Genomic DNA, 57241 nt, shown 5'->3' on the forward strand with positions numbered 1-57241 from the left:
CCACTTACTTGCGCCCCGCTTACTGGCGCACCCTATCCCCGCCGCTACTCGGACGAGCGGACGACGGCCACGCACAGGTCGGCGCATGCCGCGGCGAGTTCGTCGGGGCTCTCCACCGGGTCCTGCAGCCACGCTTCGATGATCTGATTCACACCGCCGACGATGAACTGAGCCCCCCGGCGCAATCCGGCGGGATCGGCCGGGGGCGCGTCGAGAACCTGGGGGCTCTGCTCGATGACGGAATCGGTGATCATCCCGAGGATGCTGGTGCGGTGCCGGGCCAGCCCGGCGACGGTACTCACGTCGTCGGTGGCGATGCGGTGGATGTACGGGTCGGCGGCGATGATGTCGAGAAATGCTTTCAGCGCGGACCTGAGTTTGTCCGTCAGCGTCCCGGGATCACCGACCCCGGCGTGCACCAGGGCCGCGAGCAGTTGGTCGCGAACGTCGTCGGACACCGCGAACAGCAACGCTTCGCGGTTGGGGAACTGCTCGTAGAAGTAGCGGGGGATGAGCCCGGCAGCGGTGCACACGCCGCGCACGGTCACCTCGGCGACTCCCGACTCGCCCCAGATCGTGCGACCGGCGGCGATCAACTTGCGGCGGCGCTCGGCGCGGCGGTCGTCCGCGCTGATCCCGCCGTAGTCGCGTACCACCTCCGCGCGTTTCATTGACAGCACCTTACTCGCGCTTTAGATTCGGATCACAGCCGTTATCCAAAGCGCCCGGGGTCAGGAGGACGAGATGACGTCGCGGATTCCCACTCGCCATCCCGACCGGCCCCGTCCCGTCCCCGCTGGCGTGCGGCTGATGGCGATGATGCTGGGCGTGCGCGGACCCTCGCCGCGGCAATGGCAGCGGCTCGGCGAGCGCCTGACGGTTGGCGACGCGCCGATGGATCAGCTCGTCGAGTGGATGTCGTCGACCAGCGCGACACACGCCCGGGCGTTGTTCGACCAGGCGCTTGCCGACGGTATCGACAGCATGCCGGACGCGCCACAACCGTTGCGCGACTTCTTCGTTCAGGTCGAGTCGCCGCCCGCGTGGGTCGATTGGGACGTGCTGCGCCGGGGCCAGCGGGCGCTGCGCAGGGGCGGGGCCGACGGCATGTACATCGCGCGCGACGTGTCGCTGCTCGGTGGATATCAGTTCTCCGGGTTCAACAAGACCCTGCTGCGCACCGGTGCGCTCGAGAAGGGCTCGAATAAGCGGTTCGCCGAGACGATGCAGTGGGCGATGGATGTCATCGATGATGGCGGCCTGACCCCGCGTGGCATCGGCTATCAATCGACACTTCGGGTCCGGCTGATCCATGCCTTCGTGCGCCGGCACGTCGCAGCCATGCCGGACTGGCGAGCAGACGAATGGGGCCTGCCGGTCAACCAAACGGACATGGCCGCCACCCTCGTCGGCGCCCTGATCGCCCCGGCGGCCGGCGCCATCGGCATGGGCATCGCGCAGACACCGGGCGATCTCGACGCCATCGCCCACCTGACCCGCTACGTGGGCTGGCTGATCGGCGTGGAGGACGAATGGTTGCCCCGTAGCTTCCGCGACGGGATCCGGGTGCTCTACCACACCCTGACGGCGCTCGCCATTCCCGACGAGTCCACCAGACAGCTGGCGGTCCCCATGGTCGACGACCCGCTGGCCTGGCACTATCGCACCTTGCCGCGGTTGCGCCGACGTCTGGCCTGGGCGCAGCACATTTCGGTGACGAGCGGGTTCCTGGGTCCGCGCGCCATGCGTTCCCTGGGCTTGCCGACCTACATGCCGCCGTGGTTCCCCTTGCTGCGTTTCCCGGTCAACATTGTCCGCAGCGTGGTCGACCTGACCCGTCCCGGCGGCCTCGACCGCGCAGCGCAACGCGGTACGCGGGAACAGGAAACGTTGCTGCGCACCATGATTGGCGACGACGAAACGAAGATCGGCGGCGCGGCCGCGCAGCTGACGGTGGCCTGAGCGGTTAGCCCTGCAGATACGACGGCAGTTCGGTGGCGGGGTCGAGGTCCACATCCGGTACCGGTCTGGCTGCCGTCAACCGCAACGGCACCACCCCGGCCCAGTGCGGAAGAGTCAGATCCTCCGGGTCGTCGGCCACGCCGCCCTCGCGCACCTTGGCCGAGACTTCGGTGAGGTCGAGGGCAAGCACCGCGGTGGCGGCCAGCTCACGTGCGTTCGGCGGCCGGCAGTCGGCGGCGCGCCCGGTCCGAATGTGGTCGAGCAGCGCATTCAGCGCCCGCGACTTTTCCTGTGGGTCGTCGACGAGACGCGCGGTGCCCATCGCGACCACCGAACGGTAGTTCAGTGAGTGGTGCATCGCCGAACGGGCCAGCACCAGTCCGTCGACCAAGGTGACCGTGACGCAGATGCGCAACCCCGACGGCCGCGCGGCCAGCATCGGACCGCCCCCGGACGACCCGTGCAGGTACAGCGTCTCGCCAACGCGCGCGTGTGTCGTCGGTAGCACCACCGGGCGCCCGTCGCGGACATATCCCAGGTGGCAGATCAGCGCTTCATCCAGAATGCGGTGCACCGTCTCGCGCTCGTAGCGGGCGCGTTCCCGATACCGGGTGGGGGTCGTGTGCGGGGTGAGCTGGTATTCGGTCGACATTTACTTGCCTTCTAGTTTGTACTAGTACATAATGTAAAACGTGCCAGAACAATACATCATTTCCGGAACCGGCGCGGACTCCATCGCCGCCAGCGTCGAAGAAGGCATCTCCCAAGGCGCCTTCGAGCCCGGTGAAGCGCTGCCGTCCATCCGCGACGTGGCCACTCAACTGGGCGTCAACGCCAACACTGTCGCCGCCGCGTACCGGCTGCTGCGCGATCGCGGCGCGATCGAAACCGCGGGTCGGCGTGGCACCCGGGTGCGTAGCCGGCCGGCGACCACCACCCGTTCGCTGCTGGGTATCGAGGTGCCCGACGGTGTCCGCGACCTGTCCAGCGGCAACCCCGACCCCAAGCTGTTGCCCATCACCGCCCTCGGTCTGGCTCCATCGCCGGGTGCGCCGGTGCTGTACGGGACGCCGGCGATGTCGCCGGCACTGGTCGATCACGCCCGCGCCGACCTGGCCGCCGACGGGATCGCAGCCGATCACCTCGCGGTGACCAGCGGCGCGCTGGACGGCATCGAGCGCGCGCTGACCGCGCATCTGCGTCCGGGGGACCGGGTCGCCGTCGAGGATCCGGGCTGGGCGAATCTGCTTGATCTCATTGCGGCCCTTGGGTTTTCCGCTGAGCCGGTCCAGGTCGACGACGAGGGGCCGTTGGTGTTGAGCATGGCACGGGCGCTGCGCCGCGGGGTACAGGCGGTCATCGTCACCACCCGCGCGCAGAACCCGACCGGCGCCGCACTGTCCAAGGAGCGCGCGGGCGCCCTGCGTCGTCTGCTCGCCGGCAAGACCAGCGATGTCCTCGTCGTCGAGGACGATCATTGCGCCGGCATCTCCGGTGCTGCGCTGCACCCGCTGGCCGGGGCGACGCGCCGGTGGGCCTTCGTGCGGTCGGTGTCGAAGGCGTACGGCCCTGACCTGCGGCTGGCCGTCCTCGCGGGAGATCGCCGCACTGTCGAACGGGTGCACGGGCGGCTGCGGCTGGGGCCCGGGTGGGTGAGTCATCTGCTGCAGGACCTCGCCGTGCGCATGTGGTCCGACGAGGAGGTCACCGACCTGATCGTCGCGGCCGGGGATCGGTACGCCAACAACCGCCACGCGCTGTGCGATGCCCTGGCCGAGCGTGGGGTCGCCGCACACGGGCGGTCGGGACTCAACGTCTGGGTCCCGGTGCCCGACGAGACCGTCGCGATCACCCGTCTGCTCAATGCGGGCTGGGCCGCCTCGGCAGGGACGCGGTTCCGGATCGAGGCGCCGCCCGGGATGCGGGTCACGATTGCGGAATTGTGCAGCGACGACATCGAGCCGCTGGCGGACGCCATCGCCGACGCGGTCCACGGTACCGGGAGAGCCAGCGTGTGAGTCAACGCGTGGTGAGTCCTTGGCGGATCCTCTCGGGTCGTCAGTCCACGGTGGCGCGGTAGGCCGCGACGATCGGCTCCAATTCGTCCGGCGTCGCGCCGTGCATGATGACCGCGTCAGCGCCGTAGTCGAACTCCTGGCGCACCCGGTCGACGCACTGCTGGGCCGTTCCCGTCGCCGACGGCTCGAGCCATTCGTCGGGGATCAGCGTGGCGATGTGCTCGATCTGCTCCGCGCTGGCCTTGTGGTCGATGCCGCCGGGGATGGACTGCACTACCTTGTCGTCGCGAAAGCGTTGCAGCACAGCGCGATCCCAGCCGTTGGTGTCGACCAGCAACTCGCCGTAACCCTGCAGGTAGGTGGCCAGGCGAGCGACGGTCTTCTTCAATCGCAACTCCTCGGGCAGGTGATCGCCGACGGTGGCGAAGCACGACCACACCCGCACGGTGGCCGGATCGCGGCCGGCCTGCTCGGCCGCGTCCTTGACCGTCTTGACCGCGCGCTGCAACGTCTCCGGGGTGAAATAGGTGTGCAGGATGACGTCGTCGAACTCGCGGCCGCCCAGCGCGAGGGTCTGCGGACCGAACGCCACGATCGCCAGCCGGATGTCCTCGTCGAAGTCGGGATCCAGGAACAGCACCGGGTACTTGCCGATGGGGCCGTCGTGGTTGAAGACGAGCTCACCGTGCCAGAGTTTGCGCATCACCTGCGCGAAGTCCTCCATCTGGGCGGTCGTCACCGACGGCACGCCGAATGCCTTGTACATAGCCGCGATTCCGCGCCCCAGACCGAGAGTGAAGCGGCCCCCGGAGAGGCGATGCATGGTGGTGGCCCAAGACCCCGTGATGAGCGGGTGACGTGTGTTGTGATTGGTTGCCGCCGTGGCGATCTGCATGCGACTGGTGACGGCCAGCGCCGCGCCCGTCAGCGACGACGCCTCCTTGACGTTCCAGCGTTCGGAGATGAACCCAGTGCCGAAACCCAGTTCCTCGCCGCGGCGGGCCTCGTCCATCAGCGTCGCCGGGCCCTCACCTCCGGCGCCGGCCAGCAGGTAGTAGCCCAGTTCGTCCAGCACCCGGTCGGTCATGCCCAAATCCCTTGCTTGTAGCCGCAGTTCCACACCTCGGTGATGCGGCCGTCGACAACCCGGAAGATCTCCATACTTCCGATGTCTACCTCAGTGCCGTCCTTGAGCTTCATGGGGGACTGGTAGACGACGGCGACGTGCTCACCGTCGTCACCCGCGACCACCAGGTTCAGATCGAACCGGATGGTCTCGAACATCGCCCAGTGCTCGACGATCCGGTCGACGGCCTGCTGATGGGTAAGGGTGACCGCTTCGCCCACGTCATGTCGAATCACATTGTCCCCCATCAATTCCTCGGCCAGGGCGAAGTCGCGTCGGTTCCAGACCACGAGGTTGTACAGCTCGACCACTTCGCGGGCGGTGCGGGTGGTCGCGCTCATCCGAACACCTCCAAAGCCACGGAGTTCTGTCGACAACTTATTTGACAATGCGCAACTAACCTAGTTGCGGACGGTCTAATATGCAACCGTGCCTTCTCCGACGCGTGGGCTCTCGCAACCGGAACGGGTCGAGACCTCCAACCGCAGGATGGCGCGTGCCGCTGCCGAGTTGATTGTCGAAAAAGGTTGGGAGGCAACGACTGCGGCGGAGATCGGGCTGCGCGCCGGGTACAGCCGGGCGATGGTGCACGCCAGGTACGGCAGTAAGGACGCGGTGCTCGATGCGGTGTTCATGCGGGAATACCTGGCGCAGCTGAGTCCGGATCTGGATCCGGACGCGAGCGGGTTGGCGCAGGCGCTGGCGCATTTCGACCGGATCGGGCAGCTGGCCGACTCGGATCCGCAGTTTCTGCGCGCGATGTTCGTGGCGGCATTCGAAGCGGTCAAGACGACGTCGGCGTTGCGGGCGCGCTCGGTCGGACAACTGCTGGAAGGCAGGCGCAAGGTGAAAGCCGGTTTGCGCAAGGGCATCGAGGACGGATCGGTGCGTTTCGACGTCGACGTCGATGCCGCCGTCGACGACATCAGCACCGCGGTGTTCGGCGTCGCGCATCACTGGCTGGTGCTGGACGACGGTTACGACCTGGTCCACCACCTGGAAAACGTTCGCCGGCGGATCATTCGGGACTACGGGACACGCAGGTGAGCCGCGATGGCAGCGATGGTCTCCGCGATGGCGTCGGCGCTGTCGCCCCCGAGGGGAGCGATGCTGGCAAAGCCGTGCGGAAGCGTGTCGAACTGCCGGTGGTCCACCTCGACGCCGGCTGCGCGCAGGGCCGCGGCGTACTCGTTTCCCTCGTCGCGTAGCGGATCGAATCCCGCGGTGCGCACCAATGCCGGTGCCAGACCGGACAAGTCGGCTTTGAGTGGTGACACGCGCGGATCGTCGGCCGTGAGGTCGGTGCCGTCCAGGTACAGCTCGGAGAACCAGTCCATCTCGGCCTTGGAGAGGAAGAACCCTTCGGCGAACAATGCGCGAGAGCGGGTCTGGGCGGACAGGTCGACCACCGGGTAGAGCAGCACCTGCAGGGCCGGCGGTGTCAGGTTTTCCTCGCGGCTGCGCTGGGTGACGAGTGCTGCCAGATTGGCTCCGGCGCTGTCTCCGCCGACGGCGATCCGGTGGCTGTCGGCGTCCAGTTCGGTGGCGTGCGCGAGTGCCCATTGGTAGGCCGCCAGGCAGTCCTCAACCGCGGCGGGTGCCTTGTGCTCGGGTGCCCGCCGGTAGTCCACCGACAGCACGTGGACTTTCGCGTCCCGGCAGATCTGGCGGCACAGCCCGTCGTGGGATTCGATGTCGCCCACCACGAAGCCGCCGCCGTGGAAGAAGACGAGCAGCGGCGCGTTCGCGGTCGCTCGGTAGTGTCTCGCCCGGAGTGGTCCTTCCGGGCCGGATATGGTCAAGTCCGTTGTGGGAAGCGGTATTCGGGCCTTCATCGCCACGTGGGAGTTGCGCATCAGCGCGCGGGCGGTGTCGACGTCGCCGGATGCTCCGAGACCGCCGGTGCCGGTGCGTCGCTGCACGGCCAACATCAGCTGAGCGGTGGCCTCCAGGGTGTTGCCGTCCACGGTGATCCTCGTGCCGCCGGCCAGGAGCAGCTTGAGCCGTTCGGGTATCGCCGGTACGACTTTGACGCCGAGGCGCAGCGCCGCGTTGGTGACGGCGACCGGACGGGCTTTCGGATGCCTCTTCGTCATTGCCCCGGCCTTGCCACTAGCGCTTTGCCTGCAGATTCTCAACGGGGGTGAACGACGCCGCGACTCACTCACCCACAGCGCAGTATCGCCACCGAATGGCCGGGCACCACCGTGGCATCAGAGCCGACATCCGGATCGTCCCAGGCCAGCACCACCTCGCCGGATACCGGCACGCTCACCGGCTCAGTGCCCAGGTTGCAGACGATCGCCAAGTGGTTGCGGCGCAGCAGGATCCAGCGCTGTTCCTCGTCGTACTCGGTGACGAGGTTGTCCAGCCACGCATCGGCCAGATCGGGTTCGTTGTGCCGCAGGGCGATCAGGTCCCGGTACCACTGCAGAACCCGGGCATGGTCGCCGTCAACCGTCTCCGCCCAGTCCAGCTTGGACCGGGTGAAGGTGTGCGGATCCTGCGGATCGGGGATCTCGTCGGCATCCCAGCCGTGTTCGGCGAACTCCGCCTTGCGCCCGTCCCGGGTGGCCTGCGCCAGCTCGGGTTCGGGATGGGAACTGAAGAATTGGAACGGGGTCGACGCGCCCCACTCTTCACCCATGAAAAGCATTGTCGTATACGGTGATCCGAGAACCAGGGCGGCCTTGACGGCGAGTTGGCCGGGAGTGAGGTTCTGCGACGGACGGTCGCCCAGCGCGCGGTTGCCCACCTGGTCGTGGGTGCAGGTGTAGGCCAGCAACCGCGTCGCCGGTACCCGGGCGGTGTCCAGCGGTCTCCCGTGCCGGCGCCGCCGGAACGACGAATACGTGCCGGCGTGAAAGAAACCGTGCCGCAAAGTCTGCGCCAGCGTGGCCAGCGACCCGAAATCGGAATAGTAGCCCTGCCGTTCGCCGGACACCGCGGTGTGGACGGCGTGATGGATGTCGTCGGCCCACTGCGCGGTGATGCCGTACCCGTGCTCGTCGCGGGAGGTGATCAGCCGCGGGTCGTTGAGGTCGCTCTCGGCGATCAGCGCCAGCGGGCGACCGACCTGCCTGGACAGCCAGTCGGTTTCGGTGGCCATCTCCTCCAGAATGTGGAAGGCGGTGGTGTCCACCAGCGCGTGTACGGCATCCAGTCGCAGCCCGTCGGCGTGGAAGTCCCGCATCCAGCGCAGCGCGCACCCGATGATGTAGCGGCGCACCTCGTCGGAGTCGGCGTCGGCGATGTTGATGCCCTCGCCCCACGGGTTGCTGGCCGACGACAGATACGGTCCGAAGCGAGGCAGGTAGTTACCCGACGGGCCGAGGTGATTGAACACCGCGTCGATCAACACCCCCAAACCCCTTGCGTGGCAGGCGTCGACGAACCGGACCAGGCCGTCGGGCCCGCCGTAGGGCTCGTGCACGCTGTACCACAACACACCGTCGTAGCCCCAGCCGTGCGTGCCGGCGAAGGAGTTCACCGGCATCAACTCCACGAAGTCGACGCCGAGATCGACCAGGTAGTCCAGCTTTTCGACGGCAGCGTCGAACGTGCCGTCCGGGGTGAACGTGCCCACGTGCAGCTCGTAGATCACCGCGCCCTCAACGGATCGACCGGCCCACTCGCCGTCGGTCCACGCGGCGCTGGCCGGGTCCCACAACTGGGAGCGCTCGTGCACCCCGTCGGGCTGGCGCGCCGAGCGCGGGTCGGGCAGCACGGTGGGATCGTCGCCGAGCAGGAAGCCGTACCGGACGTCACCCGCCGCCTCGACGCCGGTGTGCCACCAGCCGTCGTCCGTCCGGGTCATGTCGTGCACCGAGCCGTCGACGTCCAGGCGCACCCGCTCGGGTTTGGGCGCCCACACCCGGAATTCAGGCATCGTTGCGCTCCAACAGGACGACGGGGAGCTCGGCGAACAACTCCACGGCCGACACAGGTCCGCTCGACATGGCGCCGGTGAGAGTGTCGGTCCAGGAACCTTCGGGCAACGGCACCACCGTGTTGCCCCACCCGGAGTCTTTGAGCCGCACCGTCCAGCGCGTGACCGCGACCACCACGTCGCCACCGCGGCTGAACGCCACGATGTGATCACCCGCGTCGCCCTCGGCGAGCACGGGACGATACTCGCCGTGCAGGAAGGTGTCCGGACGGGCTCGCCGCAGCCGCAGTGCGGCGGCAACAATCCGAATCTTGGGGTGCTGCAGCTCTTTCAGCGCCGCGCGACGACTCGCGTAGTCGACTTCGCGGCGGTTGTCGGGGTCGACGAGGCTGTCGTCCCACAACTCGGTGCCTTGGTAGACGTCGGGGATTCCGGGCACCGTCAACGCCAGCAGCTTCTGGCCCAGCGCGTCGCTGGCGGCGTGCGGATTCAATTGCGCGACAAGCTTGGTGAGCTCGCCGGCGATCGGGCCGTCCAGTACCGAGTCCAGCCAACCGTGCACGGCGTCTTCGAATTCGGTGTTCGGATCGTTCCAGGTGGTGTGCCAGGCGGCTTCCCGGATCGCTTTCTCGGCATACCCGTGCAGCCGTTCGCGTAGCCTGCCGGTCACCTCGCCGGTTACCGGCCAGACGCCGAAGATGTTCTGCCACAAGAACTGTCCGGTCGCCGGATCGGGGGAGGGGCTCTGGTTCTCCCACCGCGCGACGAATTCCGACCACAACGAGGGCACCTGAGACAGCACACCGATGCGGGCGCGGACGTCTTCGCCGCGTTTGGTGTCGTGGGTGGTCAGCGTGGTCATGGCCCGCGGCCACAACCGCGCGCGGGTGGCGGCGCTCTGGTGGAACTCGGCGGCCCCGACGCCGAACCGGTGCGGCTCACCACCGACTTCGTTCAGTGACACCAGCCGGGCGTCACGGTAGAACAGGCAGTCTTCGACAGCTTTGGCGGTGACCGCGCCACACAGTTGCTGCAGTCGGGTGGCGGCCTCCCCGCCGTGCGCCAGCGCAGCGGCCAGCACCTGCAGGGCCGGTCCCAATTCTGGTCGCTCAGACTGAGTTTCGGCCAGCGCCGCCGGCAGGAGCGCGGCCAGGCCGCGGTAGTCGCAGCGGTAGACGTCGATGTGGGTCAGCAGAGCGGCGACCGCCTCGGGCAACAGCGGGTCATCCGCGCCCGCGGCTGCCACGACGCTGCGGCGCAGGCGAGCCAGTTCACTGGCCAAGGTGTCGGTCGCGGCGCGGATCTTCAGATCGGCCAGCAACCGCGGCATGTCGTCGTAACGCAGTCCGGCGGAGTCGACGAGCTCGGTCAGCGCCGGCGCCCCGGTGGGGTCGACGAACAGCCCGCCCACCTCCCGCAGCACGTCGTAGCCGGTGGTGCCGGCGACCGGCAGCGTGGGCTCCAGCGCCTCGTCGACACCGAGGATCTTCTCGATCACGATCCACGCCTCGGGACCGAGCAACTCGCGCAACCAGCCCAAATAACCTGCGGGATCGGCCAATCCGTCAGGATGGTCAATCCGCACCCCGTCAACGATCCCGTCGCTGAACCAGCGGGCCACCTCGGCGTGGCTGGCATCGAAGACCGATCGATCCTCCTGACGCAAGCCTGCCAGGGAGGTGATCGAGAAGAATCGGCGGTACCCGACCACTCCGCGCCGCCAACCGACCAGGCGGTAATGCTGCCGGTTGTGCACCTCGGGTCCGCTGCCGTCGCCGGTGCCGGGTGCGATCGGCAGCGCCAGGTCACCCAACCGAAGCTGATCCCCGTCGACGCTCAGATCGGCGGCGTCGTCGTCGGAACCCAACAGCGGCAACACGATTCGCCCCGAATCGTCCAGTGTCCAGTCGATGTCGAAGTAGGACGCATACTGCGAGTCCCGGCCATGCCGCAGCACGTCCCACCACCAGGTGTTCTGTTGGGGGTCGTCGATACCCACGTGGTTGGGGACGACGTCGACGATCAGCCCCATGCCGCGCTCACGCGCCGCGGCGGCCAACCGGGCCAGACCTTCCGGACCGCCGAGGTCGCGCGACACCGTCGTCGGGTCGGTGACGTCGTAGCCGTGCGAGGAACCGCTGGCGGCGGTCAGAATGGGGGACAGGTACAGGTGTGACACCCCGAGGTCGTTGAGGTAATCCAACAGGTTCTCGGCGTCGGCGAGGGTGAACGCGAAGCCACTGGACGCACCGCGGAGCTGCAACCGGTAGGTTGCCAGAATCGGAATGGCCATGTGTTACAACGTCTTACGTAGTACGAATACCGAGCGTCCCGGCACTGGCAGCTCTTCGCCGTCCCGGATGACCCGATTCGAGGCCCCGGTGGGCATGGTCGTGTCCAGTTCCACCACCCATTCCCGGGCGTAGTCACCGCGCGGCATGACGAAGGTAACCTCTTGGTCGTAGGCGTTGAAGCACAACAGGAATGAGTCGTCGACCACCCGTTCACCACGTCGATTGGGTTCGGCCAGTGCCTGGCCGTCCAGGAACACCGCGATCGACTTGCCGAAGACGTTGTCCCAGTCCTGCACTGTCATCTCCTGGCCCGCGGGAGTCAGCCAGGCGATGTCATGGATTCCGGTACCGCTGCGGATCGGCTGTCCCTTCAAGAAGCGGCGGCGCCGAAATACCGGGTGTCTCTTGCGCAATGCGGTCACCTTGCGCGCGAACTCCAGCTGGTCGGCATTCTTGTCCACGAACGACCAGTCCATCCAGGACACCTCGGAGTCCTGGCAGTACACGTTGTTGTTGCCCGACTGAGTGCGCCCGAACTCGTCGCCGTGGGAAATCATCGGAGTGCCCTGGCTGACCATCAGCGTGGTCCAGAAGTTGCGCATCTGCCGGCACCGCAGCGCGGTGATCTCCGGGTCGTCGGTGGGACCCTCCACACCGCAGTTCCAGGACCGGTTGTGGCTTTCGCCGTCGCGGTTGTCCTCGCCGTTGGCCACGTTGTGTTTTTCGTTGTAGGACACCAGATCATGCATGGTGAACCCGTCATGGGCGGTGACGAAGTTGATGCTGGCGCTGGGGCGGCGACCCGTCGCCTCGTAGAGGTCAGACGAACCGGTCAGCCGGGATGCGAACTCGCCCAGGGTCGCGGGTTCCCCCCGCCAGTAGTCGCGCACAGTGTCGCGATACTTCCCGTTCCATTCGGTCCACAAACCTGGGAAATTTCCCACCTGGTAACCGCCTTCGCCGACGTCCCACGGCTCGGCGATCAACTTCACCTGGCTCACCACGGGATCCTGCTGGACGAGGTCGAAAAACGCCGACAGCCGGTCGACGTCGTAGAACTCACGCGCCAAAGTGGCCGCCAGGTCGAAGCGAAATCCATCCACATGCATCTCTAGTACCCAGTACCGCAGCGAATCCATGATCAATTGCAAAGTGTGCGGATGCCGGACATTCAGACTGTTCCCGGTGCCGGTGAAGTCCTTGTAGTGGCGCAGGTCGCCGTCGACCAGGCGGTAGTAGGCCGCGTTGTCGATGCCCCGGAAGTTGATGGTGGGGCCGAGGTGATTGCCTTCGGCGGTGTGGTTGTAGACCACGTCGAGGATGACCTCGATGCCCGCCTCGTGAAAGGCGCGCACCATCGACTTGAATTCGGCGACCGCGCCGCCGGGCTTGCGACTTGCCGCGTACTGGTAGTGCGGGGCGAGAAACCCGAATGTGTTGTAACCCCAATAGTTTCGCAGTCCCAGGTCGACCAGTCGGTGGTCGTGCAGGAACTGGTGGACCGGCATCAATTCGATGGCGGTGACGTTGAGCGACTTCAGATGATCGATGATCACCGGGTGAGCCAGCCCGGCGTAGGTGCCGCGCAGCTCGTGCGGGATACCCGGATGGGTCTGGGTCATGCCCTTGACGTGCGCCTCGTAGATGATCGTCTCGTGATACGGCGTACACGGCGCGCGATCTGAGGCCCAGTCGAAGAACGGATTGATCACCACGCTGGTCATGGTGTGACCCAGCGAGTCGACCATCGGTGGGATGCCGGTCTCCGACGGGTCCTCGGCCGCGACCGCCAGATCGTAGGAATACAGGGCCTGATCGAACGTGAAGTCCCCGACGAACCCTTTGCCGTACGGGTCGAGCAACAGCTTGCTGGGGTCGCAGCGGTGACCGGCAGCCGGATCGAACGGACCGTGCACCCGGAATCCGTAGCGCTGCCCGGGTGTGACGTTCGGCAGGTAGCAGTGCCAGATGTAGCTGTCGACTTCGTCCAGGTCGATTCGGAATTCGCTGCCGTCCCGCCCGATCAGGCACAACTCGACGCTGTCGGCGACTTCGGAAAACAGCGAAAAGTTGGTGCCCGCACCGTCATACGACGCGCCCAGCGGGAACGGCGTCCCAGGCCACACCATCGCCAGAGAGGGCGACTCGTCCGCGCCGTCGAATGCTGTGTCGGTCCCTCGGTCGGTCCCAGCCATCACTCGACCTTAACGGTGCCGGGCATGGATCGGAGGGTTGACGACGGGCCCGTCACCACCAGCCGGTGACCGCGGCGATCTGCCGTCCCAGTTCGGGAGCCAGGGTCCGCATGTAGGTCGGGGTCAAGTGATGAGCGTCACGGTAGATCAGCACGTTCCCCTCGACCGCGCGGCAACTGTCGGGCTGGCAGATGGCGTCGGACAAGTCGAGCGGCTTGAGCAACGGGAACTGTCCGACGAAGTCGAGGGTGGTGTTGTGCTCGGAGAGCAGGTCTGAGCGATTGAGTTCGCAGGAATGCGACTTGGTGGCCTTGGCCAGGCAGTCGGCGGGGTTGAACGGCTGACCGTCCTTGACCAACCACGGGGTGTCCCGAACGCCCAGGATCGGAATGTTGTTGTCCGACAACGTTTGCCAGATGCCGATGTAGGTAGCGGGCATCACGTCGCCGGGCTTGATGTTCCAGGGCCGGGTAGTGGTGGTGAAAACGTAGTCCGGGCGGTCGGCGACCAGTTTCGCCATCGTCGTCTCCACCCACTGGCGGCACTGGGGATAGGGCGCGTTGTTACCCATGATCAGCGGGACCTGTTCGGTGGACAGCGCGCACCCCATCTTGAGGTAGGTCACCACTCGGAAATGGTGCAGCCGGCCCAGCAGGTCCAGGGCGGTCAGCCAGTGTTCGGCGTGCGACCCGCCGGCCAGCGCGATGGTGCGCGGCGCGTCGGTGTCGCCGTACGTGCAGTTCACCATCGTCGGGTTGACGAAGTCGCTGATACAGCCGTCGCGGGTGGAAGCGGGCAGGTCTTCCTTGACTTCCAGCACGGTGGGCCGCATGCGCAGCGTGGGCACCCGCACGTGTTCGGTGAGGGCGCGGGCGCCGGGGTAGTCGAGCGCGCTGAGCCCGCTGAGTTCCTTGCCGCCGGCCCGCTCGACGACGAGATGCTCACGCCAGGTGAAGGACGTCGCGGCAAGGCTGACGCCCAACAGCACCACCAGCGATCCCAACGCGAGCGTGGGTCGGCGCAGCCGCAGTTGCCAGGTGACCGCTCGGGCGGGTTGCGCGGTTGCCCGGTAGCGCAGGGGATCCTCGACGTGCCCTGTGGTCAGGTACGCCAACACCCCGGAGACCAGCAGGACGGCCAGGCCCTCGACGAAATTGACGTGCGGGTCTCCGGTGTAGGAAAGCCAGAAGATCAGCAGCGGCCAGTGCCACAGGTACAGCGAGTAGGCCATCGCGCCGAGGGTGATCAGCGGCCCGGCCGCCAGCAACCGGTTGGGTAGCGGCATCCGGCCACGCGTGCGGGGGTCGGCGGCCATATTGGCGCCGGCCAGGATCATCAGCATGGTGGCACCGACGGGCACCAGCGCCCACGGCCCGGGAAACTCCTTGACGCCGTCGATCAGGGCGCCGCAGGACAGGATCGCCGCCAGCCCGACGGTCGCGGCGGTCGTACGAAGCCACATCGGCCAACGCAGATAGGGCACCAGCGCGCCGACCAATGCACCCAGCAGCAACTCCCAGGCCCGCGCAAAACTGTTGTAATACGCCGTCGCCTGGTTGTCCTGGTGCGCGATGATCGCGTAGACGAACGACGCCACCGTCAACGCACTGAACAGCACCACGAACAGGGTCCGCAGGTGGCGACCCAGCGCTCGCCTGAACAGATAGGCGCAGCCCGCGACCAGAACGAGGAACGCGACGTAGAACTGGCCCTGCACCGACATGGACCAGATGTGCTGCAGCGGGCTGACCGCCTCGCCGGCACGCAGATAGTCCGAGGCGGAGTTGGCCAGCTCCCAGTTCTGGTAGTAGCCCAGGCTGGCCAGACTCTGATCGGCGAAGGTCTCCCAGCGGGTCTCTGGTTGCACCAGGATCGTCAGCAGTGCGCATCCCGCCAGCACCACCACCAGGGCCGGCAGCAGACGACGGACCAGCCGGACGAATTCGGTCACGGGGGACAACTTGCCGCCGAGCCCGGCGCGCAGAATCTTGCCGCCGAAGAAGAACCCGGACAGGGCCAGAAAGACGTCCACCCCGCCGGACACCCGGCCGAACCACACGTGGAAAACAGCGACGAGCGCAATCGCGACGCCGCGCAGTCCGTCCAGGTCGTGCCGGTAGAAACCCGCAGACCGGGTGCCCATTTCGGCCGGCGCCGAGTCGGTGGCCGGGCGTGGGGGAGGAGGGGTCACGGTCTGCATGGTCCCCGCCAACTTACCGAAAACGCCTCACGCCCCGGCGCCATCGGCGCGCCGTGGCGAGAGGCGTCGGAAGGTTACCGGCCCGGGGTAACCGCGGGCGCCGGCTGTGCCGGCATCAACTGCAGGGGCGCGGTGGGCACTGCCTGCAGCGGCGCCTGCTGGGCCGGGACCTGCTGCAGCGGCGACTGCTGTGCGGGAGCCAGTTGGGTTGGTGCCTGCTGCGCGGGAGCCAGTTGGGTCGGCGCTTGCTGTGCCGGAGCCAATTGGGCCGGCGCTTGCTGCAAGGGAGCCTGCTGGTTGGGAACCGTCTGCAACGGCTGCTGTGACGGCAGCGTCTGCAAAGGAGCCTGCTGCAAAGGTGCCTGCTGCAAAGGAGCCTGCTGGGCAGGTGCTTGAGGCGCGGGCACCTGCTGCTGAGGCAACTGCTGAGCCGGTGCCTGCGGCGCGGGGGCCGCCGGCGCCGTCTGCGCACCCAGAATCCGGACCAGGTAGGGGGCCATCCCGCTGGCACGCACCGGGGAGACCTGCACGACGTCGCCGACCTCGATCATCTGGCCGTTGCCCAGGTACATCGCAACGGCCTGGGTGCCCTCGGGGCCGTAGAAGACCAGGTCGCCCTTGCGTGCTTGCGCCGGCAGCACCCGTTGTCCCACCTTGTACATCTGCCCGGACGAGCGCGGCAGTTTGAGCCCGGCGCCGGCGTAGGCGTACTGGATGAGACCCGATGCGTCGAAGCCGACGGTGTTGATGCCGCTCCCGGTGCCCCGGGTCGGGCCGGTGACACCGCCGCCGGCCCACGAGAACGGCACGCCGCGCTGTGACAGGGCGCGGGCGACGACGACGTCGGTGGCTTGCTGATAATCCATCGGCTTGCTGGCCGGGTCGGCCGCCGCGATGCCGGTGGCGGTTATCGGCGCCACGGCCATGACCAGCCCGATCGCGAAGGCGTAGACGCGCTTCATGGGGATTCCTCACCTTCTGGGGCCCAGGGGCCCCGCTGTGCCTCGGCGCGGTGACTGCGCGCCTCGGCTGCCGTTCCACACGCACGCGATGGCCGCCACGTCGGGGCCTCGCGCCGCTGGATGACAGGTAGGTGAAGTAGCCGGTCAACCCGACCTATTCACACCAGTCACTGCAGCCACTTTGGCAACAGAGATAGGCGCGCGCCAGATCCGCCAAACATTTTTTGTCGTACCGTGACCGGACGGTGACGGGAGCGGCCAATCCTGTGATGGCAGTTGTGATTTCGCGCTACGAAGCGTGTCCGCGGCGTGATCTGCCTCAGCGCCAGAAGGTGGAGCTGAAATCGGTCAGCGCGCGGCCGAGGACCGAGGCCAGACTCAGGACAGCGACGGAGACTACCGGCCAGAAGGACATGAACCAGCCCTTGACCAACGACACGAACGGACCCAGCAACGCCGCCGTCGCAGCCGCGCCGATGCCGCCCCACACCAGCGGGTAGATGTAGTAGTTGACCCCGAACGGCACCGGTGCGCAATCTTCGCCCTGACAGACGTTCTCGGTGAAGGCGAACAACCGCGTGGGCCAACTGGTCATGGTGAGTGCGACGATCAGCAACGCCAGCAGCACCAGCATGGTGACCACGTCCCAGGGAACCAGTCGCAGCCTGATGATCCGAGGTCCGCTCTCGTCGTGCACCTGCGTCACGTCGTCGCCCTCTTCGGTGGCGGGCGACTCTTCCGGTGCGGCCATGCCCTGCATGCTTCCCGATCGCTGCACGTTGCGCGAACCGACCGTGAATTTGAGTGTGAAGTCATGGCTTTGCCGGTGAACTCAGGGCGGCGAAAATCGCGTTTCACCGCCCTGGCTGCACTCTGAAAGCCCTGGCTGCACACTCAAAGCCCAGGATGCACACGTGGACTACTGTCGAACTCCGTGGCAGCGTTGACCCCCGCCCAGATCAGCGCGATCGACGCCGCTCACCTCTGGCATCCCTACAGCACCATCGGCAGCGAAGCGATACCTCCGGTGGTGGCCACGGCCGCCCGCGGCGCCTACCTGACGCTGATCCGCGACGGCAAGCCGATACAAGCACTCGACGGCATGAGCTCGTGGTGGACCGCCATCCATGGCCATGGCCACCCGGTCCTGGACGAGGCGATGACCGCCCAGCTCGCCACCATGAATCACGTCATGTTCGGCGGCCTGACCCACGAGCCCGCGGCCCGGCTGGCTCAGCTGCTGGTCGAGATCACTCCGGCCGGCCTGGACACGGTGTTCTTCAGCGACTCCGGTTCGGTGTCCGTGGAGGTCGCGGTGAAGATGGCGTTGCAGTATTGGCGCGGCCTCGGTCGGCCCGCGAAACATCGCCTGATGACCTGGCGGGGCGGCTACCACGGCGACACCTTCACCCCAATGAGCGTGTGTGACCCAGACGGCGGCATGCACTCGCTGTGGACCGACGTCCTGGCCGCTCAGGTGTTCGCCCCGCAGGTGCCGCGCGACTATGACCCCGCCTACAGCGCGGCGTTCGAGGAGCAACTGACCCGGCATGCCGCAGAGCTCGCCGCCGTCGTCGTCGAACCCGTCGTGCAGGGCGCGGGCGGGATGCGGTTTCACGATCCGCGCTATCTGGTCGATCTGCGTGAGATCTGCAGCCGGCACGGCGTGCTGCTGATTTTCGACGAGATCGCGACCGGATTCGGCCGTACTGGCGCGCTGTTCGCCGCCGACCACGCCGGGGTCAGCCCGGACATCATGTGCGTGGGCAAGGCGCTGACCGGCGGCTACCTCAGCCTGGCCGCCACCCTGTGCAGCACCGACGTCGCGCACACCATCAGCAACGGCTCGGCCGGCGCCCTGATGCACGGGCCCACCTTCATGGCAAATCCGTTGGCCTGCGCGGTGTCGGTAGCCAGCGTCGAGTTGTTGCTCGGCCAGGACTGGCGGGCCCGGATAACCGCGCTGGCCGAAGGCCTGAGCGCCGGCCTGGCACCCGCGCGAGGACTGCCCGGGGTGACCGACGTGCGGGTCTGCGGCGGCATCGGCGTCATCGAATGTGACCGTCCCGTCGATCTGTCCGTCGCCACCCCCGCCGCGCTGGATGGCGGGGTGTGGCTGCGCCCGTTCCGCAACCTGATCTACGCGATGCCGCCCTACATCTGCAGTCCCGCCGAGATCGCACAGCTCACCTCGGCGATGGTGCAGGTCGCCCGCCTCGTAGGCTGAACGCCATGCAGGCGCCGATCGAGACCTCGCCGCTGGCCTGGCTGGCGGCGGTGGAGTCCCAGCGCCGCGAAGCCGGTTTGCGGCGGTCGCTGCGCCCGCGCCCGCCGGTCGGCACCGAACTCGATCTGGCTTCCAACGATTACCTGGGCCTGTCCCAGCATCCCGACGTCATCGACGGCGGCGTGCAGGCGCTGCGCGTGTGGGGCGCCGGTGCCACCGGTTCCCGGCTGGTCACCGGGGACACCGAACTGCACGCACAGTTCGAGGCCGAGCTCGCCGAATACGTCGGCGCCGCAGCCGGTTTGGTGTTCTCCTCGGGTTACACCGCGAACCTGGGGGCCGTCGTCAGTCTGTCCGGGCCGGGTTCGCTGCTGGTGTCCGACGCCCATTCGCACGCGTCGCTGGTGGACGCCTGCCGGCTGTCCCGGGCGCGCGTGGTGGTGACACCGAGCCGCGACGTCGCCGCCGTCGAGACTGCCCTCGCCGCACGCGCCGAGGAGCGCGCGGTCGTCGTCACCGACTCCGTGTTCAGCGCGGACGGGGCACTGGCGCCGCTTCGGGAACTGCACGAGGTGTGCCGTCGGCACCGTGCGCTGTTGATCGTCGACGAGGCGCACGGTCTCGGGGTGCGTGGCGGTGGCCGCGGGCTGTTGCACGAGGTAGGACTGGCCGGATCGCCCGACGTGGTGATGACCACGACATTGTCCAAAGCGCTGGGCAGTCAGGGCGGCGTGGTGCTCGGGCCGGCCGAGGTGCGTGCCCACCTGATCGATGCGGCGCGTCCCTTCATCTTCGACACCGGACTCGCGCCCGCGGCCGTCGGTGCCGCGCTGGCGGCATTGCGGCTGCTCAAGACTGAGACGTGGCGCCCGGACGCGGTGCTGTCGCACGCCGCCGAGCTGGCGCGGGTGTGCGATGTCCCGCAGGTGCCGCAGTCTGCTGTGGTGTCGGTGATCCTGGGCGACCCCGAGGTTGCGCTGGCCGCCGCGACGGCCTGTCTGGACGCCGGGGTCAAAGTCGGCTGCTTCCGGCCGCCGACCGTGCCCGCCGGCACGTCACGCCTGCGGCTGACCGCCCGCGCCTCACTGAGTGCCGAGGAACTCGAGCTGGCGCGCCGCGTGCTGACGGACGTCCTGCGGGCGCACGCTTGACGGTCCTGGTCGTCACCGGGACCGACACGGGTGTCGGCAAAACCGTCGCCACCGCAGCGCTGGCCTCCCATGCCCGCCAGGCCGGCATCGACGTCGCGGTGTGCAAGCCCGCCCAGACCGGTATCGCCGACGGCGACGACGACCTCGCCGAGATCGGCCGGCTGTCCGGAGTCACCGAACTCGTGGGGTTGGCCCGGTATGCGTTGCCGATGGCGCCGGCCGCGGCGGCCGAACAGGCCGGCATCTCATTGCCGACCGGCGAGCAGGTATTGCAGCTGATCCGCGAGGTGGACCGACCCGGACGATTGACGCTCGTCGAAGGCGCCGGTGGGTTGCTGGTCGAACTCGCTCAGGACGGGGTCACCCTGCGCGACGTCGCCGTCGAACTACGGGCCGCGGCGCTGGTCGTCGTGAGGGCGGAACTGGGCACGCTCAACCACACCGCGTTGACCTTGGAAGCCCTTGCTGCACAACATGTTTCGTGTGCCGGATTGGTGATCGGCAGCTGGCCTCAGCGGCCCGATCGGGTGCAGATGTCGAATCGGGAAGCGCTGGGCCGGTTGGCATCCGTACGCGCGGCGCTGCCCGCCGGGGCAGGCGCGCGCCAGGATTTCGCCGCTATGAGTGCGGCCGCTTTCGACACCGGCTGGGTGCGGGCGCTGGTCGGCTGATGGCGCACTCCATCGAGTTGCTGTTCGACCATGACACCGAGGCCGCGCTCCGGCGGATGTGGGACGACCTGAGCGCCGCCGGTCTGCCTGTGCGGATACCGCCCGGCCGCCCGCATGTGACGGTCGCCGTCGCCGAACGCATTGACCCCGCCGTCGACGAATTGCTGCGGCCGGTCGCCCGAGGATTGCCGCTGCCGTGCGTGATCGGTGCGCCGGTGTTGTTCGGCCGGGCCAATGTGGTGCTCACCCGACTGATCGTGCCGTCGCGCGAACTGCTGGATCTGCACGCCGAGGTGTACCGGGTGTCCGGCGCGCACCTACGGCCGGCGCCGATGTCCAACAGCCTGCCCGGCCAGTGGACCGCGCATGTGACCCTGGCACGCCGGGTCGACATCGGCTGTCTCGGGCAAGCGCTGACTGTCACTGGCCGGCCGGCGCAGTTGGACGGTCGGTTCGCCGGACTGCGCCGCTGGGACGGTGACAAGCGCGTCGACTACCTGATTTGACGCTAACCCGATTGCCCGGGCCTGGTTTCCAGCCAGCCCCGAGGCGCTTTCCCCAGTTCACCAGCAGCTGCCGGTTCGGACCGATGGAATGTTTTTAAGCCGTCTGGGTGACCTGTTCGACTCTGGCGCGACGCTCGTCGATGGCGCGACCGAGATCCTGTTGCAGCCACGGCTTGCCCATGACCAGATGGGCGAGGTGCTCGCGGTCGATCTGCAGCGCAGTCAATTCTTCGGTGGCGCGGGCATCGGTCAGATTGGGTTGCCGGGTCAGCGCCGTCGCCCCCAGGAAAGCGCCTTCGTCCAGGCTGCCGACCACCACCGGGAGTCCGTCCCGGGAAGTTGCCGTCAGTCGCACGCCGCCGGACAGGAGAAAGGTCATCCGGGACGGCACTCGCTCGGCCTGCTCGACGAGTTCGTCGGCCGCGTACCGGACGATCCGGGCGTGCGCTGCCAAGATCTGCTGATCGGTTCGGCTCAGCCGCAATGCCGGACCGACCACGGTCCGGAGTGCCTTTGCGACACGTTCCGGTGTGGAGAAGTCGTCGTTTTCGCCGTCGAGGTGGAGTTCGGCCCGCCGCGCGGCGTACCAGAGCCAGCGCAGGAAGGTGGACTGCGCCGCGGAATCGTCAGCGGGAGAAGACAATCCGACGGTGACGCGGTACTCGCCGCTGCCGGTGGCCACGACTGCCGCCGGCGCACCGGACCTGCGCTGCGGAAGCGCATCGGCGACCTCGGCCAGCAGCGCGCACACCCGCTCCGGCGGATCGGCCGCGGCGAAGGCGACCGCGATCGCCAATTGGTGCGACCTGGTGGGACGACTGAGGTTGGTGAACGATGTCGTCGCCAAGACCGAGTTGGGGGTGATCTGCAAACCGCGGCCGGTCTGGATATGAACCGCCCGCCAGTTCGCCTCGACGATCCGTCCGCGGGCGGCCGGGGTGTCCAGCCAGTCGCCGATCCGGAACGGCTGCTCGAAGAGCATGAACAGTCCCGACACAATCTGGCCGACGGAGTTCTGCAGCATCAAGCCGATGACCACCGACGTCACACCCAGCGCCGTGAAGATGCCGCCAACCCGCACGCCCCAGACGAACGACAAAATCACCGCCAGACCGGCACCTATCAGCAGGAACCGGGTGACGTCGAGGAAGATGGCCGGTACGCGCCCGCGCCAGGATCCTTGCGGCGCTCCCTCGAACACCGTGGCGTTGAGGCTGGACAGCAGCAGCACCAGCAGCACGAAGCCGAACACCGTCGCCAGCAGGCGCACCGAGGTCAACTCGCTCGGGATTCTCGCGACCTGCACCAGCAGCACCAGCAGCGCGGCCAGTGGGACCAGGTAGCTGCGCAGCAGGAAAACGGGCCGGGCCAGTGGGCTGTCCCGGCGGATCAGGCTGTGGTGCCATTCGGTGAGCCCGATGAGCAGCGACGGGAACCCCACGACCACGACGGCAGCCCACCACAACGACGACATGGTCACTGTCCTTCCGCGAGGCGCCAGATCTGTTGTTCGGTGCCGTCGACGGTGACGGTGCCCGCGGCGGTGAACTGCCGGATGTCACGCGTCGCCTCGTACACCTGCGATGTCACGTAGATGCCGGATTCACTTGTGCTGCTTCGCATCTGGTGGGCGAGGTTGACGGCCGCGCCCCACATGTCGTAGACGATGCTGGACCGTCCGACCAGTCCGCTGATGACATTGCCGGTGTTGATGCCGGCGCGCAGCGTCAGGTGGTGGCCCGTCTTGCTGTTGAACCGTTCGACGATGGCCTGCATCTCGAGGGCGAATTCCACGGTGCGGTGCACGCTGTCCAGCCGCGGGAAGTTCAGCCCGCAGCTGGCCAGGTAGCCGTTGTGCAGGGTCCTGATCGGTTCGACGCCAAGGGCTTCGGCGGCCGAGTCGAGTTCCTGGACCAGGTCGTCGACGATGCCGACCAATTCATGGCCGGGTAGCGCGCTGGAAATCCGGTCCAGACCGACGAAGTCCGCGAAGATGACCGTGACGTCCTGATGTTCCTGGGCGATGGTCTGTTCGCCCTCGCGGTAGCGTTGCGCGACGGGCTCGGGCATCAACGACCCGAGCAGCCGGTCGTTTTCTTCGCGCTGCTCGGTCAGCAGCGTTTCCTTGATCTGCAGACTGTGGCTCATATCGTTGAAAGCCTCGGTGAGTTCACCGATCTCGTCGCGTGAGGTCACCGGGATCGTGACGTCGTAGTTGCCGGCGCTGATCTCCTGGGTGCCGGCCTGCAGTCGGCGGATGGGACGCACAAAAATCTGGGCTACCAGCAGCGCGGCCACGCAGATGACGAAAACCATGGCGGCGGTGGTCAATACCAGCGTCTGGGTCACGGACACGACGCGGGCGTTGGCTTCGTCGGTCTCCCGGGTGGCCAATACCGACCAGTGCAGGTCGGAGTTGGGCAACTGCAGCGGGGCATATGCCACCAGCTCGCGGCGACCGAGGTAACTGGTGTCGATGGTGGTACCGGTCTCACCGCGCTGTGCGGCACGTACCGCGTGCGTCGCAACCGGTTGCACCAGTGTCGTTCCGCGCCAACGGATTGCCTGCTCGACGACGTCGGATCGTGCGCCTGCGGCGATCGCCTCGGTCTGGTAGCGCTTCGGGTCTTCGAGGAACAACCGGGAATCCGATCGCATCAAATTGTCCGGGCCGGCCAGATAGGTTTCACCGGTCTTGCCCATGCCCGCGGCTTCCCATTGCCTGTTGGCGGTCATGATGTCGTTGACCTTGGAGATCGGCAGCGGCAGGGCCAGCACTCCGGCGGCCTTGCCCGGTGCGCCGATCGGCGAGACCAGCCACGCGATGGGTGCGCCGAGTTGCGGCTGATAGGGCGCGAAGTCGGTGATCCACACGAAATCCCGGGAGTTTGCGGCCATCGCCTTCTCGTAGGCGCCACGCAGATTGGACTCCCGATACGGGCCGTTGAGGATGTTGGTGCCCAGTGCCGCGGTCTTGCGGACGCTGTACACCACGTTTCCGCGGCCGTCGAGCAGCAACGCGTCCTTGTATTCGAAGCGGATCGCGATCTCCCGGAAAAAGTTGTTGAAGCGGACATTCGCGGCTGTCCAGGCACTGCCGTCGCCCGCGTCGTCAGGTGCCCCGGCCGGCGCAACCGTGTAGTGCGCCTGCAGATATTTCTGCGAATTGTTGCTGGGCAGTAGGGCATTGAGATCCAGCTTGGTGCCGGTGCTGCTCTCGACCGGTTTGATCAACCTGTCGGTGTAGTAGTTCACCAGCGCCTGTTGCTGACCGGGATCGATACTCGCATTGGACAACTGGTCGAAGCCCGCGGTGAACTGTTGCACCGCGTCCAGAGATGTCGAGGCGTCGCTGTAGACCACCAGCGCATCGGCGAGATCCGAAAACAACGTCTCCACCGCGCGTTTTTGGGCCTCCCGCAACTGGGTCATCCGCTCCGATGCCGTCGGCAACAAGGCGTTGCGCGCGGTGACATAACCGACCGCCCCGATCACAGCCAGCGACGAAAGGCTGGCCACCAGCAGCATCAGCATCACCTTGGACTGGATGCTGACCGACCGGGCCAACGCCCTGCGGCGCCGGTCACCCTTACGGGCCGGGACTGTTTCGTCCGGGGTTACCGACTCGGCCGAGGGCGGCGACGTCAATGGATTTCCTTTCCCCTGCGTTCCGGCGGCAACAGCAGCCTATTAGGTAGCCGGAAGTCCGCCTAGCCCCCGAACAGCAGATACAGCCCCATGAACGTGTAGCCGACCATGACCAGCATCATGGTCAACTGGCCGGTGAGTTGATGGTCTTTGGGCAGCAGTCGCAACGCCTTGTCGTGCGCCGCGATCACCGCCACGATGTGCCCGGTCACCACGCAGGCCACCTTTATCGTGGACAGCACCGCGGGGTGCATCGACAACACGTAGGCGACGTGTGCATCGGCCAGGCCCAACGGATTCCAGCCTCGACCCAGTGGGTCGGCCAGGGCGATGACGGCCTGCTGGCCGCGCTCCACGAGGTAGGTCAAATAGTGCGCGAAGATGTAGCCGACGACGATCGGGATCAGCGAGTGCGCCATCTGCCCGGGCAGTGCCCGGCGCTGCTCGGCGTCCACGCCCCCGGTGGCGCGCGCCGCAAACGAAAACGTCAGCGCCACAACACAAATGAAGAGCGCCAGCCCGATGGTCCGCAACGCTGAAGAAGTCAGCGTCTCAGGAACACCGGTCGCCGCGCGGGCTGTCCCGTCGGCGAAATTGCGCCACGTCGGTGACGCCGAGAAGCTGTCGAACGCGGTGGACCCCAACAACACTGACAAAACCAGCACGACGCCCGGGCGTACCGGCAGCGACGGCAGGTGGTCGAACGGGTTGCCGACGACGACTTTTCCGGTTTGCGGATTCCGCCAGAACGGACTGAGCCGGGACACCGCCATGCTGTACACGCCGAACGGGTCGGCCCGGGCCAACCAGCGCTGGCCGCACAGCCACGCCCCGCCGAGCAGCACCACCGTATAGACCAGCAACCACGTCTTGACCGCGGTCAGCGAGGCCGAGTCCGGGCTGGCGAGTTCCAACCAGACGAACGCGAACAAGCCGAACGCGGCCGGCCGGTAGCCCCAGCTGTCCGGGTAGGAGAACCGGGGCCGGCTGATCCGTTCCGGCAGGATCCGGCGTACCAGCAGATATACCGAGCGGACCGGCGAGATCACCCGCCATACCGGCCCGAAGATCAATGACAACGCCACCAGTCCGACCCAGAGCAGCACATAGAACGCGCCGAGCAGGCCATTGGCGGAGGTCTGCGGTCCGAACAGGCCGGCGGTCAGCACCCATATCGCGAACAGCAGCGCCAGCCCGGCGACTATCCCGCGGGTGACGCGCGCATCGACCAGGGCGGTCAGCGCGTCCGGCAGTGGGCGCCCCGGTTTGTCCGGGTCGAATCGCGGTCGTTTCCAGGCCAACGCCACCAGCGCGAACGTGAAGGTCAGTGCCCATGCGGCGCCGATCAGCGCGAAGGTGTACGGCACCGGCAGATCGTTCGACCCGCCCAGACCGTGCGCGAGCACGGTTATCGAGCGGCCGTCGGTCACGACTGCACTTGGATGGTGGCGATCGTCCGCTTGAGGTGGTGCAGTTCGACGTCGACGCTGCCCGGGACGTCGACGCTGAACTCGAATGTCTGGTTGGGCGCCGCGGCGACCTGGAACTTGTGGTCGGGTACCGAGTGCACGTGCAGCTCGTCGGTGACGTCGCTGGTGACATGCAACACGATCTGTTGTTTCACCTTCGCCTGCAGGGTCGCGTTGGTCGGCGTGACCTGCCCGTTGGCGATGGTGACGTCGACGGTGAGGCCCTGCGCGGGGGCCTTGCTGGGCGAGTTACCGCCGCAGGCGACCAGCGCCCACACCAGCAGCCCCGCCCATGCCGTGACCAGGGCGCGTCGGTATGCCACGGACTACGCCGCTTCTGGAAGAGGGTGCTTCTCTTCCTCCGGTTTCTTGGGCAACGTCATCTCGCGGTTGATCCGACCGGCTCCCCACGTCAACGCGCTGATCACCATCAGGGTGAAGATCAGCACCAGGATGGAGCCGACGGTGAACAGCCACTCCGGGGCGTTGGGGTCGCGTTCCCGCTGCAGGATGGTGTTTTCCAGGACGAACGGCCGGGTGATGACGGGATCGGCCGGCACCTCGGGAGCCGGGATCGCCTCGTCGGCCGGCTCGTAGATCGGCACGGCCGTCATGGTGTAACCGTCCTGCACCCGCAGCAAGGTCTTCCACGATCCCCACACCGGGATGGGTTTGGTGGTGCGGTAGTGCCCGTCTCCGACCCGCTCGAGCCGGTCGATCAGCAGGCCGCGGTCGTTGACCATCTTCCCCTGCCACGAGGTGACCGACACCCAATCGGGATCGTCCTTGATCAGGTCGGGCGGATTGATCTGGATGTCGGCGGACACCATGCGTTTGCCGGGTTCGCTGGGCAGCTCGGTCAGCTTGATGGTCGCGGTGTTCTTGCTCGGGATGACGATGTGCAACCCGTTGGCCACCGCGCCGCCGATCACCACGACCGTCGCGGCCACGATCGAGATTCCGATCGCGCGTCGCGGTAGCCGTTGCCCGGTAAGCACCATCCCGGTCAGGGCACCGCACAGGCCCATCATGACGGCGACGGGCACCGACATGGCCAGGGCTTCGCCCCACATGCTGGTCGGCCATGGGTAGTGGTAGACGGCGCCGACCCAGAGCGAACTCAGCCACAGACCGACGGTGCCCACAACCAGGCCGGTGACGGCACCGAAGAGGATGGGCCGCTTGAACAGCGGCGTCAACGCCAGGATCTCGACCACCAGCGCCGGGCCGAGGTAAAGCGGGAACCAGTTGATCGGCGCGCCGAGGATCGGACCGACCGTGAATGCGACGGCACCACGCAGGGCGATCGCGAACAGTGCCGCGATGATCGCCGCGCCCTTTCCGAGCGTCATCCGCGCCACGATCAGAGCCAGCGCCGCCACTCCGGCGATCATCATCGGGTGGAACGCCAGGCGGAATTGCTGGACGCCGAAGTCGTACTCGATCTGATAGACGGACAGGCCGATCAACAACCCACCGCAGGACAGGTAGCGCAAGAATTTGACGAACGGCTTCTCGGGAGGTGCGTCCGGCAGCGCGCGGCCGCCTTCGTACTCCAGCATCAGCACCGAGAACAGCGACAGGCCCGCGCCGCCGATCATCATCAGGTGGGTCGGACCCCACAAGGTGACGTCCTGGCCGAAGATGCGGTGCCAGATGTCGTCGAGCGGGAATCCGAACAGCGCGTACATGCCGCAACCGGCCATCAGCACGCCGCCTACGGGGGCATGCCAGTTGTCGGTGATGCGCACCGGCGCGGGGCCCGGTTCGTCGAACGGCAGGACGATCGCGATCATGCCGGCCAGGAAGATGCCGAACAGGCCGATGATGATGAAGTAGTGGGCGGGGTTGGCCAGCGGTCCGGGATCACGGCCTTCGCCGATATGCCAGCTGACGTCCCAGATGAATCCGAACAGCGCGCAGATGATCGACGTGGTGTACACCAGCACGGGTAGCGCCACCCAGGACGGGCGCTTGAATTTGACGCCCAACCAGTCGGCGAACTTCTCCAGCCACAAGATGCGCCGGGTGCGGTGGGCCCAGCCGACGGCCAGCATGACCAGGGTGATGATCAGCGCCGCCACCGAGAGTCCGATGACTTGACTCAGTTCCGCTCCGCGCGCCGCGGGCGCCTCTGCAACAACTGCCATTTCCATCGCGATCGCCTCCCGTTTGCGTCCGCCGATTTAGACAGATCCGAGGATGCCCAAATGCAGCACTGGTCAATCCTGCTTTTCCCGCGAGCTTCCTCTATTTCGCATGGCGACATATGACACCACGCCGGCGACGATCACGGCAGGCAGGAACGCCGGTATTGCCAGCCAGATGCCGTGGTCGGCCAGGTATACGACGTGCTGTTCGCTCATGCTGATTCTCTACCCTGCCGGATGTTCTTTACTCCGGCAATAGTGACCGGCGTCAACATGACCGCGCGGCCTCGGTTGACCGGGGACCGTTACCCTAACCTGAGCACTTTTCGATACAGGCCGCCTGTCCGACGGCGGCCCCGAGGCGATTGCGGCCGATATATAGGGACGCGATCAAGAAGCAGGGGAGTACCCGGTGACCCAAGCGCCGATTCGACCGACCAGCGATGCCGGCCAGGATGGCCTGGAAGGGGAGGACAACTCGGACATCCTTGCCGTCGCCCGCCGTCAGGTGCTCGAGGCCGGCGAAGGCCTCAGCAAGGACCAGGTGCTGCGGGTGCTGCAGCTGCCCGATGAGCGGCTCGAGGAACTGCTGGCCCTGGCCCACGAGGTGCGGATGCGCTGGTGCGGACCGGAGGTCGAGGTAGAAGGCATCATCAGCCTCAAGACCGGCGGGTGCCCGGAGGACTGCCATTTCTGCTCCCAATCGGGCCTGTTCAAGTCGCCGGTGCGCAGCGCCTGGCTGGATATCCCCAGCCTGGTCGAGGCGGCCAAGCAGACCGCGAAGTCCGGCGCCACCGAGTTCTGCATCGTTGCCGCGGTGCGCGGACCCGACGAGCGGTTGCTCGCTCAGGTCGCGGCCGGTATCGAGGCCATCCGCAACGAGGTCGACATCCAGATCGCCTGCTCACTCGGCATGCTGACCGCCGAGCAGGTGCAGCGCCTGGCGGAGATGGGAGTGCACCGCTACAACCACAACCTGGAGACCGCGCGCTCCTTCTTCACCAACGTGGTCACCACGCACAGCTGGGAGGAGCGCTGGGAGACCTTGTCGATGGTGCGCGACGCCGGTATGGAGGTGTGCTGCGGGGGGATCCTGGGCATGGGCGAGACGCTGGAGCAGCGCGCCGAATTCGCCGCCGACCTCGCAGAGTTGGGTCCCGACGAGGTGCCGCTGAACTTCCTCAACCCCCGACCGGGCACCCCGTTCGGTGACCTGGAGGTGCTGCCGGCCAGCGAAGCGCTCAAAGCTGTCGGCGCGTTCCGGCTGGCGTTGCCGCGGACCATGCTGCGGTTCGCCGGCGGCCGTGAGATCACCCTCGGCGACCTCGGCGCCAAGCAAGGCATCCTCGGTGGCATCAACGCCGTCATCGTCGGCAATTACCTGACCACGCTGGGCCGGCCCGCGGAGGCTGACCTCGAACTGCTCGACGATCTGCAAATGCCGATCAAGGCGCTGAACGCCAGTTTGTGATGGCCACCGCGCTGCCGGACCCGGTCGGGGGCGGCGTCTACAACGTCTATACCGGCGAGCAATCCGGGACCTCGGTGCCCACCGCGGCCCAGTTGGGGTTGGAGCCACCCCGCTTCTGCGCCGCCTGTGGCCGCCGGATGATCGTGCAGGTCCGGCCCGACGGCTGGTGGGCGAAGTGTTCCCGGCACGGGTTGGTGGATTCGACCGAATTGGACGGGCGACGCTGACGGTTCAGGCGCGCCGGCCCCGCGAGGATATGCTTCGCGAGGCACGGGTAATGGAGGTGAGTCCGGTTGGTTGACGGTGCGGCGGTGGTATCCGAGCAGCCTTCTGGCGCAGAGGTCGGGCGCCTGCAGCGACTGTCGCCGCGGAACCGGGCATGCCTCGTCGTGGCCGTCGCGCTGACGGCTTCCGGATTGCCGATCGGGGCGCTCTGGGCCTGGATCGCCCCGGCCATCCACGCCGTGGTGGCCGTCACCCGCAAGGGTGAGCGGGTGCACGAATACCTGGGCGGGCTCGACGGCGAGCCGCGCAACTTCTTCGTCGCTCCGATGCTGCTGGTCAGTCTGGTGGGCGTCGTGGCGGTGGTCGGCGCGGTGGCGGCCTGGCAGTGGCGCGACCATCGGGGTCCGCAGATGGTCGTCGCCCTGTGCGCCGGGTTGATCGGCGCGACCGCGGTCGCGGCCGGGGTTGGGGCGCTGCTGGTGCTGTGGCGTTATGGCGCGCTGGATTTCGATACCGTCTCGCTGTCGAAGGCTGATCACTCGCTGACCTACGTGACCCAGGCGCCGCCGGTGTTCTTCGGGCGTGGGCCGCTGCAGATCGCGCTCACCTTGTTGTCTCCGGCAGCGACCGCTGCCTTGATCTATGCGGTGATGACCACCGGGACGGTGCGCGACGACCTGGGCGCTTACCCGCCGGAGAACCGGGTGCGCACGCTGCCTCAGGCGCCGCCGCCGGCACCCGTCGCCGGGCCAATCGGCTGAACTTCGGGAACGTGCCCCGGATGCCGGGGGCGTGCCGGCGTACCTGTGTGCACGCTCGCGGCCTGCCGAACTGAGTTAAAGCGGACGGCGGCGGATCTTGCGGCCGGTGATGACCTTGGCCGCGATCAGACCCAACCGGGCCATGCCGGCGTAGGTCATCGGGTTGAACGCGGTGGGCCAGGTGGTCCGGACCAGATGGTCGGTCAGCGGACGGTCGGCGAACCGGTCGATCAGCCAGCGCAGCGCCATCGGCGCCGACAACGGATGCAGGATCATGTGCTCGTTGAACGCGTCGCGGTGGTAGGTGACCCTGGCGCCGCCGGCGATGTAGGTCTCGGCGAGTTCGTCGATGTCGTCGACGTCGATGAGGTAATCGTGAACGGCCTGAATGATGAGCACCGGCGGTGTCGGTATCGCGGCACCCAGTTTGATGCTGTCGAAGACGTGCATGACCGCCGGCCGGGACAGCGTCTGTTCCAGGGGTTCGTCGAGGAAGTCGGCCAGATTCGTGTGGGCCATCTTGATGACGGCCTCGGCGGTCGTCATCTTCTCCAGGCTCTCCAGCAGCGCGCGACCCTCTTCGCTGCTGTGCTCCTTGATCACCGCATCCAGGCCCGGGTAGGTGTGCGTGAGAGCGGCGACCACCAACGCCGGCAGCCCGGAGAACAATCCGCCGTTGAGCCTGCGGAAGGTATGGCCGAGGTCGCCGACCGGCGAGCCCAGGACCGCGCCGACGATGTTCAGTTCGGGGGCGTATTGCCCGCACATCTCGGCGGCCCAAGCGCTGGCCAATCCTCCACCGGAGTACCCCCACAGCCCGACCGGCGCCGACGGCGACAAACCGAGCCGCTCATAACTCAATGCGGCCCGTACCCCGTCCAGGATCCGGTAGCCGGGTTCGAACGGCGCACCCCACAGCCCGTGCAAGCCCTCATGGTCCGGTACCGAGACCGCCCACCCCTCGGCCACCGCGGCGGTGACCAGCAACAGCTCGAGCTGTGCCAGCGATCCGATCGCCTTGGCCCGGCGCCGCATCGCATAAGAGGGAAAGCAGCGCGACGACATCGCGTCGATCGCGCACTGGTAGGACAGCAGCGGAATGGTCTTGCCGGGCGCCACCTCCGCGGGAACGAGCACCGTCGTCACGGTGGCCTCGGCGTTGCCGTTCAAGTCGGTGGTCCGGAACAGCAGCTGGATGGCCTTCATCGACTGCGGGATCAGGCCCATGAACGCCAGCTCGACGTCGCGCGAGCGCAACACCGTGCCGGGTTCGGCGTGCTGGAAGCCGGCCGGTGGCTGGTAGAACGGGTCGTCTGCCGGCAGCAGCGGGCGTACCTTGCGCTGCAGCTCTTCGTGCGGCGCCGCGCCGATCCATCGCAAACCGTCCTGGACCGTCGCGCCTGCCACGTTGGCCAGCTCCACCATCAAGGCTCCCTTCGAGGCCTACTGGGCTTCGGCGTACTCGTGCCAATCGGTCCCGGATCAATGGGCGGCGGTGCCGTCAGCCAATCAAAGCTCAGCGCCAGCGCTTCTCACGCGCAGTAGCTTCTTAAACAACTCTTAGACAATGTACAGGCCGTGTACTCCGAACCGAAGCCAGCGCGCCGTGGCGCCGATCACAGCGATATTCAACCGGGCGGGCGCAGGGCGGCGAACTCGTCGGTCACCCGCAGTTGGGAGTCGGTGAACCGGTACAGCGCCGCCGGGCGCCCGCCGCTGCGGCCGGACTGCGCGATGGTGCCGGTCTGGCTGATGACTTTGCGACGGGCCAGCACCCGCTGCAGGTTGGTCGCGTCGACCTGATATCCCAACGCGGCACCGTAGATGTCACGCAGTGTCGACAACGCGAATTCCCTTGGTGCCAAAGCGAACCCGATGTTGGTGTAAGACATCTTGGCGACCAGTCGGGCGTGCGCGTGGGTCACCATGGGCCCGTGGTCGAACGCCATCGGCGGCAACGCATTCACCGGATGCCAGCAGGTGTCCGACGGCAGCTCGGGGGTGGCGGGGGAGGGCACCAGCCCCAGGAAGGTGGAGGCGATCATCCGGGTGTCGGGCACCCGGTGTGGGTCGGAGAACACCGCGAGCTGCTCCAGGTGGGAGATCTCGCGCAGATCGACCTTTTCGGCCAGCTGGCGACGCACCGAAGTGGTGAGGTCTTCGTCGCTGCGCAGCCGGCCACCCGGAAGCGACCAGGTGCCTTTCTGCGGCTCCTTGGCGCGTTGCCATAACAGAACGTTCAGCTGCGGTTTTTTGGCAGAACTCCCTTTGGCAACAGTCGAAACCTGGAACACGACGGCAAGCACTTCGTGGGCGGTGCTACCATAAGGCATGTTTTCGATTATAAGTCGAAAACCTCCGGGTTCGAAAGGAGCCCCGATGACGGTCCTGAATCGGATGGACACCATCTGCGACGAGCTGGCGGCTCGCGTCATCAGCACGCCCACCGGATACACCGGGATCGAAGGCGACGCCCAGTGGGCGGCCGAGATCCGCCGTCTGGCGCGGCTGCGCGGAGCTACCGTGCTGGCCCACAACTACCAGTTGCCGGCGATTCAGGACGTGGCCGACCACGTGGGGGACTCGCTGGCGCTGTCGCGTATCGCAGCCGAGGCGCCCGAGGACACCATCGTGTTCTGCGGGGTGCACTTCATGGCCGAGACCGCGAAAATCCTGAGCCCGGACAAGACGGTGCTGATTCCCGACCAGCGGGCGGGATGTTCGCTGGCCGACTCGATCACTGCCGAGGAACTGCGCGCCTGGAAGGCCGAACATCCCGGCGCCGTCGTCGTCTCCTACGTCAACACGACCGCGGAAGTCAAGGCGCTCACCGACATCTGCTGCACGTCGTCCAATGCGGTCGATGTGGTCGCCTCCATCGATCCCGACCGCGAGGTGCTGTTCTGCCCGGACCAGTTCCTGGGCGCCCATGTGCGCCGGGTCACCGGTCGGGAGAACCTGCACGTGTGGGCCGGCGAATGCCACGTGCACGCCGGGATCAACGGTGACGAGCTGACCGAGCAGGCCCGGGCCAACCCCGACGCCGAATTGTTCGTGCACCCCGAATGTGGTTGCGCCACTTCGGCTTTGTACCTCGCCGGCGAAGGCGCGTTCCCCGCGGAACGGGTCAAGATCCTGTCCACCGGCGGCATGCTCGACGCCGCGCACCAAACACGTGCCCGCAAGGTCCTGGTCGCCACCGAGGTCGGCATGCTGCATCAATTGCGCAGGGCGGCACCGGAAGTCGATTTCCAGGCGGTCAACGACCGCGCGTCGTGCAAATTCATGAAGATGATCACCCCCGCGGCGCTGTTGCGATGCCTGCTGGACGGGGCCGACGAGGTCCACGTCGACCCGGCCACCGCGGCCGCGGGGCGCCGCAGCGTGCAACGGATGATCGAAATCGGCCAGCCAGGGGGTGGTGAATGACGACCGATCCGGTTTGGCGGGATTCCGCCGACGTCGTGGTGATCGGCATGGGCGTCGCGGGGTTGGCCGCGGCACTGGCCGCTCACCGCGCCGGGAGCCGCGTCGTGGTGCTGAACAAGGCTGCCCAACTGCGCGGCGTGACCGCCACCCACTACGCCCAGGGCGGGATCGCCGTCGTGCTCCCCGACAACGACGACTCGATCGAGGCCCATGTCGCCGACACCCTGGCCGCCGGTGCGGGCCTGTGTGACACCGAAGCCGTGTATTCGATCGTCGCCGACGGCTACCGCGCGGTGAGCGAATTGGTCGGTGCCGGTGCACGATTCGACGAATCACCGTCCGGTGGCTGGGACGTGACACGGGAGGGCGGGCACTCCCGGCGCCGCGTCGTGCACGCCGGCGGCGACGCGACCGGCGCCGAGGTGCAACGCACCCTGGACCTTGCCGCCCGGTCGTTGGACATCCGCAGCAGCCACGTGGCGCTGCGCGTGCTGCACGACGGGGACGCGGTCAACGGGGTGCTGGTCAACCGGCCCGACGGCTGCGGCATCATCGACGCCCCGTCGGTGATCCTGGCCACCGGCGGCCTCGGGCATCTCTACAGCGCCACCACCAACCCCGACGGGTCCACCGGAGACGGAATCGCGTTGGCGTTGTGGGCCGGGCTGGCTATCGCCGACCTCGAGTTCATCCAGTTTCACCCGACAATGCTCTATTCCCGGGGGCACGGCGGCGGCCGACGTCCGTTGATCACCGAGGCCATCCGCGGTGAGGGCGCGATACTCATCGACAGGCAGGGCAACTCGATCACGGCCGGGGTCCATCCGATGGGCGACCTGGCGCCCCGGGACGTGGTCGCGGCCGCCATCGACGCGCGGCTCAAAGCGACCGGGGAGCCGTGCGCCTATCTCGACGCGCGAGGCATCGCGGGTTTCGCGGCGCGGTTCCCGACTGTCACCGCCGCATGCCTGGCGGCCGGGATCGACCCAGTGCGGCAACCGATTCCGATCATTCCCGGTGCCCACTACAGCTGCGGCGGCGTGGTCACCGACGTGTCCGGCCGCACCGAGCTGCCCGGATTGTTCGCCGCCGGAGAGGTGGCGCGCACAGGTATGCACGGCGCCAACCGACTGGCCTCCAACAGTCTGTTGGAAGGTCTGGTGGTCGGCGGCCGAGCCGGACAGCAGGCCGCCGAGCACGCGTCCGCGATGGGGCATCCACAGGCAGCGATGCCCGAGCCGATCATCCATACCGCGCCCGAGCGGGGTGATCTGCAACGCGCGATGAGCCGGGACGCGTCGGTGGTGCGCAGTGCCGTCGGACTGCGGGCACTGGCCGAAAAGCTCAGCGCCGCACCCATCCGCGATGTGTCGGACCGCCGCGGCGCCGAGGATGTCGCGCTGGCACTGGCGGCCCGCACGGTGACCGCCGCCGCGTTGGCCCGCAACGAAAGTCGCGGTTGCCACCACCGCGCCGAACACCCGTCGGCCGTCACCGATCCCGGGCGCAGCATCCTGATCCGGCTGGCCGGCAACGACGATGCCGTTCAGGTGGAGGCATTGGCGGCGGTGGGCTGATGATCCTGGGCGACGCCGAGCGGGAGGCCGCGCGCGACACCATCCGCCGCGGCCTGAACGAGGACCTGTGCTACGGACCTGATGCCACCACGCTGGCGACCGTGCCGGCCGGCGCGGTGGCTACCGCGTCGATGGTCCCCCGCGAGGAGGGCGTGGTCGCCGGGGTGGACGTGGCGTTGCTGGTGCTCGACGAGGTCATCGGCAGCCGTGGTTACCAGGTGCTGCACCGGGTGCAGGACGGGACCCGGGTCAAGGCGGGTGAGCCGTTGCTGACCGTGCAGGCCGAAACCCGGGGACTGCTGACCGCCGAACGGACCATGCTCAACCTGGTCTGCCATTTGTCCGGGATCGCGTCGGTGACGGCGGCCTGGGTGGACGCGGTGCAGGGCAGCAAGGCCAAGATCCGCGATACCCGCAAGACGCTGCCCGGCTTGCGCGCGCTGCAGAAGTACGCGGTGCGGGTCGGTGGCGGGGTCAATCATCGGCTGGGCCTGGGTGATGCGGCGCTGATCAAGGACAACCACGTCGCGGCGGCGGGATCGGTGGTGGAGGCGCTGCGTGCGGTGCGCGCCGCCGCGCCCGATCTGTGTTGTGAGGTCGAGGTGGATTCATTGGAGCAGCTCGATGCCGTGCTGCCGGAAAAGCCCGAGCTGATCTTGCTGGACAACTTCCCGGTGTGGCAGACGCAGACCGCGGTGCAGCGGCGCGATGCCCGCGCGCCGTCGGTGCTGTTGGAATCCTCCGGCGGGCTCAGCCTGGAGAGCGCGGCGACCTACGCCGGGACCGGGGTGGACTACCTGGCCGTCGGGGCGTTGACGCACTCGGTACGGGTGCTCGACATCGGCCTGGACATGTAAGACGCTCGCCGAGCGTGTACCTGCTGCGAAAAATCGGCCTTGATTTCGCAACCACTACACGCTCGGCGAACGCTCAGGCGATGTCGCCGACGAAGATCCCCATCCGGCGCAGCTGTACCCGGGCCAACCACGGCAATCCGTCCGTCTCGGAAGATCCGGCCGGCAGGATCCGGGGGTTGACGATGTGCACCGAACGCCGCGTGTAGTGCACGTCGGCCTCACCGGCGGCCAGCACGTTCTTCACCCAGTCGGTCTTGCCGTGGCCCAGCGCGATGGCCAGCACATTGCCCTTGCGGTAGGTGGTGACGAGGGTCCGGTACGGCTTTCCGGACTTGCGGCCGCGGTGCTCGATGGTGGCGGTACCCGGCAAGTAGCGGGCGATCGGCTTGAGCGCCGGGTTCAGGTACTTGACCTGGATGTTCTCGAACCACACCGGGTAGACCATCGGGACACCGGGGGCGTTGTTGGGGTGTTGATCCCGAGCGGACACGGCTGGCTCCTCTGATATCGGGCCTGGCGGCTACCGGGCACACTACCGGTCGGATATCGACTTGAGCTGCTCTGGGACAATGATCGATGTGACGACATCCCTGACCGGCGAGCCTAGGCTGCTGTCCCGCATCGATCTGCGCGGCGCGGAGCTGACGGCGGCGCGACTGCGTGCGGAGTTGCCGCGGGGCGGTGTCGATGTGGAGTCCGTGCTGGCCACGGTCCGGCCGATCGTCGAAGCCGTGGCCGAGCGTGGCGCTCACGCCGCCCTGGATTACGGGGAGAAGTTCGACGGGGTGCGGCCGGCGGCCGTGCGGGTGCCGGAAAGTGCGCTGGAGGCCGCGGTCGTCGGGCTCGACGGCGACGTGCGCGACGCGCTGCAGGTAATGATCGAGCGGACCCGCGCGGTGCACGCCGATCAGCGCCGCAGCGACACCACCACCACGCTGGGTCCCGGGGCGACGGTCACCGAACGCTGGGTGCCCGTCGAACGCGTGGGCCTGTATGTGCCGGGCGGCAACGCCGTGTACCCGTCCAGCGTGGTGATGAACGTGGTGCCGGCGCAGGCGGCCGGGGTCGACTCGCTGGTGATCGCGAGTCCGCCGCAGGCCGAGTTCGGGGGCCTTCCGCATCCGACCATCCTGGCGGCGACCCACCTGCTCGGGGTCGAGGAGATCTGGGCGGTCGGCGGGGCACAGGCCGTAGCGCTGCTGGCCTACGGCGGACTGGACACCGGCGGCCCGGAGCTGGTGCCCGTCGACATGATCACCGGCCCCGGCAACATCTACGTCACCGCCGCCAAGAGACTGTGCCGTTCCCTGGTCGGCATCGACGCCGAAGCCGGACCCACCGAGATCGCCATTCTGGCCGACGAGACGGCTGACCCGGTCCACGTGGCCGCCGATCTGATCAGCCAGGCCGAGCATGACGAGATGGCTGCCAGCGTGCTGGTCACGCCCAGCCTCGAGCTGGCCGATGCCACCGACGCCGAACTGGCCAGTCAGTTGGCGACGACCGTGCACCGCGAACGGGTCACCGCCGCATTGTCCGGGCCGCAGTCCAAGACCATCCTCACCGACGACCTCGATGCGGCGGTCCGGGTCGTGAATGCCTACGCCGCCGAGCATCTGGAGATCCAGACCGCCGACGCGTCCGGTGTCGCCGCCCGGATCCGTTCTGCGGGAGCCATTTTCGTCGGACCGTACGCACCGGTCAGCCTCGGCGACTACTGCGCGGGCTCCAACCACGTGCTGCCCACCGCCGGCTCCGCCCGTCACTCCAGTGGGCTTTCGGTGCAGACCTTCCTGCGGGGCATCCACGTCGTCGACTACACCGAATCCGCCCTCAAGGACGTCTCCGGGCACGTGGTAGCGCTGGCGAAGGCCGAAGACCTGCCCGCGCACGGGGAAGCGGTACGGCGGAGGTTCGAGCGATGAGCTCACGGCCGACCCTCGACGACTTGCCGCTGCGGGAGGATCTACGCGGCAAATCGCCTTACGGCGCACCCCAGTTGGCGGTGCCGGTGCGGCTCAACACCAACGAGAACCCGCATCCGCCCACCCCGGCGCTGGTCGAGGACGTGGTCCGGTCGGTTCAAGACACGGCCGCCGATCTGCACCGCTACCCGGACCGTGACGCCGTGGCGCTGCGCACCGACCTGGCCGCCTACCTGACCGCCCAGACCGGAATTCCGGTGGGGGTCGAAAGCGTCTGGGCGGCAAACGGTTCCAACGAGATTCTGCAACAGTTGCTGCAGGCGTTCGGCGGCCCGGGACGCAGCGCGATCGGTTTCGTGCCGTCCTATTCGATGCACCCGATCATCTCCGACGGCACGCGCACCGAATGGCTGGAGACCGTCCGCGCGGACGATTTCAGCCTCGACGTGGCTGCCGCCGTCGCCGCGATCACCGACCGCCGACCCGACGTGGTGTTCGTCGCGAGCCCGAACAATCCGTCGGGACAGAGCATTACGCTGCCGGATCTGCGCAAGCTGCTCGACGTGGTGCCGGGCATCCTGATCGTCGACGAAGCCTACGGTGAGTTCTCGTCGCAGCCCAGCGCGGTGGGCCTGATCGAGGAGTATCCGAGCAAGCTGGTCGTCACCCGCACCATGAGCAAGGCGTTCGCCTTCGCCGGCGGTCGGCTGGGTTACCTGATCGCCACGCCCGCATTGGTCGAGGCGATGCTGTTGGTGCGCCTGCCGTATCACCTGTCCTCGGTCACCCAGGCCGCCGCGCGTGCCGCGCTGCGCCACGCCGACGACACCCTGGGCAGTGTCGCCACTTTGATCGCCGAGCGCGAACGGGTGTCGACGGCGTTGACGGACATGGGTTTTCGGGTCATCCCGAGCGATGCGAACTTTGTGCTGTTCGGTGAATTCGCGGACGCGGCGGCCGCCTGGCAACATTACCTGGATGCCGGCGTGCTGATCCGCGACGTCGGGATCCCCGGCTACCTGCGCGCCACCACCGGATTGGCCGGGGAGAACGACGCCTTCCTGGAAGCGAGCGCCCGGATCGCAGCAACCGAACTCAGCAGCAGCCCGAGCACCATAGGAACACCGTGACAGCCACTGAAATCAAACCTCGCCGCGCGCGCATCGAGCGCCGCACCCGCGAATCCGACATCGTGATCGAACTCGACCTCGACGGCACCGGCCAGGTCGATATTGACACCGGCGTCCCGTTCTACGACCACATGCTCACCGCGCTGGGCAGCCACGCCAGCTTCGATCTGATGGTGCGCACCAAGGGTGACGTCGAAATCGAAGCGCACCACACCGTCGAGGACACCGCGATCGCATTGGGTCAGGCTCTCGCACAGGCGCTGGGCGACAAAAAGGGCATCCGCCGGTTCGGCGACGCGTTCATCCCGATGGACGAGACGTTGGCGCACGCCGCCGTCGACGTGTCGGGCCGGCCGTACTGTGTGCACTCCGGCGAGCCGGATCACCTGCAGCACACCACGATCGCCGGGAGCTCGGTGCCCTACCACACCGTCATCAACCGGCACGTGTTCGAGTCACTGGCGATGAACGCCCGCATCGCGCTGCACGTGCGGGTGCTCTACGGCCGCGACCCGCACCACATCACCGAGGCGCAGTACAAGGCCGTCGCCCGCGCGCTGCGACAGGCTGTCGAGCCCGATCCCCGGGTCTCGGGAGTGCCGTCCACCAAAGGCGTTCTGTGACAGCAAAATCGGTCGTAATTCTGGACTACGGCTCGGGTAATCTCCGGTCGGCGCAGCGTGCGCTGGAACGGGTGGGCGCCGACGTCGAGGTCACCTCCGACGCCGCTCGGGCGCTGGCGGCCGACGGGCTGATGGTGCCCGGGGTCGGCGCGTTCGAGGCGTGCATGACGGGCTTGCGCAAGATCGGGGGAGAGCGGGTCATCGCCGAGCGGGTTGCGGCCGCGCGTCCGGTGCTGGGCGTCTGCGTGGGCATGCAGATCCTGTTCTCCCGCGGCGTCGAATTCGGCGTGGAGACAACGGGTTGCGGACAGTGGCCCGGCGCGGTGACCCGGCTGGACGCGCCGGTGATTCCGCACATGGGTTGGAATGTCGTCGATTCCGCGCGCGGCAGCACCCTGTTCGACGGGTTGAGCGCGGACACCCGGTTCTATTTCGTACACTCCTACGCCGCGCAGCGGTGGGAAGGTTCAGCCGAAGCGATGTTGACGTGGGCGACACACCAGGTGCCGTTTCTGGCCGCGGTCGAGGACGGGCCGCTGTCGGCGACCCAGTTCCACCCGGAGAAGAGCGGGGACGCCGGCGCGGCCGTGCTGCACAACTGGGTCGAGGGCCTGTGACCATGTCGTTGATTCTGTTGCCCGCTGTCGACGTGGTGGAGGGCCGCGCGGTGCGGTTGGTTCAGGGCAAGGCGGGCAGTGAAACCGAATACGGGTCCGCGTTGGATGCCGCGCTGGGCTGGCAGCGCGACGGCACCGACTGGATCCATCTGGTGGATCTGGACGCAGCGTTCGGCCGCGGATCGAACCGGGAACTGCTGGCCGAGGTGGTGGGCAAGCTCGACGTGCAGGTCGAATTGTCCGGTGGTATCCGCGACGACGATTCGCTGAGCGCGGCATTGGCGACCGGTTGCGCGCGGGTCAACCTGGGCACGGCCGCCCTGGAGAACCCGCAGTGGTGCGCGCGGGCGATCGCCGAGCACGGAGACAAGGTCGCCGTGGGTCTGGATGTGCAGATCGACCCGGGAAACCCAGCCGGAGAGCACCGGTTGCGTGGACGTGGGTGGGAGACCGACGGCGGCGACCTGTGGGAGGTGCTGAGCCGCCTCGACTCCGAAGGGTGCTCGCGGTATGTGGTCACCGACGTCACCAAGGATGGCACGTTGGGTGGCCCCAACCTCGACCTGCTGGCCCGGGTCGCCGAGCGGACCGATGCGCCGGTGATCGCCTCCGGCGGTGTGTCCAGCCTGGACGATTTGCGCGCGATCGCGACCCTGACCGACCGGGGGATCGAAGGGGCGATCGTGGGCAAGGCGCTTTATGCCGGGCGGTTCACGTTGCCGCAGGCCCTGGACGCGGTCCGGGAGTAGCGACGCGATGGATCTGAACACGTTGGTCGCCCAGGCCTCGGCCGTCCTGGACGAAGCGGTCGAGCCGTTTCTGGCCGGGCATCGGGCCGACTCGGCGGTTGCCAAGAAAGGCAACGACTTCGCAACCGAAGTGGACCTCGCGATCGAGCGGCAAGTCGTGGATGCGTTGGTCGCAGCCACCGGAATCGAAGTGCACGGCGAGGAATTCGGCGGTGCCGATTTCGACTCGCCGTGGGTGTGGGTCCTGGACCCGGTGGACGGCACCTTCAACTATGCCGCCGGGTCCCCGCTGGCGGGGATCCTGCTGGGACTGCTGCGCGAGGGTGAGCCGGTCGCCGGATTGACCTGGTTGCCGTTCACCGGTCAGCGCTACACCGCGGTGGTGGGTGACCGGCTGCTCAGAAACGGTGTGCCGCGCCCGTCCTTGGGCAAAGGCGAACTGTCCGATGCGTTGGTGGCGGCCGGATCGTTCAGCGCCGATTCGCGCGGTCAGTTTCCCGGCCAGTACCGGTTGACGGTGCTGGAGAACCTCAGCCGGGTTTCGTCCCGACTGCGCATGCACGGTTCCACCGGACTTGACCTGGCCTACGTTGCCGACGGAATCCTCGGTGGGGCAATAAGTTTCGGTAGCCACGCCTGGGACCATGCCGCCGGAGTCGCCTTGGTGCGGGCCGCCGGGGGCATCGTCACCGACCTCGCCGGCCAACCCTGGACCCCGTCGTCGCGCTCGGCGCTGGCCGCCGCGCCCGGGGTGCATGACGAGATCCTCGCCATCCTGCGCGCCGCCGGCGAACCGGAAGACTACTAATGCCGAGCAGACACAAAAGCCCCCGACACGCCGAGCAAAATGGAGCTTTTGCGTCTGCTCGCCACATGTCGGTGAGCGACCTCGCGGTGCGGGTGATCCCATGCCTGGATGTCGACGACGGGCGCGTCGTCAAGGGCGTCAACTTCGAAAACCTCAGGGACGCAGGTGATCCGGTGGAGCTGGCGGCCGCCTACGATGCCGAGGGCGCCGACGAACTCACCTTTCTCGACGTCACCGCCTCCTCGGCGGGGCGCACCACGATGCTCGACGTGGTGCGCCGCACCGCCGAGCAGGTCTTCATTCCGCTGACCGTCGGCGGGGGAGTGCGTTCCGTGGCCGACGTCGACGTCCTGCTGCGTGCGGGAGCGGACAAGGTGTCGGTCAACACCGCAGCCATCGCCCGTCCGGATCTGCTGGCCGAGATGGCACGGCAGTTCGGTTCGCAGTGCATCGTGTTGTCCGTCGACGCACGTAAGGTGCCGGCCGGTTCGGCGCCGACCCCGTCGGGTTGGGAGGTGACCACCCATGGGGGTCGCCGCGGCACCGGCATCGACGCGGTCGGGTGGGCGACCCGAGGTGCCGAACTCGGTGTGGGGGAGATCCTGCTGAATTCGATGGACGCCGACGGCACAAAGGCCGGATTCGACCTGCCGATGCTGCGTGCGGTGCGCGCGGCGGTCACCGTGCCGGTCATCGCCAGCGGTGGTGCGGGGGCGGTGGAGCACTTCGCACCCGCGGTGGCCGCTGGTGCCGATGCGGTGTTGGCGGCCAGCGTGTTTCATTTCCGGGAGCTCACGATCGGACAGGTCAAGGCCGCGATGGCCGCGCAGGAGATCACGGTCCGATGAGCCTGGACCCCCGGATCGCCGCACGGTTGAAGCGCAACGCCGACGGACTGATCGCCGCCGTCGTGCAGGAACGGAGCACCGGCGATGTGTTGATGGTCGCCTGGATGGACGACGACGCTCTGGCGAGGACTCTGGAAACCCGTGAGGCGACGTACTTTTCGCGGTCCCGCGGCGAGCAGTGGATCAAGGGCGCGACATCCGGGCACACCCAGCGCGTGCACTCGGTGCGGTTGGATTGCGACGGCGACACCGTGCTGTTGACCGTCGACCAGGTGGGCGGGGCCTGCCATACGGGGGACCACACCTGCTTCGACGCCGCGGTGCTGCTGGAAAGCGACTAGCGCGGCCCCACGTCGAGGCCATCTACCGCGGCGAGCGCTGCGTCGGCCCATTCATGTTGACTCAGAGCGGGTCTGATGTGTTGCTGGCGAATTTCGGCAACATCGATCGGCTTGCCTTTGGTCAGCGTCGGCGGTACTTCGAAGGCGAAAGTGGGTTCGTCGGGGGCGACGGCGATGGCCAGGATCGCCTCGTTACCGTTGAATCCGTACTCATCCATGAAGCCATTGGCCCACGCGACGGGATCGCGGCTACCGAAGTCGTTGACGTAAACCACATACAGACTGATCCGGCGACTCTTGAACAAGCCATCGACGGCACGCTCGACCTTGCCGCGGTCGTAGGGCTTCAACACACGTGCTTGGTCGGTGACCTGGTCAACCCGGGGCGCGGGTTTGGCCGGCGCCGACGTACTGCCGCCCGGCGGTGGCAACGACCTCGAGGTGGCGCTGGAAGCCTCACCCGGCGGACTCGCGGCCTGGTTGCCGGGTTTCACCGTCAAAACCACCACCCCGAGGATCACGGCGACGCCGACCAGGGCCATGGCTGTCAGCGTCGCGATCAACGTCCCGTGCCCCCCTGCACGATGCGGAGGGGGGACGAGTGGCGCGGGGGCGTTGATGGGCATCGGCGGCATCGGCACCATGCCGGGCGGGGCCGCCAGCGCGGCGGCCAATTCCGAGCACGACGCGAACCGTGCCGCCGGGTCCTTGGACATCGCTCTGACGATGACCGGATCGAGGTGGGCGAGGTCCGGGCGCCGTGCGCTGATCAGCGGCGGCGGCGCCGAGAGATGCTGGGTGATGATCACCGCGGGACTGGTGTGGTCGAACGGGGCCACACCGGTGAGCAGTTGATAGGCGGTGCAGCCGAGCGCGTACTGGTCGACCCGCCCATCCAGGTCGAAGCCCTGCAGTTGCTCGGGCGAACAGTAGGCGGTGGTGCCCATGGTGATGTTCGTGGCGGTCAAACCACTGCTTTGGCCGAGTTCGCGGGCGATACCGAAATCGGCGAGCACGATCCGTCGGCGCGGGTTGGCGTCACCCAACAAAATGTTGGCCGGTTTGACGTCGCGGTGCAGCAGGCCACGGGAGTGCGCGTAGTCCAGGGCGTCGGCCACGGCCGAGATGATCTGCACCACGTCGGGCAGCGGAATTCCGGTCGGGTACTGCTCGTGGAGCAATCTGGCGGCGTCGGTCCCCTCCACGTAGTCCATCGAAAGCCACAGTTGTCCCTGGTATTCGCCGCGGTCGTGGATGGTGACGATGTGCTGGTTGTGCAGAGTGGCGGCCAGTTCGGCCTCGCGGTTGAAGCGTTGGCGGTACTCGGAATTCGCGGTGAGTTCGGCGGGCAGGATCTTCAACGCGTCTTGCCGGGGGAGTCGCGGGTGTTGAGCCAGGTAGACCTGGCCCATGCCGCCGGCGCCGAGCCTACGCACGATGGTGTAGCCGGCGAACAGCTCGCCCGCTGTCAAGCCTTCGCCATGGCCATCGCTTGTCGGCATGTGAGCATGCTACTGAGCCGTCCCGCCTCGGCGCGGGGCAATGCCCGCAGTGGTGCGTCCAAGTCTTCGCGCGGCGGAAGGCGCCACGTGGGGTGGTCGAATCCGGGTGCCGCCGATTCGACGGACGTCGGCGGACGCGCCGGTCGGTCATCCGGTCTCAGCGACCGCTGTCTGGGAACGAAAGCAGTTGCGGCTGCGTGTGATCAGGGCATATCAGATCGGGTACGCGCGAAATAGCTCTGTGCCAGCAGCCATTCCCGCCGTGCTTGAGTTTCAGAAAACCAATTGCCCTGTGGGACAACAAACTTCACGGACCACATGCCTGCGCGTTATCGCCGCAGACCCCGGGACGCGGAGGCGATCGACGTCAGCGGTTCCGCAGGGTCTCCAGCGCCTGGTCGGCGTGGGTGTCCATATTGAACTCGCTGGAGATCACGTCGAGCACCTTGCGGTCGGTGTCGATCACGAACGTGGTGCGCTTGACCGGCATCAGCTTGGCCAGCAGGCCACGCTTGACGCCGAACTGGGTGGCGACGGTGCCGTCGGCGTCCGACAGCAGCGGGTAATCGAAGTTCTGGGTATCGGCGAACTTGGCCTGCTTCTGCACTTCGTCGGTGCTGATGCCCACCCGGTTGGCGCCCGCGGCGGCGAATTCGGATGCCAGGTCGCGGAAGTGACAAGCCTCTTTCGTGCAGCCCGGCGTCATCGCCGCCGGGTAGAAGAACAGCACCACGGGTCCGTCGGTCAGCAGGTCGCTGAGTCTCCGCGGTGTGCCCGTCTGGTCGGGAAGCTCGAAGTCGGCCACGGTGTCACCAGTTTTCATGGCCGTCACGCTACGCCAGCCCATCTGATTGGATGGTCCGGTGCACGCCAACCTCGCAGCCACGACGACCCGGGAGGACTTCCGTGTGCTTGCGGCGGAACACCGGGTGGTTCCGGTGATCCGCAAGGTCTTGGCCGACAGCGAAACTCCGCTCTCGGCGTACCGCAAGCTGGCCGGCAGCCGGCCGGGTACCTTTCTGCTCGAATCCGCCGAGAACGGGCGGTCGTGGTCCCGTTGGTCGTTCATCGGGGCCGGTGCGCCGACCGCGTTGACGGTGCGCGACGGACACGCGGTGTGGCTGGGCGCGGCTCCCAAGGACGCGCCCACCGGCGGCGACCCGCTGAACGCTCTGCGCGCCACGCTGGAGGTGCTGGCCACCGCCGCCATGCCCGGACTGCCCCCGCTATCCGGTGGCATGGTGGGGTTCTTCGCCTACGATCTGGTCAGACGGTTGGAGCGGCTGCCGGAATCCGCCGTCGACGATCTGCGGCTGCCGGACATGTTGCTGCTGCTGGCAACCGACATGGCGGCCGTGGACCACCACGAGGGCACCATCACCTTGATCGCCAACGCGGTGAACTGGAACGGCACCGACGAGCGGGTCGACTGGGCTTACGACGATGCGATCGCTCGCCTGGACGTGATGACCGCAGCGCTGAGCCAACCGCTGCCGTCGACGGTGGCCACCTTCGACAAGCCCGAGCCCGCGCACCGCGCGCAACGCACGGTCGAGGAGTACAGCGAGATCGTCGACTACCTGGTGGAGCAGATCGCCGCCGGTGAAGCGTTCCAGGTGGTGCCGTCGCAGCGCTTCGAGATGGACACCGACGTCGATCCGATCGACGTGTACCGCATGCTGCGGGTCACCAATCCCAGCCCGTACATGTATCTGCTGCAGATACCGAAAAGCGATGGCACCGTGGACTTTTCCATCGTCGGCTCGAGTCCGGAGGCGTTGGTGACGGTGCAGGACGGGCGGGCCAGCACCCATCCGATCGCCGGGACCCGTTGGCGCGGCCAGACCGACGAGGAAGACATCCTCCTGGAGAAGGAGTTGCTGGCCGACGACAAGGAACTCGCCGAGCACCTGATGCTGGTCGATTTGGGGCGCAACGATCTGGGCCGGGTCTGCACACCCGGCACCGTACGCGTCGAGGACTACAGCCACATCGAGCGCTACAGCCACGTGATGCATCTGGTGTCCACCGTGACGGGCCTGCTGGCCGAGGGCCAGACTGCACTTGACGCGGTGACCGCCTGTTTCCCGGCCGGCACCCTGTCGGGCGCGCCGAAGGTGCGCGCCATGGAGCTGATCGAGGAAGTCGAGAAGACCCGCCGCGGTCTGTACGGCGGGGTGGTGGGTTACCTCGACTTCGCCGGCAACGCGGACTTCGCGATCGCAATCCGCACCGCGCTGATGCGCGACGGGAAGGCCTACGTCCAGGCTGGCGGCGGCGTGGTAGCCGACTCCAACGGACGCTACGAGTACAACGAGTCGAGAAACAAGGCGCGGGCGGTGCTGAACGCGATCGCCGCCGCCGAGACGTTGACGACTCCGATGTGCGATGCGAGCGGCGGTGGCTGATACCGGTCGCCGCGCCCTAATGACGATCGGGATCGCCCAATTGCTGCTGGTCGTCGCCGCCGCCGCGCTCTGGGCGGCCTCGCGCCTGACCTGGGTGGTGGTGCGGTCTTTCGACGGTCTCGGACAACCCAAGGACGTGGCGCTGTCCGGCGCCACCTGGTCCTCGGCGTTGTTGCCGTTGGCGATCGTCAACCTGGCGGCCGCGATCGCGGCGTTGGCCGTGCGCGGCTGGCGGCTGCGCGTGCTGGCGGTCTTGCTGGCGGCGTCCAGCTTCGCCATCGGCTACCTCGGGGTCAGCCTGTGGGCGGTACCGGATGTGGCGGCCCGCGGAGCCGACCTCGGGCATGTTCCGTTGGTGACGCTGGTGGGAAGTGCACGCCACTACACCGGTGCGGTGATCACGGTGCTGACGGCGGTGTGCACGTTGATCGCCGCGGCGTTGTTGATGCGGGCGGCCAAGGTCGCCGGCCCGGCGCGTTCGGGCAGCACGAAATATCTCCCACCGGCAGCGAGGCGGTCGATCGCCCGCCGCGACGACACCGAAGCCGACGGGTCGCAGCTGTCGGAACGCATGATCTGGGACGCGCTCGACGAAGGCCGCGACCCCACCGATCGCCGGGACGAGTCGGACAGCGAGGGGCGGTGACGGACCCTGACCCGACGGTCGCTACCCTTCTTGAACGTCGGCGAAACCGGCTGGCGAGCGTTGGGTCACGGGAAAGGAACACGGCAGGCATGAGTCCGGCATCCGTGCTTGACTCCATCCTCGAGGGAGTCCGCGCCGACGTCGCCGCGCGCGAAGCCCGCGTGAGCCTCTCGGAGATCAAGGCCGCCGCCGCTGCCGCGCCTAAACCGCTGGACGTGATGGCCGCACTGCGCGAGCCAGGAATCGGTGTGATCGCCGAGGTCAAGCGCGCCAGCCCATCCAAGGGTGCGTTGGCGCCCATAGCCGATCCCGCGAAGTTGGCCCGCGCCTACGAGGACGGCGGCGCGCGGATCATCAGCGTGCTGACCGAGGAACGGCGCTTCAACGGCTCGCTCGACGACCTCGACGCGGTGCGCGCCGCGGTGTCGATTCCGGTGCTGCGCAAGGATTTTGTGGTGCAGCCCTACCAGATTCACGAGGCGCGCGCGCACGGTGCCGACATGCTGTTGCTGATCGTCGCGGCGCTGGACCAGTCGGCCCTGGTGTCGATGCTCGACCGCACCGAATCGCTCGGCATGACCGCGCTGGTCGAGGTGCACACCGAGGAAGAAGCCGACCGCGCGTTGAAGGCCGGCGCCAATGTAATCGGCGTCAACGCCCGCGATCTCGCCACGTTGGAGGTCGACCGGGACTGCTTCGCGCGCATCGCTCCCGGGTTGCCCAGCAAGGTGATCCGGATCGCCGAATCCGGTGTGCGCCACACCGGTGACCTGTTGGCCTATGCCGGTGCGGGCGCCGACGCCGTGTTGGTGGGTGAGGGTCTGGTGAAAAGCGGTGACCCGCGCGCGGCCGTCGCCGACCTGGTGACCGCCGGAACTCACCCGTCCTGTCCGAAGCCGTCGCGCTAGCCGTTGATGTGCCGCGTGCGCGTTGAGTCTTTGTGATGGCAGATCTGTCGGGCCCGGATATTCCGCGCACCAGCGCCGCCGTCGTCGAACGCACTCAGCACGACCCTGATCCCGGTGGGCATTTCGGTGTCTACGGGGGGCGCTACGTTCCCGAGGCGCTGATGGGGGTGATAGACGAGGTCACCACCGCCTACGAGAAGGAACGTGTCGACCAGGATTTCCTGGACACCCTCGACAAGTTGCAGGCGCACTACGCGGGCCGGCCGTCGCCGCTGTACGAGACGACGCGGCTCGGGGAGCACGCGGGCTCGGCCCGGATCTTCTTGAAGCGAGAAGACCTGAACCACACCGGTTCTCACAAGATCAACAACGTTCTGGGCCAGGCCCTGCTGGCCCGGCGGATGGGCAAGACCCGGGTGATCGCCGAGACCGGCGCCGGCCAACACGGCGTCGCCACCGCCACCGCGTGCGCATTGCTCGGCCTGGACTGCATCATCTACATGGGTGCGGTCGACACCGCCCGCCAAGCGCTCAACGTGGCGCGGATGCGACTGCTTGGCGCGCAGGTGGTTTCCGTAGAGACCGGGTCGCGAACGCTGAAAGACGCCATCAACGAAGCGTTTCGGGACTGGGTGACCAACGCCGACAACACCTACTACTGCTTCGGCACCGCAGCCGGGCCGCACCCGTTCCCGACCATGGTGCGCGACTTCCAACGCATCATCGGGCTGGAGACGCGGGTCCAGATCCAGGAACAGACGGGCGGGCTGCCCGATGCCGTCGTGGCCTGTGTGGGCGGGGGATCCAACGCGATCGGGATCTTCCACGCCTTCCTCGACGATCCGGGCGTGAAGTTGGTCGGTTACGAAGCCGCCGGCGACGGCGTCGAAACCGGACGGCACGCAGCGACGTTCACCGGCGGATCGCCCGGGGCGTTCCAGGGCTCCTACTCCTATCTGCTGCAGGACGAGGACGGCCAAACCATCGAATCCCATTCCATCTCGGCCGGTTTGGATTATCCCGGTGTGGGACCCGAACACGCGTGGCTCAAGGACATCGGGCGCGTCCAGTACGAGCCGATCACCGACTCCGAGGCGATGGAGGCGTTCGGCCTGCTGTCTCGCTCCGAAGGCATCATTCCGGCCATCGAATCCGCGCACGCGGTGGCCGGTGCCCTGAAACTGGGTGCCGAATTGGGCAGGGGCGCGGTCATAGTGGTGAATCTGTCCGGTCGTGGCGACAAGGACGTGGAGACCGCCGCGAAATGGTTCGGCTTGTTGGACAAGTGATGACGGTGCAGCAGAGCGAAGCAAGCAGGCTGGGGCCGGTGTTCGGTTCGTGCCGGGCGCAGGCTCGTGCGGCGCTGATCGGTTACCTGCCCACCGGCTATCCCGACGTGCCGACATCGGTGCAGGCGATGACCGCTCTGGTCGAATCCGGTTGCGACATCATCGAAGTGGGCGTGCCGTATTCCGACCCGGGCATGGACGGGCCCACCATCCAGCGGGCCACCGAGCGGGCGCTGGCCGGGGGAGTCAGGGTCCGGGACACCTTGGCGGCGGTCGAGGCGATCAGCGCCGCCGGTGGGCACGCGGTGGTGATGACCTATTGGAACCCGGTGCTGCGCTACGGGGTTGACGCATTCGCTCGCGACCTGGCCTCGGCGGGCGGACAGGGTCTGATCACTCCCGACCTGATTCCCGACGAGGCGAAGACCTGGCTGGCGGCATCCGACGAGCACGGGTTGGACCGCATCTTTCTGGTGGCGCCGTCGTCGACACCGGAACGGTTGGTGACTACCGTCGGGGCTTCTCGTGGATTCGTCTACGCCGCGTCGACGATGGGCGTGACCGGTGCACGTGACGCGGTGTCACACGCGGCGCCGGAACTGGTGGGGAGGGTGAAAGCTGTGTCGGACATACCCGTCGGGGTCGGCCTGGGTGTGCGTTCGGGCGAGCAGGCTGCGCAGATCGGCAGCTACGCCGACGGCGTGATCGTCGGGTCGGCGCTGGTTTCGGCGCTGGGGGACGGCCTGCCGGAGTTGCGAGCACTGACCGAAGAGCTCGCCGCCGGTGTGCGCGGGGAGCTGCGGACATGACGGCGGCCATGTCCGAGACGCTGCTCGCCTACATCCCCAGCCCGCCGCGCGGGGTCTGGCATCTGGGGCCGTTGCCGATTCGCGCTTACGCGTTCTTCATCATCACCGGAATCCTGGTCGCGCTGGTGATCGGGGACCGCCGCTGGGCGGCACGCGGCGGTGAACGCGGGGTGGTCTACGACATCGCGCTGTGGATGGTGCCGTTCGGTTTGATCGGCGGGCGGCTCTACCACCTGGCGACCGACTGGCGGACGTATTGGGGGCCCGGCGGCGCCGGACTGGGTGCGGCGCTGCGCATCTGGGACGGCGGCCTGGGTATCTGGGGTGCGGTGGCCCTCGGGGTCGTCGGCGCCTGGATCGGGTGTAAGCGGCGGGGGATTCCGCTTCCGGCCTTCGTCGACGCGGTTGCTCCCGGAGTCGTATTGGCCCAAGCCATCGGCAGACTCGGCAATTACTTCAACCAGGAACTGTACGGGCGCGAAACGACGCTGCCGTGGGGCCTGGAGATCTACTACCGTCGAGACCCCAGTGGATTCATCGACGTTCATTCGTTGGACGGCACGTCGACGGGGGACCTCGCGTTCATCGTGCAACCGACGTTTCTGTACGAATTGATCTGGAACGTCCTGGTATTCGTGGCGTTGCTGTACCTCGATCGCCGGTTCACGCTCGGCCACGGCCGACTGTTCGCGTCCTACGTCGCCTTGTACTGCGTGGGGCGATTCGTGGTCGAGTTGTTGCGCGACGACACGGCCACCCACATCGCCGGCATCCGGATCAACACGTTCACATCGACTTTCGTCTTCGTCGCGGCCGTCGTCTACATCATGCTGGCGCCTAAAGGTCGCGAGGACCCGGCGTCGTTGCGCGGCAACCTGGCCGAGGATGAGGAGTTGCCGGAGCCCGAACCGGCCAAGGAGTTGGCGGCTGTTGCTGCGACGTCGGCGGCGGCCGGTGGTGACGGTGCCGGGGTCGCCGAGACTGAGTCTGAGACGACGGCTGTGGTGTTGACCAAGGAGCCTCAGGTTGCCGACTCCGATGCGGAGGACGCGGCGGTTGAGTCGTCGGAGGGCGAAGCGGAAGAACTCGAAATCGCTGAGGCCGAGGCTGCGCTTGACGCCGAGGCGCCAGATGCCGTCGAGGAAGCCGAGGCCGCCGAAGCGGTAACGGAACAAGCTGACGGCGGTGAGCCCGACGTAGCGATCGGGGAAACCGATGACGCCGTCGAGGAGGCCGCGGACCCAGGCGTCCAGCCTGACGTCCAGCCGGAGCCCACGGAGTTGGACGCCGAGGCAGCAGATGCCGCCGAGGAAACCGAGGCCGCCGAACCCGAATTTGAGCCGGTCGAAGATCAGGCGGCTGACGCGGTAGCGGAACAAGCTGACGCCGACGAGCCCGAGGCAGAGATCGGGGCAGCAGATGCCGTCGAGGAAGTCGAGGCCGCCGAACCGGAGTCTGAGCCGGTTGAAGATCAGGCGGCTGACGCGGTAGCGGAACAAGCTGACGCCGACGAGCCCGAGGCAGAGATCGGGGCGACCGATGACGCCGTTGAGGAAGCCGCGGTCGCGGACGCCCAGCCCGAGCCCGGCCCGGACGAGGCCGCGGAAACTGAACCGGAAGCAGCAGAAGCGGAAGCCGAAATCGCTGAGCCCGAAGCCGTTGCACCCGAGGACGACGAAGCCGCAGAGCCCCAGCTCGAACCCGAACCCGAACCCGAGCCCGAACCCGAGCCCGAGCCCGAACCCGAGCCCGAAGGCACGGTTGCATCCGAGGTAGGCGAATTGGAGACCGAGGCAGCCGCGGACGCTGCCGAGGAAGCCGAAGCGGCCGCAAGCCCCGAGGCAGACGAGTCCGCAAGCACCGTCGTCGATGTGCCAGCGGAACCCGACGGCGCACCTGACGAGCAAGCGGCGGATGTGTCAGCCCACGAGACCGAACCCGACGCCGAAACCGAGACAACCCAGCCGGCGGACGAGGCCACTACCGACCAGGAGAGGCCGCCGGGTCCGGAGCCCGCGGCGGCAGAAGAGACAGCCAGCACAGAGCGGCAGCGTTGGCGGTTCCGCCCCCGACGGCAACGACCCTGACTCTATTCACCAACGCGCGACCGAGACGGCAACACCACGGATCTGGCATGCTGAACCCGTGACTGACCAGCCCTGGGCCGCTGCCGAAGAGCCCGCCTCCCCCCGACGGGAATCGGATTATTCTGCGCCGCAGTACCCGCCGCCCTATCCGCCAGCACAGCAATACGGTGGTCCCGGCGTTCCGCACGATCCGTCGGCACCATTCGGCCGGCACCCCGTCACCGGGCAGCCGTATTCGGACAAGTCCAAGATCATCGCGGGCCTGCTCCAACTACTGGGCCTGTTCGGCATCGTCGGCATCGGTCGCATCTACGCAGGGCACACCGGGCTCGGCATCGCGCAGTTGATCGTCGGCTGGGTGACCTTCGGTATCGGCGCCGTCATCTGGGGCGTCATCGATGCGGTGCTCATCCTCACCGACAAGGTCACCGACCCGTCGGGCCGCCCGCTACGCGATGGAACCTAGTCCGCCACCGGCGGCCTCTGGCGACCAGCACCACCGGAGCTACGCGCGCTACGGCGGCATCGCAGCAGCCGTCGTCCTGGCTGGTGCCCTGATCTACGTCGGTATTGCCGATCCGCACAACCCGGACTCGGTGTACCCGCAATGCCCGTTCAGATTGCTCACCGGCTGGAACTGCCCGGCCTGTGGGGGCCTGCGGATGACCCACGACCTGCTGCACGGCCACTTCGCGGCAAGTATCGACGACAACGTCTTCCTGCTGGTCGGGCTGCCGCTGCTGGCGCTGTGGATCCTGGTGCGGCGCCACCGTCGCCAGTCGTGGCTGCCCGTGCGGACCGGAATAACGGTTCTCGTCGCGGCTACCGCGTGGACGGTGGTGCGCAATCTGCCTAATTTTCCTTTGGTGCCAACCGTTCTCAGCGGCTGACGGGGCGACATCTGCCCAGGTCGGACCGTCAGATCGGCAGATTCCGCGCCGGCCCGTCGGGCGCGTCGCGCATTTCAGACACTCCGATGACAACGAGCACGACTATGCTTTGTCGTCGTGACTAGACGCGGAAAGATCGTCTGCACTCTCGGGCCGGCCACCCAAAAGGACGAGTTGGTCAAACAGCTTGTCGAAGCCGGTATGGACGTCGCCCGAATGAACTTCAGCCACGGCGATTACAGCGACCACGAAGCGGCCTACAAGCGGGTCCGGGCCGCCTCGGACGCCACCGGCCGGGCGGTCGGCATCCTGTGCGACCTGCAGGGGCCCAAAATCAGGCTGGGCCGTTTCGCCGACGGCCCCACGGAATGGGCAGACGGCGAAACCGTGCGCATCACCGTCGCCGACTGCGAAGGTAGCCACGACCGGGTGTCCACCACCTACAAGAGGTTGTCCCAGGACGCCACTCCCGGCGACCGCGTGCTGGTCGACGACGGCAAAGTCGGACTGGTGGTGGAAAGCGTCGACGGTGACGACGTCGTCTGCAAAGTGGTCGAGGGCGGACCGGTCAGCAACAACAAGGGCATCTCGCTGCCCGGAATGAACGTGTCCGCCCCAGCCCTGTCCGAGAAGGACATCGAGGACCTGACGTTCGCGCTGAAGCTGGGTGTGGACATGGTCGCGTTGTCGTTCGTGCGGTCGCCTTCCGACGTCGAGCTCGTGCACGAGGTGATGGACCGGGCCGGCCGGCGGGTGCCGGTGATCGCCAAGCTGGAAAAACCCGAGGCCATCGACAACCTGGAAGCCATCGTGCTGGCCTTCGACGCCGTCATGGTCGCCCGCGGCGACCTGGGGGTCGAACTTCCGCTGGAAGAGGTGCCGCTGGTGCAGAAGCGGGCTATCCAGATGGCCCGGGAGAACGCCAAGCCGGTCATCGTGGCGACCCAGATGCTGGATTCGATGATCGAGAACTCGCGCCCGACCCGCGCCGAAGCGTCCGACGTCGCCAATGCCGTATTGGACGGCGCGGACGCGCTGATGCTGTCCGGGGAGACCTCGGTGGGCAAGCATCCGTTGCAGGCGGTCCAGACGATGTCGCGGATCGTGTGCGCGGTCGAGCAGAACTCGACGGCCGCACCGCCGTTGACGCACGTCCCGCGCACCAAACGGGGCGTCATCTCCTACGCCGCCCGTGACATCGGGGAGCGGTTGGATGCCAAGGCGCTGGTCGCGTTCACCCAGTCCGGGGACACCGTGCGCCGACTGGCTCGGCTACACACGCCGCTGCCGTTGCTGGCCTTCACCGACCTGCCGGAAGTGCGCAGTCAGCTCGCCATGACCTGGGGTACCGAAACGTTCATCGTCCCGCACATGAAGTCCACCGACGGCATGATCCGCGAAGTGGACCGGTCGATGCTCGAACTCGGCCGCTACAAGCGCGGCGACCTGGTCGTCATCGTGGCCGGCGCGCCTCCCGGCACCGTGGGCTCGACCAACCTGATCCACGTGCACCGGATCGGCGAGGACGACGTGTAGTTGTCTGACTTTCAGGAACTGCTGAGGGTTCTGGATCTCGTTTCGGTCGACGACGACCGCTTCGTCGGTTCGCATCCCAGCAAGAACCCGATGCGGACCTTCGGCGGACTACTGATGGCGCAGTCCTTCGTCGCCGGAACCCGCACACTCACCCGTGACGACCTGCCCCCGAGCGCACTGTCGGTGCACTTCGTCAACGGTGGTGACACCGCCAAGGACATCGAGTACCACGTGGTGCGGCTACGCGACGAGCGGCGCTTCGCCAACCGGCGTGTCGACGCGGTGCAGGACGGGGTGTTGCTGTCCAGCGCGATGGTGTCCTACATGTCCGGCGGCCCAGGGCTCGAACACGGCGTCGAACCCCCGCAGGTCGCCGAGCCGGACTCGGTGCCGCCCCTGGCCGAACAGCTGCGCGGCTACGAAAAGACCGTCCCACTGTTCGTCAATGCGCTGCAACCCGTGGAATGGCGCTACACCAACGACCCCGCCTGGGTGATGCGGGACAAAGGCGACCGGCTGGACTACAACCGGGTCTGGCTCAAAGCCAAGGGTGAGCTGCCCGACGATCCGGTCCTGCACACCGCGACCCTGCTGTACTCCTCAGACACCACCGTGCTGGATTCGGTGATCACCCGGCACGGATTGTCGTGGGGATTCGACCGCATTTTTGCGGCGTCGGCCAACCATTCGGTGTGGTTTCACCGCCCGGTCAATTACAACGACTGGCTACTGTATTCCAGTTCGTCGCCGGTGGCCGCCGATTCACGCGGTCTGGGTACCGGGCACTTCTTCGACCGCTCCGGGCAGGTCGTCGCCACTGTCGTGCAGGAAGGTGTACTGAAGTACTTTCCCCGCTCAACCGAGAGGTAGTGCGGCGCAACGAATGTCGCGGGACAGGTGGTGGGTCGCGACAACCACGGTCCGATCCGGTCCCAGCAACCCAGACTGCGGATCCAGCAGGTCACGCAGCATCGACTCGGCGTCGCCCTTGTCCAGGTGCTCGGTCGGTTCGTCGAGCAGCAGGATCCGGGCCGGGCACAGCACCGCCCGCGCCAGCAGCAGCCGTCTGCGCTGCCCCGCCGAAACCGCTTGCGCGCCACCGGTCAACACGGTGGAAAGACCGTCGGGCAAATCGGTCAGCCAGACACCCAAACCCACGGCCGTCAATGCCGCCGTCAATTCCTCGTCCGTGCAGTCGCCGCGGGCGACCAACAGGTTGTCCCGGACCGTCGTGGCGAACAGGTGCGCGTCCTCGGCGAAAAAGCATATCGCACAACGCAGTTCGTTCTCGGTGAGCTGCCGAGGGTCGATTCCGTCCAGGGAAACGTGCCCGTGTA

The 57241-nt window shown here is 67.4% G+C and carries 53 protein-coding genes and 1 pseudogene (1 of these 54 cut by a window edge); 31 read left to right on the forward strand and 23 right to left on the reverse strand.

Annotated elements, in window-relative coordinates:
- Window positions 1-44: 44 nt before the first annotated feature.
- Complete coding sequence (locus tag AC5Y4D_RS17290) at window positions 45-671, reverse strand: TetR/AcrR family transcriptional regulator (RefSeq protein WP_499989885.1); 627 nt, start codon at window positions 669-671, stop codon at window positions 45-47.
- Between the two features lie 73 nt (window positions 672-744).
- Here AC5Y4D_RS17290 and AC5Y4D_RS17295 point away from each other — a divergent pair, with 73 nt between their 5' ends.
- Window positions 745-1962 (forward strand): oxygenase MpaB family protein, encoded by a 1218-nt coding sequence (locus AC5Y4D_RS17295; RefSeq protein ID WP_499989886.1) that lies wholly within the window; start codon window positions 745-747, stop codon window positions 1960-1962.
- A 4-nt stretch (window positions 1963-1966) separates the two neighbouring features.
- Here AC5Y4D_RS17295 and AC5Y4D_RS17300 read toward each other — a convergent pair whose 3' ends face one another.
- Window positions 1967-2614 (reverse strand): pyridoxamine 5'-phosphate oxidase family protein, encoded by a 648-nt coding sequence (locus AC5Y4D_RS17300; protein ID WP_499989887.1) that lies wholly within the window; start codon window positions 2612-2614, stop codon window positions 1967-1969.
- Window positions 2615-2654: 40 nt separating this feature from the next.
- On the opposite strand from AC5Y4D_RS17300, the gene AC5Y4D_RS17305 reads away from it, so the two are divergent.
- Window positions 2655-3980 (forward strand): aminotransferase class I/II-fold pyridoxal phosphate-dependent enzyme, encoded by a 1326-nt coding sequence (locus AC5Y4D_RS17305; RefSeq protein WP_499989888.1) that lies wholly within the window; start codon window positions 2655-2657, stop codon window positions 3978-3980.
- Between the two features lie 40 nt (window positions 3981-4020).
- Here AC5Y4D_RS17305 and AC5Y4D_RS17310 read toward each other — a convergent pair whose 3' ends face one another.
- Together AC5Y4D_RS17310 and AC5Y4D_RS17315 are read right to left on the reverse strand one after the other, a co-directional pair.
- The gene (locus tag AC5Y4D_RS17310) at window positions 4021-5067 is read right to left on the reverse strand and encodes a TIGR03857 family LLM class F420-dependent oxidoreductase (RefSeq protein ID WP_499989889.1); all 1047 of its coding nucleotides are present in this window, start codon (window positions 5065-5067) and stop codon (window positions 4021-4023) included.
- On the reverse strand, window positions 5064-5447 hold the full coding sequence (locus AC5Y4D_RS17315) for a nuclear transport factor 2 family protein (protein WP_499989890.1): 384 nt from the start codon (window positions 5445-5447) through the stop codon (window positions 5064-5066). The genes AC5Y4D_RS17310 and AC5Y4D_RS17315 overlap by 4 nt, the downstream gene beginning before the upstream one ends.
- An 88-nt stretch (window positions 5448-5535) precedes the next feature.
- Between AC5Y4D_RS17315 and AC5Y4D_RS17320 the strand changes: the two genes are divergently transcribed.
- Window positions 5536-6153 (forward strand): TetR/AcrR family transcriptional regulator, encoded by a 618-nt coding sequence (locus AC5Y4D_RS17320; protein ID WP_499989891.1) that lies wholly within the window; start codon window positions 5536-5538, stop codon window positions 6151-6153.
- On the opposite strand, the gene AC5Y4D_RS17325 is transcribed toward AC5Y4D_RS17320, so the two are convergent.
- The 7 genes and pseudogenes from AC5Y4D_RS17325 to AC5Y4D_RS17355 form a co-directional block, all read right to left on the reverse strand.
- Window positions 6135-7202, reverse strand: a complete 1068-nt coding sequence (locus AC5Y4D_RS17325; RefSeq protein ID WP_499989892.1) for an alpha/beta hydrolase — start codon at window positions 7200-7202, stop codon at window positions 6135-6137. The two genes, AC5Y4D_RS17320 and AC5Y4D_RS17325, sit on opposite strands and share 19 nt — an antisense overlap.
- Before the next feature lie 68 nt (window positions 7203-7270).
- A complete protein-coding gene (treZ, locus tag AC5Y4D_RS17330; protein ID WP_499989893.1) occupies window positions 7271-8995 on the reverse strand; it encodes a malto-oligosyltrehalose trehalohydrolase in 1725 nt (574 codons plus the stop codon).
- Window positions 8988-11288, reverse strand: coding sequence for a malto-oligosyltrehalose synthase (treY, locus tag AC5Y4D_RS17335; RefSeq protein WP_500037715.1), 2301 nt, complete (start codon window positions 11286-11288; stop codon window positions 8988-8990). Before treY ends, treZ begins: the two co-directional genes overlap by 8 nt.
- Window positions 11289-11291: 3 nt before the next feature.
- Window positions 11292-13484 carry a glycogen debranching protein GlgX gene (gene glgX / locus AC5Y4D_RS17340; RefSeq protein WP_499989895.1) on the reverse strand — a complete coding sequence of 731 codons (2193 nt, stop codon included), beginning with the start codon at window positions 13482-13484 and terminating at the stop codon, window positions 11292-11294.
- A gap of 52 nt (window positions 13485-13536) precedes the next feature.
- Window positions 13537-15684, reverse strand: coding sequence for an acetyltransferase SucT (sucT, locus tag AC5Y4D_RS17345; RefSeq protein WP_499989896.1), 2148 nt, complete (start codon window positions 15682-15684; stop codon window positions 13537-13539).
- 314 nt (window positions 15685-15998) lie between these two features.
- A pseudogene (ripD, locus tag AC5Y4D_RS17350) lies at window positions 15999-16646 on the reverse strand (NlpC/P60 family peptidoglycan-binding protein RipD); the annotation flags it as partial.
- Window positions 16647-16965: 319 nt separating this feature from the next.
- Window positions 16966-17397, reverse strand: a complete 432-nt coding sequence (locus AC5Y4D_RS17355; protein ID WP_499989897.1) for a hypothetical protein — start codon at window positions 17395-17397, stop codon at window positions 16966-16968.
- Between the two features lie 171 nt (window positions 17398-17568).
- Between AC5Y4D_RS17355 and AC5Y4D_RS17360 the strand changes: the two genes are divergently transcribed.
- The 4 genes from AC5Y4D_RS17360 to AC5Y4D_RS17375 are packed head-to-tail and all read left to right on the forward strand — an operon-like array spanning window position 17569 to window position 21201.
- The gene (locus AC5Y4D_RS17360) at window positions 17569-18873 is read left to right on the forward strand and encodes an adenosylmethionine--8-amino-7-oxononanoate transaminase (protein ID WP_499989973.1); all 1305 of its coding nucleotides are present in this window, start codon (window positions 17569-17571) and stop codon (window positions 18871-18873) included.
- Between the two features lie 5 nt (window positions 18874-18878).
- Entirely contained in the window at window positions 18879-20024 is a 1146-nt protein-coding gene (locus tag AC5Y4D_RS17365) for an 8-amino-7-oxononanoate synthase (RefSeq protein WP_499989898.1), read from the forward strand.
- Window positions 20021-20695, forward strand: coding sequence for a dethiobiotin synthase (gene bioD / locus AC5Y4D_RS17370; protein ID WP_499989899.1), 675 nt, complete (start codon window positions 20021-20023; stop codon window positions 20693-20695). The genes AC5Y4D_RS17365 and bioD overlap by 4 nt, the downstream gene beginning before the upstream one ends.
- Complete coding sequence (locus tag AC5Y4D_RS17375) at window positions 20695-21201, forward strand: 2'-5' RNA ligase family protein (RefSeq protein ID WP_499989900.1); 507 nt, start codon at window positions 20695-20697, stop codon at window positions 21199-21201. The genes bioD and AC5Y4D_RS17375 overlap by 1 nt, the downstream gene beginning before the upstream one ends.
- A gap of 94 nt (window positions 21202-21295) precedes the next feature.
- Here the strand turns inward: AC5Y4D_RS17375 and AC5Y4D_RS17380 are convergent, their stop codons facing one another.
- From AC5Y4D_RS17380 to AC5Y4D_RS17405, 6 genes are all read right to left on the reverse strand, one after another.
- A complete protein-coding gene (locus AC5Y4D_RS17380) occupies window positions 21296-22675 on the reverse strand; it encodes a mechanosensitive ion channel domain-containing protein (RefSeq protein ID WP_500037716.1) in 1380 nt (459 codons plus the stop codon).
- Between the two features lie 2 nt (window positions 22676-22677).
- Window positions 22678-24849 carry an adenylate/guanylate cyclase domain-containing protein gene (locus tag AC5Y4D_RS17385; protein ID WP_500037717.1) on the reverse strand — a complete coding sequence of 724 codons (2172 nt, stop codon included), beginning with the start codon at window positions 24847-24849 and terminating at the stop codon, window positions 22678-22680.
- 62 nt (window positions 24850-24911) lie between these two features.
- A complete protein-coding gene (locus AC5Y4D_RS17390; protein ID WP_500037718.1) occupies window positions 24912-26279 on the reverse strand; it encodes a hypothetical protein in 1368 nt (455 codons plus the stop codon).
- Complete coding sequence (locus AC5Y4D_RS17395; RefSeq protein WP_500037719.1) at window positions 26276-26641, reverse strand: hypothetical protein; 366 nt, start codon at window positions 26639-26641, stop codon at window positions 26276-26278. Before AC5Y4D_RS17395 ends, AC5Y4D_RS17390 begins: the two co-directional genes overlap by 4 nt.
- 3 nt (window positions 26642-26644) lie before the next feature.
- Window positions 26645-28474 carry a hypothetical protein gene (locus tag AC5Y4D_RS17400; RefSeq protein ID WP_500037720.1) on the reverse strand — a complete coding sequence of 610 codons (1830 nt, stop codon included), beginning with the start codon at window positions 28472-28474 and terminating at the stop codon, window positions 26645-26647.
- A 66-nt stretch (window positions 28475-28540) separates the two neighbouring features.
- Entirely contained in the window at window positions 28541-28684 is a 144-nt protein-coding gene (locus AC5Y4D_RS17405) for a hypothetical protein (protein ID WP_499944175.1), read from the reverse strand.
- A 196-nt stretch (window positions 28685-28880) separates the two neighbouring features.
- On the opposite strand from AC5Y4D_RS17405, the gene bioB reads away from it, so the two are divergent.
- The 3 genes from bioB (at window position 28881) to AC5Y4D_RS17420 (ending at window position 30925) form a co-directional block, all read left to right on the forward strand.
- Entirely contained in the window at window positions 28881-29939 is a 1059-nt protein-coding gene (gene bioB / locus AC5Y4D_RS17410; RefSeq protein WP_499944176.1) for a biotin synthase BioB, read from the forward strand.
- Window positions 29939-30166, forward strand: coding sequence for a biotin synthase auxiliary protein BsaP (gene bsaP, locus AC5Y4D_RS17415; RefSeq protein WP_499944177.1), 228 nt, complete (start codon window positions 29939-29941; stop codon window positions 30164-30166). Before bioB ends, bsaP begins: the two co-directional genes overlap by 1 nt.
- Window positions 30167-30250: 84 nt before the next feature.
- Complete coding sequence (locus tag AC5Y4D_RS17420) at window positions 30251-30925, forward strand: DUF2567 domain-containing protein (RefSeq protein WP_500037760.1); 675 nt, start codon at window positions 30251-30253, stop codon at window positions 30923-30925.
- Between the two features lie 75 nt (window positions 30926-31000).
- Here the strand turns inward: AC5Y4D_RS17420 and AC5Y4D_RS17425 are convergent, their stop codons facing one another.
- On the reverse strand, window positions 31001-32350 hold the full coding sequence (locus AC5Y4D_RS17425; RefSeq protein ID WP_500037721.1) for a lipase family protein: 1350 nt from the start codon (window positions 32348-32350) through the stop codon (window positions 31001-31003).
- A 203-nt stretch (window positions 32351-32553) separates the two neighbouring features.
- Window positions 32554-33258: an NUDIX hydrolase gene (locus tag AC5Y4D_RS17430; protein ID WP_499989905.1), complete on the reverse strand. Its 705-nt coding sequence runs from the start codon at window positions 33256-33258 to the stop codon at window positions 32554-32556.
- Window positions 33259-33304: 46 nt separating this feature from the next.
- Here AC5Y4D_RS17430 and nadA point away from each other — a divergent pair, with 46 nt between their 5' ends.
- Genes nadA through nadC form a run of 3 tightly spaced genes read left to right on the forward strand, consistent with a single transcriptional unit; the run spans window position 33305 to window position 36788 of the window.
- The gene (gene nadA, locus AC5Y4D_RS17435) at window positions 33305-34354 is read left to right on the forward strand and encodes a quinolinate synthase NadA (RefSeq protein ID WP_499989906.1); all 1050 of its coding nucleotides are present in this window, start codon (window positions 33305-33307) and stop codon (window positions 34352-34354) included.
- Window positions 34351-35931 (forward strand): L-aspartate oxidase, encoded by a 1581-nt coding sequence (locus AC5Y4D_RS17440; RefSeq protein WP_499989907.1) that lies wholly within the window; start codon window positions 34351-34353, stop codon window positions 35929-35931. Before nadA ends, AC5Y4D_RS17440 begins: the two co-directional genes overlap by 4 nt.
- The gene (gene nadC / locus AC5Y4D_RS17445) at window positions 35931-36788 is read left to right on the forward strand and encodes a carboxylating nicotinate-nucleotide diphosphorylase (protein WP_499944182.1); all 858 of its coding nucleotides are present in this window, start codon (window positions 35931-35933) and stop codon (window positions 36786-36788) included. Before AC5Y4D_RS17440 ends, nadC begins: the two co-directional genes overlap by 1 nt.
- A gap of 73 nt (window positions 36789-36861) precedes the next feature.
- On the opposite strand, the gene AC5Y4D_RS17450 is transcribed toward nadC, so the two are convergent.
- Window positions 36862-37278, reverse strand: a complete 417-nt coding sequence (locus AC5Y4D_RS17450; protein ID WP_499989908.1) for a nitroreductase family deazaflavin-dependent oxidoreductase — start codon at window positions 37276-37278, stop codon at window positions 36862-36864.
- A gap of 118 nt (window positions 37279-37396) precedes the next feature.
- On the opposite strand from AC5Y4D_RS17450, the gene hisD reads away from it, so the two are divergent.
- The 8 genes from hisD (at window position 37397) to hisI (ending at window position 43829) form a co-directional block, all read left to right on the forward strand.
- Window positions 37397-38713 carry a histidinol dehydrogenase gene (hisD, locus tag AC5Y4D_RS17455; protein ID WP_499989975.1) on the forward strand — a complete coding sequence of 439 codons (1317 nt, stop codon included), beginning with the start codon at window positions 37397-37399 and terminating at the stop codon, window positions 38711-38713.
- Window positions 38710-39843 carry a histidinol-phosphate transaminase gene (locus tag AC5Y4D_RS17460; protein ID WP_500037722.1) on the forward strand — a complete coding sequence of 378 codons (1134 nt, stop codon included), beginning with the start codon at window positions 38710-38712 and terminating at the stop codon, window positions 39841-39843. Before hisD ends, AC5Y4D_RS17460 begins: the two co-directional genes overlap by 4 nt.
- Window positions 39840-40466 carry an imidazoleglycerol-phosphate dehydratase HisB gene (gene hisB, locus AC5Y4D_RS17465; RefSeq protein ID WP_499944185.1) on the forward strand — a complete coding sequence of 209 codons (627 nt, stop codon included), beginning with the start codon at window positions 39840-39842 and terminating at the stop codon, window positions 40464-40466. The genes AC5Y4D_RS17460 and hisB overlap by 4 nt, the downstream gene beginning before the upstream one ends.
- The gene (gene hisH, locus AC5Y4D_RS17470) at window positions 40463-41083 is read left to right on the forward strand and encodes an imidazole glycerol phosphate synthase subunit HisH (protein ID WP_500037723.1); all 621 of its coding nucleotides are present in this window, start codon (window positions 40463-40465) and stop codon (window positions 41081-41083) included. The genes hisB and hisH overlap by 4 nt, the downstream gene beginning before the upstream one ends.
- A 2-nt stretch (window positions 41084-41085) precedes the next feature.
- Entirely contained in the window at window positions 41086-41832 is a 747-nt protein-coding gene (priA, locus tag AC5Y4D_RS17475) for a bifunctional 1-(5-phosphoribosyl)-5-((5-phosphoribosylamino)methylideneamino)imidazole-4-carboxamide isomerase/phosphoribosylanthranilate isomerase PriA (protein ID WP_499944187.1), read from the forward strand.
- Window positions 41833-41839: 7 nt separating this feature from the next.
- Entirely contained in the window at window positions 41840-42640 is an 801-nt protein-coding gene (locus AC5Y4D_RS17480) for an inositol monophosphatase family protein (protein ID WP_499989910.1), read from the forward strand.
- A gap of 65 nt (window positions 42641-42705) precedes the next feature.
- Window positions 42706-43488: an imidazole glycerol phosphate synthase subunit HisF gene (gene hisF / locus AC5Y4D_RS17485; RefSeq protein ID WP_500037724.1), complete on the forward strand. Its 783-nt coding sequence runs from the start codon at window positions 42706-42708 to the stop codon at window positions 43486-43488.
- On the forward strand, window positions 43485-43829 hold the full coding sequence (gene hisI, locus AC5Y4D_RS17490; protein ID WP_499944190.1) for a phosphoribosyl-AMP cyclohydrolase: 345 nt from the start codon (window positions 43485-43487) through the stop codon (window positions 43827-43829). Before hisF ends, hisI begins: the two co-directional genes overlap by 4 nt.
- On the opposite strand, the gene AC5Y4D_RS17495 is transcribed toward hisI, so the two are convergent.
- Both AC5Y4D_RS17495 and AC5Y4D_RS17500 read right to left on the reverse strand, forming a co-directional pair.
- Window positions 43826-45331 (reverse strand): protein kinase domain-containing protein, encoded by a 1506-nt coding sequence (locus tag AC5Y4D_RS17495; protein ID WP_500037725.1) that lies wholly within the window; start codon window positions 45329-45331, stop codon window positions 43826-43828. The genes hisI and AC5Y4D_RS17495 overlap by 4 nt on opposite strands.
- 367 nt (window positions 45332-45698) lie before the next feature.
- A complete protein-coding gene (locus AC5Y4D_RS17500; protein WP_500037726.1) occupies window positions 45699-46154 on the reverse strand; it encodes a peroxiredoxin in 456 nt (151 codons plus the stop codon).
- A gap of 40 nt (window positions 46155-46194) precedes the next feature.
- On the opposite strand from AC5Y4D_RS17500, the gene AC5Y4D_RS17505 reads away from it, so the two are divergent.
- From AC5Y4D_RS17505 to AC5Y4D_RS17550, 10 genes are all read left to right on the forward strand, one after another.
- On the forward strand, window positions 46195-47739 hold the full coding sequence (locus AC5Y4D_RS17505) for an anthranilate synthase component I (protein WP_500037727.1): 1545 nt from the start codon (window positions 46195-46197) through the stop codon (window positions 47737-47739).
- Complete coding sequence (locus AC5Y4D_RS17510) at window positions 47720-48385, forward strand: TIGR02234 family membrane protein (RefSeq protein ID WP_500037728.1); 666 nt, start codon at window positions 47720-47722, stop codon at window positions 48383-48385. The genes AC5Y4D_RS17505 and AC5Y4D_RS17510 overlap by 20 nt, the downstream gene beginning before the upstream one ends.
- An 89-nt stretch (window positions 48386-48474) precedes the next feature.
- Window positions 48475-49293, forward strand: a complete 819-nt coding sequence (trpC, locus tag AC5Y4D_RS17515; protein ID WP_499944195.1) for an indole-3-glycerol phosphate synthase TrpC — start codon at window positions 48475-48477, stop codon at window positions 49291-49293.
- A 35-nt stretch (window positions 49294-49328) separates the two neighbouring features.
- Window positions 49329-50582, forward strand: coding sequence for a tryptophan synthase subunit beta (trpB, locus tag AC5Y4D_RS17520; protein WP_500037729.1), 1254 nt, complete (start codon window positions 49329-49331; stop codon window positions 50580-50582).
- Window positions 50579-51391: a tryptophan synthase subunit alpha gene (gene trpA / locus AC5Y4D_RS17525; protein ID WP_499944251.1), complete on the forward strand. Its 813-nt coding sequence runs from the start codon at window positions 50579-50581 to the stop codon at window positions 51389-51391. Before trpB ends, trpA begins: the two co-directional genes overlap by 4 nt.
- Window positions 51392-51399: 8 nt before the next feature.
- Complete coding sequence (locus tag AC5Y4D_RS17530) at window positions 51400-53478, forward strand: prolipoprotein diacylglyceryl transferase (RefSeq protein ID WP_500037761.1); 2079 nt, start codon at window positions 51400-51402, stop codon at window positions 53476-53478.
- 58 nt (window positions 53479-53536) lie between these two features.
- Complete coding sequence (locus AC5Y4D_RS17535; RefSeq protein WP_500037730.1) at window positions 53537-53944, forward strand: NINE protein; 408 nt, start codon at window positions 53537-53539, stop codon at window positions 53942-53944.
- Entirely contained in the window at window positions 53934-54368 is a 435-nt protein-coding gene (locus tag AC5Y4D_RS17540; protein WP_500037731.1) for a DUF2752 domain-containing protein, read from the forward strand. The genes AC5Y4D_RS17535 and AC5Y4D_RS17540 overlap by 11 nt, the downstream gene beginning before the upstream one ends.
- Before the next feature lie 117 nt (window positions 54369-54485).
- Window positions 54486-55904 carry a pyruvate kinase gene (gene pyk / locus AC5Y4D_RS17545; RefSeq protein ID WP_499944199.1) on the forward strand — a complete coding sequence of 473 codons (1419 nt, stop codon included), beginning with the start codon at window positions 54486-54488 and terminating at the stop codon, window positions 55902-55904.
- Window positions 55905-56774 (forward strand): acyl-CoA thioesterase II, encoded by an 870-nt coding sequence (locus AC5Y4D_RS17550; protein ID WP_500037732.1) that lies wholly within the window; start codon window positions 55905-55907, stop codon window positions 56772-56774. It abuts the gene before it with no gap.
- On the opposite strand, the gene cydC is transcribed toward AC5Y4D_RS17550, so the two are convergent.
- On the reverse strand, window positions 56760-57241 hold the 3' portion of the coding sequence (cydC, locus tag AC5Y4D_RS17555; protein WP_500037733.1) for a thiol reductant ABC exporter subunit CydC. It continues 1150 nt past the right edge of the window; 482 of the gene's 1632 nt are visible here — the last part of the coding sequence; its start codon lies off the right edge, out of view — the gene reads right to left on this strand; the stop codon is at window positions 56760-56762. The two genes, AC5Y4D_RS17550 and cydC, sit on opposite strands and share 15 nt — an antisense overlap.

This window comes from Mycobacterium sp. NGS67 (assembly GCF_059812185.1).

Excerpts from the sequence above, each read along its gene's own strand:
- AC5Y4D_RS17290 (WP_499989885.1), bottom strand. The coding sequence starts at position 671 with ATGAAACGCGCGGAGGTGGTACGCGACTACGGCGGGATCAGCGCGGAC.
- AC5Y4D_RS17295 (WP_499989886.1), top strand. The coding sequence starts at position 745 with ATGACGTCGCGGATTCCCACTCGCCATCCCGACCGGCCCCGTCCCGTC.
- AC5Y4D_RS17300 (WP_499989887.1), bottom strand. The coding sequence starts at position 2,614 with ATGTCGACCGAATACCAGCTCACCCCGCACACGACCCCCACCCGGTAT.
- AC5Y4D_RS17310 (WP_499989889.1), bottom strand. The coding sequence starts at position 5,067 with ATGACCGACCGGGTGCTGGACGAACTGGGCTACTACCTGCTGGCCGGC.
- AC5Y4D_RS17315 (WP_499989890.1), bottom strand. The coding sequence starts at position 5,447 with ATGAGCGCGACCACCCGCACCGCCCGCGAAGTGGTCGAGCTGTACAAC.
- AC5Y4D_RS17325 (WP_499989892.1), bottom strand. The coding sequence starts at position 7,202 with ATGACGAAGAGGCATCCGAAAGCCCGTCCGGTCGCCGTCACCAACGCG.
- treZ (WP_499989893.1), bottom strand. The coding sequence starts at position 8,995 with ATGCCTGAATTCCGGGTGTGGGCGCCCAAACCCGAGCGGGTGCGCCTG.
- treY (WP_500037715.1), bottom strand. The coding sequence starts at position 11,288 with ATGGCCATTCCGATTCTGGCAACCTACCGGTTGCAGCTCCGCGGTGCG.
- glgX (WP_499989895.1), bottom strand. The coding sequence starts at position 13,484 with ATGGCTGGGACCGACCGAGGGACCGACACAGCATTCGACGGCGCGGAC.
- sucT (WP_499989896.1), bottom strand. The coding sequence starts at position 15,684 with ATGCAGACCGTGACCCCTCCTCCCCCACGCCCGGCCACCGACTCGGCG.
- AC5Y4D_RS17355 (WP_499989897.1), bottom strand. The coding sequence starts at position 17,397 with ATGGCCGCACCGGAAGAGTCGCCCGCCACCGAAGAGGGCGACGACGTG.
- AC5Y4D_RS17365 (WP_499989898.1), top strand. The coding sequence starts at position 18,879 with ATGCAGGCGCCGATCGAGACCTCGCCGCTGGCCTGGCTGGCGGCGGTG.
- AC5Y4D_RS17375 (WP_499989900.1), top strand. The coding sequence starts at position 20,695 with ATGGCGCACTCCATCGAGTTGCTGTTCGACCATGACACCGAGGCCGCG.
- AC5Y4D_RS17380 (WP_500037716.1), bottom strand. The coding sequence starts at position 22,675 with ATGTCGTCGTTGTGGTGGGCTGCCGTCGTGGTCGTGGGGTTCCCGTCG.
- AC5Y4D_RS17400 (WP_500037720.1), bottom strand. The coding sequence starts at position 28,474 with ATGGAAATGGCAGTTGTTGCAGAGGCGCCCGCGGCGCGCGGAGCGGAA.
- AC5Y4D_RS17405 (WP_499944175.1), bottom strand. The coding sequence starts at position 28,684 with ATGAGCGAACAGCACGTCGTATACCTGGCCGACCACGGCATCTGGCTG.
- bsaP (WP_499944177.1), top strand. The coding sequence starts at position 29,939 with ATGGCCACCGCGCTGCCGGACCCGGTCGGGGGCGGCGTCTACAACGTC.
- AC5Y4D_RS17425 (WP_500037721.1), bottom strand. The coding sequence starts at position 32,350 with ATGGTGGAGCTGGCCAACGTGGCAGGCGCGACGGTCCAGGACGGTTTG.
- AC5Y4D_RS17430 (WP_499989905.1), bottom strand. The coding sequence starts at position 33,258 with ATGCCTTATGGTAGCACCGCCCACGAAGTGCTTGCCGTCGTGTTCCAG.
- nadA (WP_499989906.1), top strand. The coding sequence starts at position 33,305 with ATGACGGTCCTGAATCGGATGGACACCATCTGCGACGAGCTGGCGGCT.
- AC5Y4D_RS17440 (WP_499989907.1), top strand. The coding sequence starts at position 34,351 with ATGACGACCGATCCGGTTTGGCGGGATTCCGCCGACGTCGTGGTGATC.
- nadC (WP_499944182.1), top strand. The coding sequence starts at position 35,931 with ATGATCCTGGGCGACGCCGAGCGGGAGGCCGCGCGCGACACCATCCGC.
- AC5Y4D_RS17460 (WP_500037722.1), top strand. The coding sequence starts at position 38,710 with ATGAGCTCACGGCCGACCCTCGACGACTTGCCGCTGCGGGAGGATCTA.
- priA (WP_499944187.1), top strand. The coding sequence starts at position 41,086 with ATGTCGTTGATTCTGTTGCCCGCTGTCGACGTGGTGGAGGGCCGCGCG.
- AC5Y4D_RS17480 (WP_499989910.1), top strand. The coding sequence starts at position 41,840 with ATGGATCTGAACACGTTGGTCGCCCAGGCCTCGGCCGTCCTGGACGAA.
- hisF (WP_500037724.1), top strand. The coding sequence starts at position 42,706 with ATGTCGGTGAGCGACCTCGCGGTGCGGGTGATCCCATGCCTGGATGTC.
- hisI (WP_499944190.1), top strand. The coding sequence starts at position 43,485 with ATGAGCCTGGACCCCCGGATCGCCGCACGGTTGAAGCGCAACGCCGAC.
- AC5Y4D_RS17495 (WP_500037725.1), bottom strand. The coding sequence starts at position 45,331 with ATGCCGACAAGCGATGGCCATGGCGAAGGCTTGACAGCGGGCGAGCTG.
- AC5Y4D_RS17500 (WP_500037726.1), bottom strand. The coding sequence starts at position 46,154 with ATGAAAACTGGTGACACCGTGGCCGACTTCGAGCTTCCCGACCAGACG.
- AC5Y4D_RS17510 (WP_500037728.1), top strand. The coding sequence starts at position 47,720 with ATGCGAGCGGCGGTGGCTGATACCGGTCGCCGCGCCCTAATGACGATC.
- trpC (WP_499944195.1), top strand. The coding sequence starts at position 48,475 with ATGAGTCCGGCATCCGTGCTTGACTCCATCCTCGAGGGAGTCCGCGCC.
- trpB (WP_500037729.1), top strand. The coding sequence starts at position 49,329 with ATGGCAGATCTGTCGGGCCCGGATATTCCGCGCACCAGCGCCGCCGTC.
- AC5Y4D_RS17530 (WP_500037761.1), top strand. The coding sequence starts at position 51,400 with ATGTCCGAGACGCTGCTCGCCTACATCCCCAGCCCGCCGCGCGGGGTC.
- AC5Y4D_RS17540 (WP_500037731.1), top strand. The coding sequence starts at position 53,934 with ATGGAACCTAGTCCGCCACCGGCGGCCTCTGGCGACCAGCACCACCGG.